This window comes from Hassallia byssoidea VB512170 (genome assembly GCF_000817785.2).
Classification (GTDB): domain Bacteria; phylum Cyanobacteriota; class Cyanobacteriia; order Cyanobacteriales; family Nostocaceae; genus Hassallia; species Hassallia carrinoi.
The window spans coordinates 115,343-173,013 of sequence record NZ_JTCM02000004.1; the positions used below are offsets into that span (position 1 = coordinate 115,343).

Annotated in this window: 55 protein-coding genes and 1 tRNA gene (1 of these 56 cut by a window edge); 31 read left to right on the top strand and 25 right to left on the bottom strand. The window is 41.4% G+C overall.

Translation table 11 applies throughout. From position 1 onward, the window contains the following. Positions 1–67: 67 nt before the first annotated feature. Positions 68–1,258 (bottom strand): sulfate adenylyltransferase, encoded by a 1,191-nt coding sequence (gene sat, locus PI95_RS03370; protein ID WP_039752664.1) that lies wholly within the window; start codon positions 1,256–1,258, stop codon positions 68–70. A gap of 303 nt (positions 1,259–1,561) precedes the next feature. Then, entirely contained in the window at positions 1,562–2,419 is an 858-nt protein-coding gene (locus tag PI95_RS03375; protein WP_039752665.1) for a nitrate ABC transporter ATP-binding protein, read from the bottom strand. On the opposite strand from PI95_RS03375, the gene PI95_RS03380 reads away from it, so the two are divergent. Further along, the gene (locus PI95_RS03380) at positions 2,414–2,671 is read left to right on the top strand and encodes a hypothetical protein (protein WP_039752666.1); all 258 of its coding nucleotides are present in this window, start codon (positions 2,414–2,416) and stop codon (positions 2,669–2,671) included. The two genes, PI95_RS03375 and PI95_RS03380, sit on opposite strands and share 6 nt — an antisense overlap. Before the next feature lie 47 nt (positions 2,672–2,718). Here the strand turns inward: PI95_RS03380 and PI95_RS03385 are convergent, their stop codons facing one another. Next, entirely contained in the window at positions 2,719–4,722 is a 2,004-nt protein-coding gene (locus tag PI95_RS03385; protein WP_039752667.1) for an ABC transporter ATP-binding/substrate-binding protein, read from the bottom strand. A 12-nt stretch (positions 4,723–4,734) separates the two neighbouring features. Here PI95_RS03385 and PI95_RS03390 point away from each other — a divergent pair, with 12 nt between their 5' ends. Further along, positions 4,735–4,878 carry a hypothetical protein gene (locus PI95_RS03390; RefSeq protein WP_163518556.1) on the top strand — a complete coding sequence of 48 codons (144 nt, stop codon included), beginning with the start codon at positions 4,735–4,737 and terminating at the stop codon, positions 4,876–4,878. Here PI95_RS03390 and ntrB read toward each other — a convergent pair. The 4 genes from ntrB to PI95_RS35010 form a co-directional block, all read right to left on the bottom strand. After that, positions 4,845–5,684 (bottom strand): nitrate ABC transporter permease, encoded by an 840-nt coding sequence (ntrB, locus tag PI95_RS03395; RefSeq protein WP_039752669.1) that lies wholly within the window; start codon positions 5,682–5,684, stop codon positions 4,845–4,847. The genes PI95_RS03390 and ntrB overlap by 34 nt on opposite strands. Positions 5,685–5,737: 53 nt before the next feature. Continuing rightward, positions 5,738–7,105 (bottom strand): CmpA/NrtA family ABC transporter substrate-binding protein, encoded by a 1,368-nt coding sequence (locus PI95_RS03400; RefSeq protein WP_039752670.1) that lies wholly within the window; start codon positions 7,103–7,105, stop codon positions 5,738–5,740. A gap of 705 nt (positions 7,106–7,810) precedes the next feature. After that, positions 7,811–10,702, bottom strand: a complete 2,892-nt coding sequence (locus PI95_RS03405; protein WP_039752671.1) for a glycerol-3-phosphate acyltransferase — start codon at positions 10,700–10,702, stop codon at positions 7,811–7,813. Between the two features lie 455 nt (positions 10,703–11,157). After that, a complete protein-coding gene (locus PI95_RS35010; protein ID WP_236116912.1) occupies positions 11,158–11,274 on the bottom strand; it encodes an RNA polymerase subunit sigma in 117 nt (38 codons plus the stop codon). Positions 11,275–11,634: 360 nt separating this feature from the next. Between PI95_RS35010 and PI95_RS03410 the strand changes: the two genes are divergently transcribed. Next, a complete protein-coding gene (locus PI95_RS03410) occupies positions 11,635–12,603 on the top strand; it encodes a GDSL-type esterase/lipase family protein (protein ID WP_039752673.1) in 969 nt (322 codons plus the stop codon). Positions 12,604–12,777: 174 nt separating this feature from the next. Continuing rightward, the gene (locus PI95_RS03415; RefSeq protein WP_163518566.1) at positions 12,778–13,257 is read left to right on the top strand and encodes a pentapeptide repeat-containing protein; all 480 of its coding nucleotides are present in this window, start codon (positions 12,778–12,780) and stop codon (positions 13,255–13,257) included. Positions 13,258–13,323: 66 nt separating this feature from the next. Here the strand turns inward: PI95_RS03415 and PI95_RS03420 are convergent, their stop codons facing one another. Beyond that, a complete protein-coding gene (locus PI95_RS03420; RefSeq protein WP_039753939.1) occupies positions 13,324–16,305 on the bottom strand; it encodes a zinc-dependent metalloprotease in 2,982 nt (993 codons plus the stop codon). A gap of 479 nt (positions 16,306–16,784) precedes the next feature. On the opposite strand from PI95_RS03420, the gene PI95_RS03425 reads away from it, so the two are divergent. Then, complete coding sequence (locus PI95_RS03425; protein WP_039752675.1) at positions 16,785–18,503, top strand: pentapeptide repeat-containing protein; 1,719 nt, start codon at positions 16,785–16,787, stop codon at positions 18,501–18,503. Between the two features lie 131 nt (positions 18,504–18,634). On the opposite strand, the gene PI95_RS03430 is transcribed toward PI95_RS03425, so the two are convergent. Next, positions 18,635–19,228 (bottom strand): MarC family protein, encoded by a 594-nt coding sequence (locus PI95_RS03430; RefSeq protein WP_039753941.1) that lies wholly within the window; start codon positions 19,226–19,228, stop codon positions 18,635–18,637. A 225-nt stretch (positions 19,229–19,453) separates the two neighbouring features. Here PI95_RS03430 and PI95_RS03435 point away from each other — a divergent pair, with 225 nt between their 5' ends. Further along, the gene (locus PI95_RS03435; RefSeq protein WP_039752676.1) at positions 19,454–20,269 is read left to right on the top strand and encodes a carbon-nitrogen hydrolase family protein; all 816 of its coding nucleotides are present in this window, start codon (positions 19,454–19,456) and stop codon (positions 20,267–20,269) included. 18 nt (positions 20,270–20,287) lie between these two features. Here PI95_RS03435 and PI95_RS35525 read toward each other — a convergent pair whose 3' ends face one another. After that, positions 20,288–20,524, bottom strand: coding sequence for a hypothetical protein (locus tag PI95_RS35525; RefSeq protein WP_236116908.1), 237 nt, complete (start codon positions 20,522–20,524; stop codon positions 20,288–20,290). A 4-nt stretch (positions 20,525–20,528) separates the two neighbouring features. Here PI95_RS35525 and PI95_RS35530 point away from each other — a divergent pair, with 4 nt between their 5' ends. Next, entirely contained in the window at positions 20,529–20,861 is a 333-nt protein-coding gene (locus PI95_RS35530; RefSeq protein WP_336507019.1) for a plastocyanin/azurin family copper-binding protein, read from the top strand. A 98-nt stretch (positions 20,862–20,959) separates the two neighbouring features. Here PI95_RS35530 and fba read toward each other — a convergent pair whose 3' ends face one another. The 3 genes from fba to PI95_RS03455 all read right to left on the bottom strand — a co-directional run bounded on the left by fba (position 20,960) and on the right by PI95_RS03455 (position 23,408). Continuing rightward, complete coding sequence (fba, locus tag PI95_RS03445) at positions 20,960–22,039, bottom strand: class II fructose-bisphosphate aldolase (RefSeq protein ID WP_039752678.1); 1,080 nt, start codon at positions 22,037–22,039, stop codon at positions 20,960–20,962. 364 nt (positions 22,040–22,403) lie between these two features. Further along, a tRNA-Lys gene (locus PI95_RS03450) sits at positions 22,404–22,475 on the bottom strand. Positions 22,476–22,538: 63 nt separating this feature from the next. Then, positions 22,539–23,408, bottom strand: a complete 870-nt coding sequence (locus tag PI95_RS03455) for an aldose epimerase family protein (RefSeq protein WP_039752679.1) — start codon at positions 23,406–23,408, stop codon at positions 22,539–22,541. A gap of 88 nt (positions 23,409–23,496) precedes the next feature. Here PI95_RS03455 and PI95_RS03460 point away from each other — a divergent pair, with 88 nt between their 5' ends. Next, positions 23,497–24,273: a Uma2 family endonuclease gene (locus PI95_RS03460; RefSeq protein ID WP_039752680.1), complete on the top strand. Its 777-nt coding sequence runs from the start codon at positions 23,497–23,499 to the stop codon at positions 24,271–24,273. 202 nt (positions 24,274–24,475) lie between these two features. Here the strand turns inward: PI95_RS03460 and pdhA are convergent, their stop codons facing one another. Further along, positions 24,476–25,510 carry a pyruvate dehydrogenase (acetyl-transferring) E1 component subunit alpha gene (pdhA, locus tag PI95_RS03465; protein ID WP_039752681.1) on the bottom strand — a complete coding sequence of 345 codons (1,035 nt, stop codon included), beginning with the start codon at positions 25,508–25,510 and terminating at the stop codon, positions 24,476–24,478. 734 nt (positions 25,511–26,244) lie between these two features. Here pdhA and PI95_RS03470 point away from each other — a divergent pair. The 7 genes from PI95_RS03470 (at position 26,245) to pstB (ending at position 35,157) form a co-directional block, all read left to right on the top strand. After that, on the top strand, positions 26,245–28,524 hold the full coding sequence (locus PI95_RS03470; protein WP_039752682.1) for an IMS domain-containing protein: 2,280 nt from the start codon (positions 26,245–26,247) through the stop codon (positions 28,522–28,524). A gap of 431 nt (positions 28,525–28,955) precedes the next feature. Continuing rightward, positions 28,956–30,095, top strand: a complete 1,140-nt coding sequence (locus PI95_RS03475; RefSeq protein WP_039752683.1) for a sulfate ABC transporter substrate-binding protein — start codon at positions 28,956–28,958, stop codon at positions 30,093–30,095. Positions 30,096–30,144: 49 nt separating this feature from the next. After that, complete coding sequence (locus PI95_RS03480; RefSeq protein WP_039752684.1) at positions 30,145–31,140, top strand: PstS family phosphate ABC transporter substrate-binding protein; 996 nt, start codon at positions 30,145–30,147, stop codon at positions 31,138–31,140. Positions 31,141–31,158: 18 nt separating this feature from the next. After that, the gene (gene pstC / locus PI95_RS03485; protein WP_039752685.1) at positions 31,159–32,094 is read left to right on the top strand and encodes a phosphate ABC transporter permease subunit PstC; all 936 of its coding nucleotides are present in this window, start codon (positions 31,159–31,161) and stop codon (positions 32,092–32,094) included. A 91-nt stretch (positions 32,095–32,185) separates the two neighbouring features. Further along, positions 32,186–33,163 carry a polyphosphate kinase 2 gene (ppk2, locus tag PI95_RS03490; protein ID WP_052325746.1) on the top strand — a complete coding sequence of 326 codons (978 nt, stop codon included), beginning with the start codon at positions 32,186–32,188 and terminating at the stop codon, positions 33,161–33,163. Positions 33,164–33,312: 149 nt separating this feature from the next. Continuing rightward, entirely contained in the window at positions 33,313–34,212 is a 900-nt protein-coding gene (gene pstA / locus PI95_RS03495) for a phosphate ABC transporter permease PstA (RefSeq protein ID WP_039752686.1), read from the top strand. Positions 34,213–34,326: 114 nt separating this feature from the next. Next, on the top strand, positions 34,327–35,157 hold the full coding sequence (pstB, locus tag PI95_RS03500) for a phosphate ABC transporter ATP-binding protein PstB (RefSeq protein WP_039752687.1): 831 nt from the start codon (positions 34,327–34,329) through the stop codon (positions 35,155–35,157). Positions 35,158–35,357: 200 nt separating this feature from the next. Here pstB and PI95_RS03505 read toward each other — a convergent pair whose 3' ends face one another. Continuing rightward, positions 35,358–35,807 carry a BP74-related protein gene (locus tag PI95_RS03505; protein ID WP_201280280.1) on the bottom strand — a complete coding sequence of 150 codons (450 nt, stop codon included), beginning with the start codon at positions 35,805–35,807 and terminating at the stop codon, positions 35,358–35,360. Between the two features lie 248 nt (positions 35,808–36,055). On the opposite strand from PI95_RS03505, the gene PI95_RS37405 reads away from it, so the two are divergent. From PI95_RS37405 to PI95_RS03545, 9 genes are all read left to right on the top strand, one after another. Then, entirely contained in the window at positions 36,056–36,244 is a 189-nt protein-coding gene (locus tag PI95_RS37405) for a DUF6888 family protein (protein ID WP_039752688.1), read from the top strand. Beyond that, positions 36,225–36,407 (top strand): DUF6887 family protein, encoded by a 183-nt coding sequence (locus tag PI95_RS03510; protein ID WP_163518568.1) that lies wholly within the window; start codon positions 36,225–36,227, stop codon positions 36,405–36,407. Before PI95_RS37405 ends, PI95_RS03510 begins: the two co-directional genes overlap by 20 nt. 64 nt (positions 36,408–36,471) lie before the next feature. Beyond that, positions 36,472–36,801 (top strand): site-specific integrase, encoded by a 330-nt coding sequence (locus tag PI95_RS03515; protein ID WP_163518570.1) that lies wholly within the window; start codon positions 36,472–36,474, stop codon positions 36,799–36,801. A 415-nt stretch (positions 36,802–37,216) separates the two neighbouring features. Beyond that, on the top strand, positions 37,217–38,473 hold the full coding sequence (locus tag PI95_RS03520) for a DUF4912 domain-containing protein (RefSeq protein WP_039752689.1): 1,257 nt from the start codon (positions 37,217–37,219) through the stop codon (positions 38,471–38,473). Between the two features lie 248 nt (positions 38,474–38,721). Beyond that, positions 38,722–39,606: a class D beta-lactamase gene (gene blaOXA / locus PI95_RS03525; RefSeq protein WP_163518572.1), complete on the top strand. Its 885-nt coding sequence runs from the start codon at positions 38,722–38,724 to the stop codon at positions 39,604–39,606. Between the two features lie 184 nt (positions 39,607–39,790). After that, positions 39,791–40,711 (top strand): phosphodiester glycosidase family protein, encoded by a 921-nt coding sequence (locus PI95_RS03530; RefSeq protein ID WP_039752690.1) that lies wholly within the window; start codon positions 39,791–39,793, stop codon positions 40,709–40,711. A 260-nt stretch (positions 40,712–40,971) separates the two neighbouring features. Beyond that, complete coding sequence (locus PI95_RS03535) at positions 40,972–41,877, top strand: hypothetical protein (RefSeq protein ID WP_163518574.1); 906 nt, start codon at positions 40,972–40,974, stop codon at positions 41,875–41,877. Beyond that, complete coding sequence (locus tag PI95_RS03540) at positions 41,874–42,107, top strand: hypothetical protein (RefSeq protein WP_039752692.1); 234 nt, start codon at positions 41,874–41,876, stop codon at positions 42,105–42,107. Before PI95_RS03535 ends, PI95_RS03540 begins: the two co-directional genes overlap by 4 nt. Before the next feature lie 15 nt (positions 42,108–42,122). Next, a complete protein-coding gene (locus PI95_RS03545; protein WP_039752693.1) occupies positions 42,123–42,560 on the top strand; it encodes a gamma-glutamylcyclotransferase family protein in 438 nt (145 codons plus the stop codon). A gap of 8 nt (positions 42,561–42,568) precedes the next feature. Here PI95_RS03545 and PI95_RS03550 read toward each other — a convergent pair whose 3' ends face one another. From PI95_RS03550 to PI95_RS35015, 3 genes are all read right to left on the bottom strand, one after another. Beyond that, positions 42,569–43,183, bottom strand: a complete 615-nt coding sequence (locus PI95_RS03550; RefSeq protein ID WP_039753950.1) for an anti-sigma factor family protein — start codon at positions 43,181–43,183, stop codon at positions 42,569–42,571. Between the two features lie 165 nt (positions 43,184–43,348). Continuing rightward, positions 43,349–44,005, bottom strand: a complete 657-nt coding sequence (sigG, locus tag PI95_RS03555) for an RNA polymerase sigma factor SigG (protein ID WP_039752695.1) — start codon at positions 44,003–44,005, stop codon at positions 43,349–43,351. Positions 44,006–44,731: 726 nt separating this feature from the next. After that, positions 44,732–44,884, bottom strand: coding sequence for a QAALIT motif small membrane protein (locus PI95_RS35015; protein ID WP_201280281.1), 153 nt, complete (start codon positions 44,882–44,884; stop codon positions 44,732–44,734). A gap of 198 nt (positions 44,885–45,082) precedes the next feature. Between PI95_RS35015 and PI95_RS03560 the strand changes: the two genes are divergently transcribed. Continuing rightward, entirely contained in the window at positions 45,083–45,814 is a 732-nt protein-coding gene (locus PI95_RS03560; protein WP_039752696.1) for a L,D-transpeptidase, read from the top strand. A 101-nt stretch (positions 45,815–45,915) separates the two neighbouring features. Here the strand turns inward: PI95_RS03560 and PI95_RS03565 are convergent, their stop codons facing one another. Together PI95_RS03565 and PI95_RS03570 are read right to left on the bottom strand one after the other, a co-directional pair. Continuing rightward, positions 45,916–46,464 carry a late competence development ComFB family protein gene (locus PI95_RS03565; protein WP_039752697.1) on the bottom strand — a complete coding sequence of 183 codons (549 nt, stop codon included), beginning with the start codon at positions 46,462–46,464 and terminating at the stop codon, positions 45,916–45,918. Between the two features lie 181 nt (positions 46,465–46,645). Further along, complete coding sequence (locus PI95_RS03570; RefSeq protein WP_039752698.1) at positions 46,646–47,578, bottom strand: M23 family metallopeptidase; 933 nt, start codon at positions 47,576–47,578, stop codon at positions 46,646–46,648. Between the two features lie 180 nt (positions 47,579–47,758). Between PI95_RS03570 and PI95_RS03575 the strand changes: the two genes are divergently transcribed. From PI95_RS03575 to PI95_RS03585, 3 genes are read left to right on the top strand one after another with little or no spacing between them, the layout of a single operon-like run. Continuing rightward, a complete protein-coding gene (locus tag PI95_RS03575; RefSeq protein WP_039752699.1) occupies positions 47,759–48,331 on the top strand; it encodes an IS607 family transposase in 573 nt (190 codons plus the stop codon). Beyond that, positions 48,331–49,560 (top strand): RNA-guided endonuclease InsQ/TnpB family protein, encoded by a 1,230-nt coding sequence (locus PI95_RS03580; RefSeq protein WP_039752700.1) that lies wholly within the window; start codon positions 48,331–48,333, stop codon positions 49,558–49,560. The genes PI95_RS03575 and PI95_RS03580 overlap by 1 nt, the downstream gene beginning before the upstream one ends. A 30-nt stretch (positions 49,561–49,590) precedes the next feature. Further along, on the top strand, positions 49,591–50,415 hold the full coding sequence (locus PI95_RS03585; RefSeq protein ID WP_039752701.1) for a phosphodiester glycosidase family protein: 825 nt from the start codon (positions 49,591–49,593) through the stop codon (positions 50,413–50,415). A gap of 162 nt (positions 50,416–50,577) precedes the next feature. Here PI95_RS03585 and PI95_RS03595 read toward each other — a convergent pair whose 3' ends face one another. From PI95_RS03595 to PI95_RS03605, 3 genes are all read right to left on the bottom strand, one after another. Then, on the bottom strand, positions 50,578–51,276 hold the full coding sequence (locus tag PI95_RS03595) for a DevA family ABC transporter ATP-binding protein (RefSeq protein WP_039753951.1): 699 nt from the start codon (positions 51,274–51,276) through the stop codon (positions 50,578–50,580). Between the two features lie 75 nt (positions 51,277–51,351). Continuing rightward, entirely contained in the window at positions 51,352–52,527 is a 1,176-nt protein-coding gene (gene devC, locus PI95_RS03600) for an ABC transporter permease DevC (RefSeq protein WP_039752702.1), read from the bottom strand. Then, a complete protein-coding gene (locus tag PI95_RS03605; RefSeq protein ID WP_039752703.1) occupies positions 52,524–53,828 on the bottom strand; it encodes an ABC exporter membrane fusion protein in 1,305 nt (434 codons plus the stop codon). Before PI95_RS03605 ends, devC begins: the two co-directional genes overlap by 4 nt. Before the next feature lie 207 nt (positions 53,829–54,035). On the opposite strand from PI95_RS03605, the gene PI95_RS03610 reads away from it, so the two are divergent. Beyond that, positions 54,036–54,653 carry a TetR/AcrR family transcriptional regulator gene (locus PI95_RS03610; protein ID WP_039752704.1) on the top strand — a complete coding sequence of 206 codons (618 nt, stop codon included), beginning with the start codon at positions 54,036–54,038 and terminating at the stop codon, positions 54,651–54,653. A gap of 103 nt (positions 54,654–54,756) precedes the next feature. Here the strand turns inward: PI95_RS03610 and PI95_RS03615 are convergent, their stop codons facing one another. Further along, positions 54,757–54,969 (bottom strand): hypothetical protein, encoded by a 213-nt coding sequence (locus PI95_RS03615; RefSeq protein ID WP_039752705.1) that lies wholly within the window; start codon positions 54,967–54,969, stop codon positions 54,757–54,759. Between the two features lie 191 nt (positions 54,970–55,160). On the opposite strand from PI95_RS03615, the gene PI95_RS03620 reads away from it, so the two are divergent. Next, complete coding sequence (locus PI95_RS03620; protein WP_052325747.1) at positions 55,161–56,654, top strand: aminotransferase class I/II-fold pyridoxal phosphate-dependent enzyme; 1,494 nt, start codon at positions 55,161–55,163, stop codon at positions 56,652–56,654. Positions 56,655–56,892: 238 nt separating this feature from the next. Here the strand turns inward: PI95_RS03620 and PI95_RS03625 are convergent, their stop codons facing one another. Beyond that, positions 56,893–57,486: a Uma2 family endonuclease gene (locus tag PI95_RS03625; RefSeq protein WP_039752706.1), complete on the bottom strand. Its 594-nt coding sequence runs from the start codon at positions 57,484–57,486 to the stop codon at positions 56,893–56,895. Positions 57,487–57,652: 166 nt separating this feature from the next. Between PI95_RS03625 and PI95_RS03630 the strand changes: the two genes are divergently transcribed. Continuing rightward, on the top strand, positions 57,653–57,671 hold the start of the coding sequence (locus tag PI95_RS03630; RefSeq protein ID WP_039752707.1) for a cation:proton antiporter domain-containing protein. 2,318 nt of this gene lie beyond the right edge of the window; 19 of the gene's 2,337 nt are visible here — the first part of the coding sequence; the start codon lies at positions 57,653–57,655; the stop codon falls past the right edge of the window.

A 57,671-nucleotide genomic window follows, 5' to 3' on the forward strand; every position in this document is an offset into this window, starting at 1 on the left:
CATCAGTTATCAGCTTAAAGGGCTGAAGTCTGTAGGGTAAAGAAAAACTTAGACTTGTTTAACTTTACTATATGTGCATATACCAGCTATCTTCCACGCGCATTGCCCGTGTCAACTCTGCTGCTACTTCCGGACGAGAAAATTCTGGTGGAGGTGATTCACCTCGTCTTAGCATTTCCCGTACTTTTGTTCCCGACAGGTGAATCCGTTCTTCTGGCTTGCTGGGACTGGTTTTCGTCGTCGCCATTTGCTTGGTGCGGGTACAATAGAAAGCGTGTTCAAACATCATCGGCACAATCCCTAATTCACTGGGATCAAACTCATCGAAGATATGTTGAGCATCGTATGTACCATAATAGTTACCCACCCCAGCATGATCTCGTCCGACGATAAAGTGAGTACAGCCGTAGTTTTTGCGGACTAAAGCATGAAAAATCGCTTCACGCGGACCTGCATAACGCATCGCTGCGGGATTGATTGCTAAAGTTACGCGATCGCGCGGATAATAGTGTTCCAGCAAAATTTCATAACAGCGCATCCGCACATCAGCGGCAATGTCATCATCTTTTGTCGCTCCGACCAAAGGATGCAAAAATAAAGCATCCACTGTTTCTAAAGCGCACTTTTGGATATATTCATGAGCGCGGTGGATCGGGTTGCGAGTTTGAAAACCAACAATTGTTTTCCAGCCATTGACTTTAAACATCTCTCGTGATTCGGCTGGATCGATTTGGTAGGTGGGAAACTGGGGATGGGGTTTGCGTTGCAATAGCCAGATGTCGCCGGCGAGATGTACAGAACCTTGGTTATATAGTACTTGCACCCCTGGATGGTTGATATCATCGGTGCGGTAGACATTAATTGCTTCGCGCTTTTTGTCGTAGCGGTACTTTTGCGTCAGTTGCAAAACCCCGATAAACTCACCTGCGGGGTTATCCAAGCGAATCAAGTTGCCTTCGGTCAGGGAAGAAGCAATTTCTTCAGTTACCGACAGTGTAATCGGAATTGACCACGGCAAACCGTTGGCGAGACGCATTTGAGTGACAACGCGATCGTAGTCTTCTTGATTCATAAAACCCGTCAGAGGACTAAAACCGCCGATCGCGATCATTTCTAAATCAGAAACAGCTCGCTCATCAAGCTGCACTTGCGGTAAAACATCAGCTTTCGAGAGAAATTCATCTCTTTGCTCTGCGGTAGCAATGCGATTCACCAACTGTCCACCGTGGGGGGCAATGGTATCTGGATGGTAACTCAACGTAACCCCTTTTTTGCAACGTAATTATTTTCAACTCATGTACTAACTTATCAAAATGCTGGTACGTAGAGAAAAAAGATTATTGGGAAGGGAGGGGGAGGGGGGGAGTGGGGGACTTTGATTATTTAACTCAACATATTATACGCCCTCAGGCTGGAAGCCGCTGGCTAAACATACAAGGAACACCTTCGTGGGCTATAAAACTCTTCATTTTTCCCAGCACACGCAGGTGTTCCTTGTCCGTATAGCCCTACCCTTCCAGGGTAAGGGGTATTGGTGCATTCCGCGTTCGGGGGAAAGATGCTAACCTACATCATCATGGGCAAAGCGGTTAAAGAGAAAGTCTAAAGCATAGTTACGCAGTTGATAATATTGGGGATCTTCCATAATGCGAGAGCGATCGCGTGGACGCGCAAAAGGAATTGACATGACTTCGCCAATTTTCGCATGAGGTCCATTGGTCATCATCACCAACTTATCTGCTAAAAAGAGCGCTTCATCGATATCATGGGTAATCATCAACACTGTACAGCGGTTATCACCCCAGATTTTCAGCAATTCTTCTTGTAATTCTTCTTTGGTGATAGCATCTAGCGCTCCAAAGGGTTCATCTAAAATTAACACTTTCGGACGAATTGCCAAAGCACGAGCGATAGAAACCCGCTGTCTCATCCCCCCAGACATTTGCGGTGGTTTTTTGTCCATCGCGTCAGCTAGTCCCACCATCGCTAAATGATCGCGGACGATCGCTCTTTTTTCCGCTTCGGGTTTGTTGGGAGAAACCGCGTTAACAGCCAAGTATATATTTTCAAAAGCAGTCCGCCAAGGTAGCAAGGCATAATTTTGGAAGACAACCATCCTATCGGGACCGGGTTTGGTAATCGGTTGTCCTTCTAGCAGCACTTGTCCGGAAGTGGGAAAGTTAAAACCGGATACCATATTTAATAGTGTCGATTTGCCACAGCCAGAGTGACCGATAACGCAAATAAACTCACCCTGTCCGACATTCAGGTTAACACCATCAAGGACGGTGAAGGGTCCTTTCTTGGTCGGATAAACTTTAGAAACATCTTTAATTTCTAAAAAAGGCTTGCGGACGTTGTTAATTTGAGTATCTAATGGTTGTCCGATGTTGGTTGGTCTTAAAGTGCGGTTTTGCATGGCGTTTTAGAAGTTAAAAAGGTCATCGTTGAGGAACTGAAGGTCATCGTTGAGGAACTGAAGGTCATCGTTGAGGAACTGAAGGTCAACGTTGAGGAACTGAAGGTCAACGTTGAGGAACTGAGGGTCAACGTTGAGGAACTGAAGGTCAACGTTGAGGAACTGAAGGTCATCGTTGAGCTTCAGAGGGTCATCGTTGAGGAACTGAAGGTCATCGTTGAGGAACTGAAGCTCGTGCGTGAGGAGAAATAGAGTAGTGAGCGCTGAAGCGCTCAAACAAATAAGCACTAAAGTGCTTACTACGCTACTCTTCTCGTGGGTGTATCAAGAATAACTTCAGCCACAGAAACATCACGTTTAATGTGCAAGCTGTTGAGATAAGATATCGGATCGTCAGCATTAAACGGTGTTCCATCGAACAGTTGGATCGGTTGACGGGTGTAGCTAATATCTAAACCTAACTCGCGGGCAGCGGTGCTGAAGACGCGAACTCGACAGACTCTTTCGACAACTTCCACCCAATTTCTGGGGAAGGGAGTATCACCCCAACGCGCTAATTGACTCATAATCCAAATTTGCTCGGTGCGACTGGGACGATTGATGGCAGAATCCGAGTAAAATTGATGATGGGCATAATCGCGCAGCGGATAATCTAAGCTACAAGCGGCGTCATTCGGATCTTCGATTTGAATGTACTCGATATCGTTGCTGACATACTCTCGCCGTGCTAAAATTTGCCGAATCTCTAGGGCATTTTCCGGAATTGCACAATAATAACAAGCTTCTAGCAAAGCTTTAGTTAAGGCGATGTGGGTATTGGGGTAAGTTTCTGCCCAATCTTCGCGCACACCGAGAACTTTACCAGGATGTCCCCACCAAACTTCTAAGTCGGTAGCGATCGTAAAGCCAATTTGTTCGACCGCAGCGCGATAGTTCCAAGGTTCACCCACGCAGTAACCATCTATACTGCCGGCTTTCAAGTCTGCGACCATCTGCGCTGGCGGGATAGTCTTCATATCCACGTCTAAATCGGGGTCAATTCCCCCAGCAGCTAACCAGTAGCGCAGTAGCAAATTATGCATTGATGCGGGATGCACTACCCCCATTGTGTGGCGTAAGTCGCGGGTGCGAAGCAGGTAATTTTTGAAGTCTGATAAGCTTTGCACACCTTCTTCATAGAAGCGTCTCGCTAAGGTGATAGCGTTACCGTTGCGGGTCATGGTAAGGGCAGTAACCACGGGCAAAGGTTGGTTGTTATGTCCTCCTAAGGTCAACCACATCGGCATTCCTGAAGGCATTTGCGCCGCATCTAAATAACCGCCGGTCATGCCATCAACGATACCGCGCCAGCTGCTTTCACGCACGAGGCTAACTTCATCTAAACCATGTTTGGCAAAGAAGCCTTTTTCTTTAGCGATCGCCAAAGGAGCGCAAGCTGTCAAGGGTAAAAAGCCAATTTCTAGGTTAACTTTTTCTAAGCCATGACGGGCGATCGCCGCAGTTTTCCGCGCTCTAATTTTCTTGATGCGTTTTTGCTGGTTGAGGAAGTAAATCATCTCACTTCGCAAGCTGTAGTAACTCGGATGTTCGACTACTTCCATCCGCTTGCGGGGTCTGGGAATATCGACTTCTAAAATGTCGCCAATTTTCGATTCGGGTCCATTGGTCAACATCACAATTCTGTCAGATAACAGTACTGCCTCATCGACATCGTGTGTCACCATTACGGCAGTAACTTCATTTTCTTGACAAATTTGCATCAATTGTTCTTGCAAATTGCCGCGTGTGAGTGCATCCAATGCACCAAATGGCTCATCTAGCAATAATAACTTAGGACGAATCGCCAAAGCGCGAGCGATCGCTACCCGTTGTTTTTGTCCCCCAGATAACATCCCCGGTTGTTTATCAGCATGGGGACGCAAACCCACCATATCGATATGTTTTTCGACAATTGCTTTGCGTTCACCTGCCGGCATACCCTTCATCACCGAATCTACAGCAAGAGTAATATTTTCTCTCACCGTCCGCCAAGGTAACAGCGAATAATTTTGAAACACCACCATTCTATCTGGACCTGGTTTAGTGATTCTTTGTCCTTCCAAAGTCACAACACCTTCACTTGGCAAATCCAGACCGGCAATCATATTTAACAAAGTCGATTTACCGCAACCGGAGTGACCAATTAAAGAAACGAATTCTCCTTTTTTAATCTCCAGATTAATACCTTTGAGGGCGATATACTTACCACCGCCGGTTAATTCAAAAACCTTATCAATTTGGTCAACAGCAACAAAGATAGACATAGTAATTTGGGAATGGGGAGTGGGGAGTGGGGAATGGGGAGGAGGGGGGAATGGGGAATGGGGAATGGGGAATGGGAATTAGAAAGACTCTTCCCTACTCCCTACTCCCTACTCCCTACTCCCTACTTCTGTTCTGCTGGTAAAATCTTGTGTTGAATCCACGCCATGAGTTTATCTAGCAGCAGACCGACAACACCGATGTAAACTAGAGCCAAAATAACTTCACTGACGTTGTTATTTTGATAAGCATCCCAGATGAAAAAGCCAATGCCGACAATACCAGACATAACGATTTCGGCGGCAATAATCGCCAACCAAGCCAAACCGATCGCAATTCTCAATCCCGTGAAAATGTAAGGTAAAGCCGACGGAATCAGAATGTTTGTGAAATATTCTTTGCGGCTAAGTTGCAAAACTTTGGCGACGTTGTTGTAATCTTGAGGAATTTGAGTTACGCCGACAGCAGTGTTAATTAAAATAGGCCAAATTGCGGTAATGAAAATTACGAATAAAGCAGCGGGTTCGTTTTGTCGCAAAGCTGCTAACGAAATCGGCACCCAAGCCAAAGGTGGTACAGTCCGCAGTAGTTGAAACAGAGGATCTAAAGCTTTAGACATTGTTTGATTAACACCAATCAAAACGCCCAAGCCAATACCGACAATTGCCGCTAAAGTATAGCTAATCGCAACTCTTTTCAGACTAGCTAAAATCTGCCAAAACAAGCCCTTATCTATCCCACCGTTGTCATAAAAGGGCCAAAATATCAAGATCCAAGTATCTTGAATCACCTGTATCGGACCCGGTAGAGTTGCGCCGGGAATGAAAGCAAATAATTGCCAAAGAATTAAAAAGATAGCGATCGCAATAGCCGGAGGTATCAAATTAGGAAACTGCTTCTTCAACCGAGAAATAAAGCCATTATCTAACCTAGCGCCAGCAGGACGTTTTTGAGCAATTGTCATTGTCTGTATTCTCCTCTTTATTTCGTAGTAAGCGCTGAAGCGCTTCTTAATTTCTAAACACTAACCTTCTTAATCTTCAAACTTCTGAGATATTCTTCTGGCTTCTCAGGGTCAAACTTAACCCCATCAAAAAATTCTTCCACCCCACGCGAAGTACTTGTCGGAATATCAGCAGCGGCAATTCCAGCTTCTTTCGCAGCTTCTTTCCAAATATCTTCGCGGTTAACTTTATCGATTAATGCTTTAGCATTAGTCAAGTATTCTTTCGGCAAAAATCCCCAGCGAACATTTTCAACTATGAACCACAAATCATGACTCTTGTAAGGATAAGAAACACTACCTTTTCCATCTTTCCAGTAATAAGCCGCCATAGATTTATCATCAATTTTGCGACCATCACCCATGTCATATTTACCTTGAAATGGTTCAATCAAAACTTCCGCAGGAAGATTAAAATAATTTCTGCCAGCGAGAATTTGAGCCGCTTCTTTCCGGTTATCAAAATTATCTAACCATTGTTGAGCCGCCATAATTCCTTTTAAAATTGCTTTGGTTGCTTTAGGATTTTTGTCAACCCACTCACCTTTCATGGCAAAGTATTCTTCGGGGTGATTCTTCCAAATTTCAGCGGTTAATGCTGCCATATAGCCAATTTTGTCTTTCACAAGACGATTGGGCCAAGGATCGCCGGTACTAAAAGCATCCATCGTTCCCGTCTTCATGTTGGCGACAGTTTGCGCTGCTGGTACTGTCAGCAATTTGACATCTGCATCCGGATCTAAACCGCCGGCAGCTAACCAGTAACGAATCCACAAATCTTGGTTGACATGGGGAAAGGTGAATGCAGCGGTGAAAGGTGTTGAAGATTTCAGTTGTGTAAATAAAGACTTAGCGCCGGCAAGTTGCAAACTAACACCTTTGCCTAGGTGCTTGTTAGCGATCGCAATTCCATTTCCATGCGTAATCAACTGACACAGCACATACATGGGAATTTTTTGATTGCCTTTGGTAATTAAACCTTCGCTAATTAAATGCGGCATTGGCATTTGCCATTGTCCACCATCAATCCCACCACCAGCAGAACCAATTTCTATATTGTCCCGCGCTGAACCCCAAGAAGCTTGTTTGGAAAGGTTAACATTGGTCATGCCATACTTCGCAAAAAAGCCTTTTTCTTTGGCAATAATTAACGGAGCCGCTTCTACAATTGGGATATATCCTAACTTAACTGTAGTCGTTTCTGGTTTTTGTTCTGGAGTTAAATTGGCAACAGTTTGAGCCGCTGGCTGTGCCTGTACACTTTTACCTGTAATGCTTGCCGGAGGATTTCCCAAACAGCCTTTGAGGAACACAGCACCCGCAGAGGCTCCGGCTGTTAATATAAATTTGCGACGAGTAAATTGATTAAAAAATTCTGTCATATATCTCCTTGAGTGGGAACTTTCTTGTTTTTAAGTACGACAATTTAAGCAGAGAAACAATAGAAATGTTTCTTGCGCTGGCAATGGCAATTTTCAGCTATAACTAATAAGCAGATATGCGCCTTTTCCAGTAGAAAAGACTCGTTCGACTGCTTAAAGAGAAACTGTGGTTAATTTATTTATTCCTCTTTAGATAGATGCGATCTTTTGGGATCGCTAACGTTGTTTAAATCAGTCTACAGGTTTTGATGCCAAATGGATATCTTTTAACCTGTAATTATTAAAAAAATATTATATTGGATCTATAAGGAAAAACTTATAGTTCAGTCGCAAATGCCGGATAAAATTTGAATATATAGTTTTTTATTTATGATAATTATTATTTTTATACTATGAGTGAATGCTTTTAGGCTCTTTTTATTCGTTTTCATCAATATATATAGATAATTATTTATGAATGGTGTGGAGGAAATTTATATATTAAGTTTTTTAACTAACTTCGTAGCTTGGTAGTTGATAAAAATATAGATATAGAGGTTCTCATATGATGTCCCTAGTTGGGACACATAATTTGTAGGGTGCGTTACTTCGTTAACGCACTACAAGATTTAGGTGCGTTAGCACTTTTGCATAACGCACCCTACTGGCTAACTATAAACTTGTTCCCAGTCTCAGACTGGGAACAAGGAAGCGATAAATCGCTTACTACGGTCTTAAATCATTAGATAATTCCACAATGCCGCGATAGCCATCAATTCTGACTCGCTGACCATCTTGCAGCAACCAGGTAGCACCACGGACATCCATCACGGCTGGTATACCATATTCACGAGCGACGATCGCCCCGTGAGATAATCTTCCACCAGCTTCGGCAATTAAGCCACCGGCTCTGACTAATAGCGGTGCCCAGCCGGAATCGGTATAAGGCACTACCAATATCGTCTCTCGGTCAATCTCTGGTATATCTTGTAAATTCCGCAACACCTTGACTCTTCCCTCGGCTTGTCCGTGACTGGCGGGAATACCTTGTAATATTTGATCGGAGGTTAACTTAGAAAGAGCTAGCGGGACGGGGGGAGCATTGCCGTAAACTAAAAGAGGTATTTGATTTAATTGACTGTCTTCTGTGAGTTGCGATCGCCTAACTAACACTGACTCTTGCAACTGCGAAATTAATCGAGCATCCCAATTTTCTATCAATTGCCGCACTTCATTCAATTCCAGAAAAAAGATATCCCCTTTTTCCTTCAACAAGCCGGCTTGTAACCAAATCTTCTCCAAAGCCAAAAAACACCAGCGCAACTCACCTAACAAGCGCGAGTATACCTCAGTAACTCGTCCTTTGAGATCCACGCGCTGCTGTACAAATCCTCGCTTTTTCTTTTGTTTTCGCGGGCTATAAATTCCTTCTAAATTATCTATCAGCGGTTGGTTATCCTGCATCAACTGCACAAATAACTGCTTTATCGCTTGGGGATCTTCCTTCCAGGTGGGAACGGCAATATCAGTTCCGACTTCACTTAAATAGCCGTAATCTTGAAGCAATTCGTCGAATTGTTGTAAAATTTTCTGCCCTTCTGGGGTTGGTGCTAATTGCTCAAATACTTGCTGTGGTTCGACTGAAGGTAATACCTGTTTGGCATCTGCGGCTAATGCACTCAGTTCGCGCATTGCTGCTACTTCTGGTGTGACGCTGTTATCAATTTTGCCATCTTTTACGCGAAAAATTCCTTGACGCAGCGCTACACTCAAAGGTGCTAAAATGCTGTAATAAGTCGCAATTCGCAGCAATTCTAAGATAAAGTCAATTCTCTTTAACAATCTCGGCGGATCGAAGTCATCGATAAATTCCTGCGTCAACTGCGACAAACCAGGCACAAATCTTCTGTGATAATCGCGCTTAAAGTCTTTTTCTAAATTTAATTCGCGTCTGAGCAACTTCGCCAGTCCGGGTAGATTCTTTAAGGTAGAATCCAAAGGCGGTTTACTCATCTTGGAACCTCTGGTTAAAAATTCCAGACTTTCCGGCGGTAAACCCATTCTTAAGAAAATCTGCCCTAAGAGGGATGCATTAAAATATGCTCTAGAGTAGTGAAGTGTGGCGGTTTCTTTAAAGTCTAATCCTTCTGCGCGATCGCCTAAAACGATTGTAAAAAGTTCTCCCCAGACACCGCAAGTTAAAGGACGGTTAATCGACCAAGTTAAGGGACGAATCAATCCGGGAATTACTTCGGCGGCGATTTTGCGAGTCCAAATTGGTAGTAAAGTGGTGATAGGTCGTGCTTGTAATATCCAAAGTGTTTGACCGTCATAACTCCACTCGATATCTTGGGGAATGCCGTGAAAACGTTCTTCTAAATGTCGGGATAAGTAAGCAACTTGTTTAAGTAAAGCTTGTGGTACTTGTCCTGAACCTTCTAATTGCACAAACTTAAAATTTTCGGTTTCGACGACAAAAGCGCGATATTGTTCTGGTGTAACTCGTCCGGAAACGATTTGCGTCGGACTTCCTGGTAAAGCTTCAATGACGATTCCTTCTCCTTGTCGGGTAATCGGATCGCGGCTGAAAGCTACCCCAGAATAAACACTTTGGACTTGTTGTTGAACTAGCACTGCCATTGCTGCTTCTTGGGAACCGCGATCGCGTCGATATTGCATCGCAGTTGGTTGATTGTAAGAAGCTTGAGTTAGGGCGATCGCTTCTCGCAACTCTTGTTTGTTGGTAACGTTTAAAATTGTTTCATACTGTCCGGCAGCAGAAGCTTGTTCTGAGTCTTCCCCAATCGCCGAGGAACGCACCACCAGAGGCGATAATTCTGAAGGATACATAATTTCTACTAATGCTTCTGCGTCGTCAGAAGGCGCCAGTACCCACCCTTTCGGCACTGGATAACCCCAGCGCTTAATTTGAGATAAAGTAGCTGCCTTTTGTCCGAATAACGCAGCATCCAAATCGTCATCTAAAGAAACAATATTTGTCTCACCGCGCAAAAATTTATTAGCTGCTTGCGAATCTCTTTGCGCGTTTTCGGTTGGTAAATTCAAGTCATCCGGAATTCGTTTATAAATCCAGCCAAGTAACACCGCTAAAGCGACAGCAGCGATGATTCTCGGTAAATCCTGAGCGTGCAAAAGTGTGACAAGCAAAGGAAACAATACCAAAACGCCGTATTTTACCAATTTTTTGTTGCGAACAACACTAAAAGTAATAGTTACCAGAAAAAGCACAAATCCAGCTACCAGCGGATCGTGTACGGCAAATCCCCAAGCAACATTTGTCGTTCCAGCACCTTTTGCTACCCAGTATCGTCCTACTACTAAGGCAATCAGGGCAATCAATTCCCAAGCCGATCCCTCTCCAAAGAAAGCACGGGCAAGTAAGACAGCGGCAATTCCCTTCAACGCTTCTGACAATACCGCGAGAATTCCTATTAGTCTGCCACCGTGATAAAATGCGGCTGAAACACTAATATTACCAGTACCTACGTGTGCTAATTGCCGCCCATTTAAAGCTTGGGTAATCCAGTCAATTAGCGGTAGTGCCCCCAGGAGGGGACAGGCAATTAAAATAATTAAGGCACCCCAGAGTTCAAACATTGTGGATTGTGGGTTTGAGATTTATAGTCTTGGCTCTTTGTGCCGTCAACAAAGGCGATTTTTTCATATAGAAACCAAGGGCAGATGCATCTAAAATTTTGGATGCCTTTGCCGATAAGAGTTACATAAATTAATAAATATAAATACTTGGGGGTTGAAACCGAAGTCAAGTACTATAAGTAATTTAAAAATAATATAGGTAGACGCGTGCGTTTAAGCTTAACTGCGTTACTGTGTTGATCGCATCTAGAATACATTTCACACCCTGTTTTCACGATAGCCAGATTTAACTTCTTATATGTGAAATTTCAACTCGAAAATATAAAATTTTTATAAATTATTTTCAGAGCGTTTTAGGTAGCTGGTGAGAAACACTTAAGACAAAGATAAATTGGTCAGAACTTTAAATTTGGCAAACTTTCCTTGCGAGTGTCCCTCAACAGCTGCTAATATCCTTAGTTTATCGCATAGGCAGCTTGCAGCGCCCAAATAATTAGAGCAGCGATCGACCCCAAAAGCAGCACGGTAGAGATAGTTACCGCTTTTGGAGAATCTGCGCCCTTAAACTTCATGATTCCTCGGTTTAAGTCGGACATAGCGATGTGCGCCTCCTTTGATAAGCGTGCTCATTTGCCCGCTTTGATTGTAGTCTTTCTATTTGCATGTGCAACTAAAATTAAATTAATTTTCAGCAAAGCTGGGCAAAATTTACATCCCTAATATTACCTATGTCTTTAGACGTAGATTAAGGCTGAGACAATTTTCTGACTGATATCAATCAGTCAGATTTACCGTAAATACACTTAAAGCTGAATTTAAGCAAGATTGAAGTAGTTAAGTATATATCGCAACTTGTTTTTCCGATTTTTTGGTAGAATTTATTACTTTATGTCTCCCTAACTTTTGTTGGAATCATTTGAGGGCGTTGAAAGGTGAAAGTTGCGCTTGTAATAATTTTGATGGTATTAGCCGCACTGTTTGTAATGATAGAGGTAGGACTGCGATCGCTTTTTGGTTTTGGCAATCCTCCAATTTACATCGGTGATGAGCAGATTGGTTATTTGTTAGCACCAAATCAGCGTACTCGTCGTTTTGGTAATCGCATTGAAATTAATCAGTATTCTATGCGAAGTGCGCCAATAGAAAAAACTTGTTCACCCTCAACGCTGCGGGTGCTGCTATTAGGCGATTCTATCGCCAATGGTGGCTGGTGGACAGACCAAGATAATACAATTTCTAGCTTAATGATGCGTTCTTTGAGTGGGGCAAATCTCGGTAAATATCAGGAAGTAGAAGTGCTGAATGCTTCAGCTAACTCTTGGGGTCCGAGAAATGAATTAGCGTATTTGCAGCGGTTTGGAACTTTCAACGCTCAGGCGGTGGTGTTACTAATTAATACCGATGATTTGTTTGCTACGGCTCCGACATCTTTACCAGTGGGACGCGATCGCAACTATCCAGATAGTAAACCGGCTTTAGCGTTGGTGGAAGTATTTGAACGACAAATACGAAAACAAAAGTTAATTCCAGAATTGAAAGCAGTGCAAAATGAGAAAGGCGATCGTGTCGGGATTAATCTCGAAGCAATTAGCAAAATTCAAGCACTGACTCGTGAAAATAACTGTGAATTTCTGTTAGTGATGACTCCCTTACTGCGAGAAATTGGTAAACCAGGTTCGCGAGATTATGAAATTACCGCACGTCAGCGACTCAAAGATTTTACCGCAGCGCAGCAAATTACTTATATAGATTATCTGCCGACATTCAACGCCATCAAAGAGCCAAAATCTATCTATCAAGACCACATTCACCTTAACTTACAAGGCAACCAGCTTGTGAGAGAGAAAATTGAGCTTAAGCTTATTGAGTTATTGGGACATGGTACACCACATCAAGCTTGATTTGATGGCGATATGTTTGTAGAGACGTTCCACCGGAACGTCTAAGCGTGTTGATATATATTTCTATGAAGCAAGCGATCGACAAGCATACAGACTCTAGCAAAATAATAATTACGTAGTAAGCGCTTCAGCGCTTTAAATTGAGCGATAAATCGCTCACTACGAAACTTCTAAATGTCTTCGTGTGGTTTGGCGGATTTGAAAGGCGTAAATTTAGGTGGAGCCGATTTGAGTGGAGCTGACCTCAGTCGAGCCGATTTAAGTGGAGCGGATTTGAGTCGGTCAAACTTAACTGATGCAGACCTAAATGGAGCCAACTTAAAGGATGCAAATTTGAGTGAGGTAAACTTTATTGGGGCAGACCTGATTAAGGTAAACTTGGAGGGAACTAACTTGAGTCGCGCTGATTTGCGGAGTGCAAATTTAGTGCAGGCAAACTTGATTGGAGCTAACCTCAGCGAGGCAGAATTGAGTGGAGCCGATTTAAGTGGAGCCAATCTTCAAAAGGCAAATTTGATTGGCAGCAATTTGAATGAAGCAGAATTTAATAATACAAATATAAATGGAGCGACCATCACTGAACAAGAAATTGCTGGTTCAACTATGCATGTAGGCTTATCTCACAAATGGGTGACATCGGCTGGTGGTTGCTAAACCCATCGAGCGGAGGATCTCTCGTTACCAGTCTCTGACTGGTAACGAGGAAACCCACGGGTGTGGTTAATTACCTTGCAATGGGGCGTTTAAAACTTTGTCGATCCGATCGCGTGTTTGTAATAAGTGCGCTTTCGTATATTCGTCTTTTGAATCTGCCCCATTAAGTTTTTCTTGCAATTGTTTTAACTTATACCATGCCATTGTCCGCGCATCTTCGGGTACTCGTTGTTTTCGCAATACCATCGCTGTCAACAAATCGAGATATTCTTGTTGCAAGCCTCGGCGCAAACTACTAATTTTCATTTGCTTGCCGTCTGGTTTGAGAACTTCTGTCCAGATGCCATTTTGTAGAGTATCAAATAGTTCTGGCAAAGTCAAAGCTTTCCCAGGAGGACTTTTAAGTTCAATGTCGCTGAGTCGAGAAATGCGATCGCTTGATAGCAATTCTCGCAACACCATACTCTGCATGTTTAATATCAAATCGTGTATGGGATAATCCAAACGCCCAGTACGAGTTCTACTACCCCAATGTCGCCACCGCGATGGTGCTAATTTATTCAGCAGTTCCGGCGAGAAGGTGAGCGCATTTTCTGCAAACATATATTGTTGTAATGTCGCTAACGCTTGCCGTTGCTTTTCTACTGTTACTGGTTCAAACGGTAATCTACCTTGACTATCGCCTCCTTTAACTCGGTAAAAAGACTGTCCTCCAATGTATTTAGTAGTATAATAAATATTCTGAAAATAGTTACTTAATACCGTACTAAAGCGTTCCGTCACATCACTGTAACTATCTCCAGCTAGGGGATAACGCTTATTTAGCCTATCCCACATTACACGAGAATTTTCTAACTGCCACTCCGAATAAAGCAGCACATTACTACTATTGTCCCAAGCATCGGCAGTCGGGTCGAGGTCAGACACATCCTCATCTGTAGAATAACTTAACTCAGGCTTGTCAGATTGTTGAGCGATCGCACTCAACGCGGGTTTTTCCGCTGCGGGAGTAGTTGCTGGAATTGATGTGTAGCCGTATTTAATTGCCCATTCATCATAAGGTCCCACCATATTTGGAAAATAATCTCCCTGCTTCACTCCTGGAGGTGCGATATTCGGGGGGATATAATCCATCACCGAGGTAGTTAAACCTTTGCTGCGAGTGATTTTAGTATTGTTCATTTCTTCTGGAGGCAGTAAAGTACTACCACGGAAGTTATGACGTAAACCGAGAGTGTGTCCAACTTCGTGAGCAATAATTAAGCGTATATATTGATGGATATAGTCTTTTACTTGTTCGCTAGTCGGGGGTGTGTTTTGCAACAGTGACATTGCTGTTGTCCCAATCGCAAATTGATTTGCAGCTTCTAAGCCATAGCACAAATCGTACTCACCTGCCATTTTCGATAAACGATTTAACAATTTCTTTTCAGCTTGCGGCTTTTGGTTGGGAGTATTGTTAGCTTCTAAACCATTGGTGCAAAGCAGCCGATTTTGCATCAACGCTGATAAAGAAGTGCGATTTTCTCCTTGACTCGGTTGGACAATATCGCGATAATCTTTTTTCAGGGTGCGGACAAAGCTAGCGTCTACTAAAATATCTGCGTCTAAAATTTCCCCAGTTAGCGGGTTAACGCGAGATGGTCCTAGGGCAAAATATCCATCCACCGTGTTAATCCAGCGGATAGTATTGTAGCGGATATCTGCCGGGTCCCAAGCAGCGTTATCCGGCATTTGCTGCACTTGAATCGCATCTTGGAATCCAGCTTTTTCAAAAGCTTTATTCCACATGAGAACGCCTTCTTTAATTGCATCGCGGTATTCTAGAGGAACGGCGTTATCAATCCAAAAAACAATCGGTTTTTTCGGTGGAGAGATTGCCGCATTCGGATCTTGTTTTTCCAACTTCCAGCGATTGATGTAGCGGACAAACGGATCGCCGCGATCGTCGTCAGATAAATCTTGATAAGCGGTGATAAAATAGCCAACACGTTCATCAGCCAAACGCGGTTGATAGTTGTTTTCTGGTAGTTGAGAAATACTGTAATGCACCCGCAGGGTAAAGCCACGGTCATCAGCTAGTGTAGCAAAATTTGGTACAGGTTTGTCCTTACTCCCGCCGCCGGTGAAATTTAAAATAGATTCAATTTCCATGTTTGCCGGGAAGGTTTTAGCGTTACCAAAATAGGAATCATCTTTACTAGCGGGAATTCCCAAACTCGCGGATACTCCTGCTATGTCGGTAAGTAGCAAGTCGCTTAAGTCGATGAGAAGAGTTTTGCTTTGGGAGTTGATGCTTTTGATGGGGATGGTGTAGAGAACCGAATCACTAAAAGAACGGGCAAGCGATCGCGCTTGTGGATCTCCTTCGCGAGTACGAAAATTAACATTGCGGACGACAAAATGCAACTTATTATTTACCCGTTGGAAGTAAAATAAAAAATCTTGCAAAGGCATCCCGCTATAAATACCGCGTTCGCCAATCCCTGATTCTAGCGTTGCATTGGCGAGATAATTTTTATTTAGTTGCTCTGGTTTAATTTCTAAATAAATTTTATTCTTGTCTTTATTACGGTATAGGGTAAACAGTCCCTGTTGTTTTTGGGTGTCTTTAATTACCTCATCAAATTGTTGCAATTCATCCTTTTTGGTTGGTTTGGTGGTAGTATTAGGCTTTTCATCCGGTTTGTCGGGGACTTTTCCGATTTGTAAAAATGGTTGCTGTGCAGCTTTTTTGTTGTCTTTAACGACCCAAATAAAAGGCTGGCGCAAAGCGTGTTTGTTACTGTCGATTACCCATACTTGTTCTCTCGGTAGCCCAAATTTATTGTTTAAATTAGCATTTCCTTTCTGGGAGTAGCGCGGTGTAGAAACAGAAAAAGCCTCTCCACCCGTCACTTCTGTCTTCTTATACCTTTGTGAGTCAGGTGTACCCTTGTGCAAAAAGGTGTCACTGACCGCATTAACAGACGGTGACTTAGCGCTAACGCTGTAAATTGATAGACACAAACCATGCAACAAAATCACACAAAACGTTAATCTGTTCATTCGATCCATTCCTGAAAATGACCCCCTAATTAATTTTTAATTTTTTTTCAGCGAAGCAAGGTTGCTTCATTAACTTATGTCAATGAAAAACACGTCTTAGCTGCTTAATATCAAGCAGAAAGCTTGTAGTTTAGTTTTAACCGACATTTTGAGCTTTGTTATACTTTTTTGCTGTAGTATTTTTGCTAACAATTGCCTTTGTAGCAGAGAGTACGTATTATTTTTACATTGAATCTGGAAATATGCTGAAAAAAAAGTATAGCAATTTGACCAAATTGATAAAGTTTACTGACAATCGAAAAACTTTTCAATCTGACATTTTACTTTTAACCAAAGGAAAAGCAAGTTAGAACTCCCTCAAAAATCATGGTACTAAATAATACTATTTGCCAGAAAGACTAATTCCGCAAAACATAAAAAAATCTTTAGGTAATCTTCATCAAATCATCAGTAGGTGTATAGTAACTACGGACACAATAATGGCACATTTGTCTCAAGTCTGGAAGCGTTTGATAACTTATCTTCAGGGGACAGAGTTACAACAGATGCCAACGACAACATCTGTGGAAGCCGAAGTAATTTTACCTCTAGAAAAGAATATATTTGAACAAGATAAAAGTATTGAGTTTTCCCAAAATAATTTGCACGAATTTATATTTCCCGAACAGCTGCAAAAAAGCTTAGAAGAATGGACAAAAGCAGGTAGTGGTTTGAGCTTTAATAATAGCGATCGCCAACTACACGAGCAGATTTACAATATTTTGGGCAACGGCACGCTGACACCAGAAATAGTCGAACAAGTAATCGACTTGCTGACTACCAGTCAAGAATTTCGACCTATGCTGCTTTTCCAGCGCTTAGAAAATTTTTATCGCCGATGGTGTCAAGGAGAATTTATCGATGCTGCACCTGATGATAACTTGCCTCAGAAAAAAATGTTGCAGTTGCAAGCACAAAACATTACCGTCGGACTGCGACAGATAGACATACAGACCGGACTAAACGTGATGATTTTGCTTTTAGAATTACACCGTTATGCTCAAACAAAAGACGACTTAAAGCAAAAAATTAACTTTTATCCATCTTCCCAACCAGGTCAAGAAAATTTTTTCACATCTCAACTACTGCGAATTATTAGCTATAGCGATGCCATTGAAATTGGCAATTTTAGCAACATAGTCGGGGAATTTCTGCGAGGTGGCAACTTTAGCGGTGCTTACCTTGGCGATGCTAACTTAACTGGCGCTAACTTCAGCCAAGCCAACCTAAAAAACACTTACCTCGGTGATGCCAACTTAACTGGCGTCAACTTTAGCAATGCTAACCTCAAAGGTGCTAACCTCGGCGATGCCAACCTCAGCGGCGCCAACCTCAGCAATGCGAACCTCAGCGGTGTTGACCTCAGCAGCGCCAACCTCAGCGGTGCAAACCTCAGTGGTGCAAACCTCAACCGCGCTGACCTGAGTAGCGCTGACCTCAGCAGCACCAACCTCAGCAATGCTAACCTCAGTAGCGCCAACCTTAGCAGCAGCAACCTTAAGGATGCTGACCTCAACCGCGCTAACCTTTGTGACACCATCCTCTTTGGTGCCAACCTCAGCGAAGCCAACCTCAAAGGCGTCAACCTCAACCATGCCGACCTTTGCCGCGCTGACCTCAGCGGTGCTGACCTGAGTAACGCCAAACTCAACGGCACCAACCTCAGCGACACAATTCTTTTCAGCACCAACCTGAGTGACGCCATCCTCGTAGCTGCTGACCTCAGCTATGCCAAACTCAACGGTGCCAAGCTAAATCATGCCAACCTAAGCAGCGTCATGTTCTTAGGTGCTGACCTCAGCGACACCGATTTGAGTGGAGTGACTCTCAACCAAGCTGATTTGAGTGGAGTAACTCTCAACGATGCCGACCTCAGTGGGGCTGACCTCAGTGAAGCTGTACTCTTTGGTACAGACTTCAGCGGCGCCAACCTCAGCAGCGCCAACCTCAGTGGCAGCAACCTCAGCGGTGCTATTTTCAGCAGCGCCAACCTCAGTAATAGCAACCTCAGCTACGCCATTCTGGGCAATACCGACCTCAGCGACGCTAACTTAGAACAGTTGACTTGGAATGAAAATCAACATTGGCAAAATGTGCGCGGGTTAGATACAGCAGTTAACGTACCAGACGCCTTAAAGCAACAGCTGGGATTAGGGTGAGAGGAGGGAGGGGGAGAGTGGGGGAGTGGGAGAGTGGGGGAGTGGGGGAGGAGAAGAAAAATAAACAACTTTAAGCGATCCTCTCCTCCCCTCCTCCTCTGCGTCCTCTGCCCCTCTGCGGTTCGTTCTCTCTAACTCAAAAACAACTCCTTAATTCCCGTACTACCAATCTCTATCGCCAACGCAGCCAACAGGAAACCTAAAAGTTGAGTAATAATCACCTCACCTTCTGCACCAATCCACTTGTCAATATAATTACAGAAGCGCAAAATCAACCAAGTAACAAACATTGCCGACAAAATCCCCAGCGTCACGCTTAAATTAGGATTGGCGGCTGACGACATTAACAGCATTACCGTCGTCAGCGTACCAGGTCCGGCTAACAATGGCAAAGCTAGCGGCGTAATTGCGATATCTCTCTCTTGGTCGAGTACAGGAGTATCTAATTCACCTTGAAGCATTTGTAAAGCGATTAATAGCAGCAACAGTCCTCCAGCTATCCGCAAAGACCCCATGCTGACGTCTAAATAACTTAAAATGAATTGACCGCCAAAAGCAAAGACCAAAAGAACAGCGATCGCTATCACTACTCCTTTATCTATTACTTTGTTTCTTTGCTGCGGTTCCATCCCCTTAGTCAGAACTAAAACTATCGGTATATTACCCACTGCATCCGCAAGAACAAACACAGCAACAAACGTTTTAACGAAAACAGAAATATCCACAGCAGAGACTTTATCAAGGTTTTCTAACAACCTAACCTCAAACTAGTTAATTTTTCCACAACCCGTAGCAAGATTAAGATGATGATAAGTTTCCGCAAAGTGTTCGTTGGTTAATAAATTCAGGGAAGATAAAGCAATGGGGATAGAGTCTGTCTTTGCAACTACCAAAGTAAAGATATATTTGATAATCTATCCCTTACAACTCCACTGTTCGTTATTGGATTTATGAAGTCATACTTAGCCGCCGCTATTCAAATGACCAGTGTGCCAAATCTGGAAAAAAACTTGGTACAGGCAGAGGAATTTATCGATTTAGCCGTCCATCAAGGTGCGGAATTAGTAAGTTTGCCAGAAAATTTTTCGTTTATGGGCGAAGAAAAGGATAAACTTGCTCAAGTTGAAGCGATCGCCAAAGAATCGGAAATATTCCTCAAAAAAATGGCGCAGCGCTATCAAGTTACCATTCTCGGCGGCAGCTATCCAGTACCTGTAGATAACATCGGCAAAGTCTACAATACTTCCACACTCATCGACCCCAACGGTCAAGAAATTGCCCACTACCAAAAGGTACATTTATTTGATGTGAATGTCCCTGACGGCAATACTTACCGCGAATCTAGTACAGTAATGGCTGGTCAGCAAATACCCCCGATTTATTTTGACGAAAAACTCGGTAATATCGGACTTTCTGTTTGCTATGATGTCCGTTTTCCGGAACTTTACCGCCATTTATCTCACAAAGGGGCAGATATTCTATTTATTCCGGCAGCTTTCACCGCTTTTACTGGTAAAGATCATTGGCAAGTATTACTGCAAGCGCGGGCAATTGAAAACACCGCTTATGTCATCGCACCGGCGCAAACTGGAGTAAATTACGCTCGTCGTCAAACCCACGGACACGCGATGATTATCGATCCTTGGGGTACGATTTTAGCCGATGCTGGTGAAAAACCGGGAGTAGCGATCGCCGAAATCAATTTCTCTCGGCTAGAACAAGTTCGCCGTCAAATGCCCAGCTTACAACATCGCGTATTTATTTAGCTGGTTATTTGCGAAAATTTACAGTTCGATCGCCTTGTGGGATGGTAAACTCACAATCTCTAGAAAGAAAAAAGTTAGTGCTTTGGCGATCGCACTTGTATGTAAACCAATGAAAACTTCAATTAAGTTTTTTTTCCTTACTGCTGTTGTTTCACTGCTTTGGGCATGTGGTAATGACACCGCACAAACAACTCCCGCTAATTCCCCAACCGCTACAAACTCTAATTCCCCAAACGCTACATCAACTGCTGGCACTAAAATTCAAGTAACTGCCACAGAGATGAAGTTTCAATTATCTCAGTCAACAGTCCCAGCTGGACCGGTGGAATTTGAAACGACCAACAAAGGTAAAATTCCTCACGAAATGGTAGTGATTAAAACAGACTTACCACTAGATAAGCTACCACTTGAAGGCGATAAGCTTGACGAAGATAAAGCCGGAAAAGAAATTGGCGAGATTGAAGAAGACGACCTCAAAAGCGGTGTCACAAAAACACTCAAAGTTAACTTAACTCCCGGTAAATATCTCATCGTCTGCAACTTACCCGGACACTTCAAAGCCGGAATGAGAACCTTCCTCACCGTCCAATAACACCAAAAAACCGGGTAATATTCCAACCCGGTTAAATAATCTTAATATGAAAAACCCGTAATGAGCGCCGTAGTGAGCGCTTCAGCGCTCATCTCACCTTAAACCTTAGCAGTAGCCTTAGTCACAGCATTAAGTTCGCCTTTAGCATACTTAGCAGCAAAATCATCCAAAGAGATTTGCTTAATCTTGCTAGCGTTACCAGTAGTACCAAATTGCTGATAGCGTTCAGCACAAACCTTCTGCATATACTTAATCGAAGGCTTGAGGAAGTGACGGGGGTCAAACTCCTTCGGATTTGCAGCCAAAGCTTCACGCACAGCAGCAGTAATCGCCAAACGGTTATCAGTATCGATGTTTACCTTACGTACACCGCTCTTGATACCTTTTTGGATTTCTTCTACAGGTACACCGTAAGTTTCGGGAATTGCACCACCATATTGGTTAATGATAGCGAGCAAATCTTCGGGAACCGAAGAAGAACCGTGCATTACCAAGTGAGTGTTAGGTAAACGGCTGTGAATTTCTTCAATTCGGCTGATTGCTAAAATTTCTCCGGTCGGCTTGCGGGTAAACTTGTAAGCACCGTGGCTAGTACCAATCGCAACTGCCAAAGCATCTACTTGAGTTTGCTCTACAAAGTCAACTGCTTGGTCGGGGTCAGTTAAAAGTTGATCTCGGTCGAGTTTACCCTCGAAACCGTGACCATCTTCAGCTTCACCCATACCAGATTCGAGAGAACCCAAGCAACCGAGTTCACCTTCAACGCTGGCGCCTACAGCGTGAGCTACTTTTACCACTTCGCGGGTAACGTTGACATTGTACTCATAGCTTGCTGGTGACTTCGCATCTTCTTCCAGCGAACCGTCCATCATCACGCTGGTGAAGCCGTTACGAATCGCCGAATAGCAAGTTGCAGGGCTGTTACCATGATCTTGGTGCATGGTAATGGGAATTTGAGGATAAGTTTCTACCGCAGCCAAAATCAAGTGGCGTAAGAAATTTTCCCCAGCATAAGAACGAGCGCCACGAGAAGCTTGTAAAATCACCGGGCTATCTGTCTCTAGAGCAGCCTTCATGATTGCCTGAATCTGCTCCATGTTGTTCACGTTGTACGCCGGAATGCCGTAACCGTTTTCAGCCGCGTGATCCAACAGCAGCCGCATTGGTACGAGCGCCATAGATAGTCCTCCTAATGTGGTAGTCAGCTAGTCGGTTTGAGACAAGCGCAATTTTTACGCTAATCTTAAGACTTTTTTCAACTTTATATAGGAAATTATAACTAGTGTCGGGTGCTAATGCTGAAAAACTTTACCACCTTCAAGCCTGATTATAAGGGACTGGTGACTGCAAGAAGTCAACTATAAACAATCAAAGGCGATCGCGTAAGTGATAAAAGTTGCCCAACGGTTCTCAAACAAACCCCAAACGCAACATACGAGCGAAGCGCGTTCGCGCCCCTCGTCCTTTATAGCGGAAGCGAGAATCGCAAGGTGCGGCGGTTCGCACGCGAGTTACTTCAAATCTAAGGATACTGCTTTAATATGGGTCGCCCGGGATTCGAACCCGGAACTAATCGGTTAAAAGCCGAGTACTCTACCGTTGAGTTAGCGACCCGTTGAGTTTTAAACTCGCAACTTTGTCATTCTACCACATCTATCTATAGTTTTGTAAAGGGGTTTAGAAAAAATTTGCTGTCAACTTCACCGTTGCCGAACAACTAGCTCCAGGTTCAAGTATAGTCAGGTGTTCGCCAGTATTGATAGAGTTTCGAGCAGCGCTCCACGGTTCCAGACAGTAGAAATCTTTGCCTTTCAACGTCCAAAAAACCAAAATCGGAAAAGCATCATCGTAATCTAGAGTCAATTTTAACTTGCGGCTGCGGTCTGTCACACTAGCAGATTGACTTGTTAGCTGTTTAAAAGCAACGTCAATTTCATCGCGGTTGAAGTCAAAATCACCGTTAAAAGAGTGCATTTCCTTGGTTTTTTGGTCTTGATACTCGTTGCTAGGGATTTCAAATTCTAGCTGAGTTTTATCATTCGTCACAAAGTACGGATGAAACCCAAAAGAAAAAGGCATCGGTGAAGATGATTTATTTGTATAATTCTGCTGAACTTCTAAGATATTACCTTGCATCTGGTAGGTAAAAGCCAGTTCAAAGTCAAAAGGATAAACCGCTCTTGTTTGCTCGTTGCTATTGAGGACTACGGTAAGGCTAGCTTTATCTTGGGTCACTTGATTCGTAACATCCCAAGGTAAATCGCGAGCAAAGCCATGTTGTTTGAGAGTATACTGCTTACCTTGAGAAGTGTAAGTATTATCCGGTAAGTTGCCGCAGATCGGAAATAAAATCGGATTTCCACCTCTAACGCTCAATTCCGGATTAGTAAAGCGTTCCGTATCTAAGTAAAAAATTTCTTCACCGTTGACGCGCCATTTAGTGATGATACCACCGCGTTCCGGTACAACCTCTAATTGTGAATTAGTGCTTTCGTCCTTGAGGACGTAGGTTTTGTATTGTTGCTCTTGAAGTGCGATCGCAAACATTGCTTTCCTTTTTGTAATGATTAGTCAAGTCAAACAGTCGCCTACTATCAGTTAAGCTATAGCTAATTGGTCATCTCTGTTGCTTATTATGTACCAAGTAGACCCTCCTCTTCCTCCAAAAGAAGTTCTACCAACGATGTATGATCTTCCCAGTGAAGATCCAAAGGAGCCAGGTTTGCCCGACGAATTTCATGATTTTCAACCTCAACTTTTGCGAGAAACCTTTCATCCGCCTAATTATCGACCAGATGAGGTATTCGTCGCCAGCGATTTAAATCTTTATTACGATATACGTCATCCTTTGTGGTATAAGCGTCCTGACTGGTTTGGAGTAGTTGGCAACTCTAAATTATATGAAGATAGAGATTTACGCTTAAGTTATGTAATTTGGCAAGAGGGTGTAAGCCCCTTTGTGGTAGTTGAGTTACTTTCCCCTGGTACAGAAAAAGAAGATTTGGGGCAAACTTTACGCACTGTAGATGAACCACCGACAAAATGGCAAGTGTATGAGCAAATTCTACGTGTACCTTATTACATCGTCTTTGACCGCTACACAGATAGGTTAAGAGCCTTTATGCTTCAGGCAGACCGTTATGTGGAAATGAACCTAGAGGAAACACGTATTTGGATGCCAACTTTAAAACTAGGTTTAGGACTGTGGCAAGGTACTTATCAAGGCATTGAGCGGCTCTGGTTGCGTTGGTATGATGCCAATGGAAATTGGATATCAACACCAGGAGAAGAGATGCTACAAGAGCGTCAAAGGACAGTGCAAGAACGTCAAAGAGCCGAGCAAGAGCGTCAAAGAGCCGATCGCTTGGCAGCGCGTTTAAGAGAATTGGGTGTAAACCCGGATGAGGTGTAGGGGAGTGGGGGAGCAGGGGAGGCAGGGGAGGCAGGGGAGGCAGGGGAGGCAGGGGAGGCAGGGGAGGCAGGGGAGGCAGGGGGAGCAGTTTTTGAGCAGGGGAAGTTAAAATTACCAATGCCCGATGCCCAATGCCCAATGCCCCGTGCCCAATTCCCAATGCCCCATGCCCCATGCCCAATGCCCCATGCCCAATTCCCTTTTATTCGTCTTCTGCAAAGACAAAGCGATATAATTCGCTGCTATCAGGTTCGGGACTGCTTTCGGCAAATTTCACCGCTTCGGCAATTCTTTCTGTGATTTTGCGATCAATTGCTTTGAGTTCTTCGGCAGATGCTAAATTTTGCTCTATTAAATGATTAGCTAACTTCTTAATTGGGTCACGAGCAAACCAAAATTCTTTTTCGGCTTGCGATCGCATTTCGTCTGGGTCAGCCAATGAGTGACCCCGGAAACGGTAAGTTAAAGCTTCAATTAATGTCGGACCTTCTCCAGCACGAGCGCGGGCAACAGCTTCTTCGGCTACTGCTCGCACGGCTAGTACATCCATACCGTCTACTTCCACGCCCACCATGTTGAATACACTGGCTTTTTTGTAAATCTCTGGCTGGGAAGTTGCGCGATCGTGAGCCATACCGATCGCCCACTTATTATTTTCTACCACAAAAAGAATCGGCAGTTTCCATAAAGCCGCCATATTCAACGTCTCGAAAAACTGACCGTTATTTGCCGCACCATCACCAAAAAAGCAAGCTGTTACTTGGTCTGCGCTTTCATCTTTTAAAACTTCGCGCCGATATTTACTTTGAAAAGCAGCTCCTGCTGCTACCGGAATACCCTCAGCCACAAAAGCATAACCCCCCAGCAAGCGATGTTCCGCAGAAAACATGTGCATCGAACCACCGCGTCCTTTACTACAGCCGGTGGCTTTACCAAATAATTCCGCCATTACCTCTTTTGCTGGTACTCCCGCACTCAAAGCATGAACGTGGTCGCGGTAAGTACTGCAAACGTAATCTTCACCCGGTCGCATCGCTTGGATAACACCAGTGGAAACCGCTTCTTGACCGTTGTACAGATGGACAAAACCAAACATTTTGCCTCTATAGTACATCTCGGCGCACTTATCTTCAAAGACGCGCCCTAAAACCATATCTTCGTACAACCGTAACCCAACTTCTTTGGTAATCTGCGCGGATGCCGCTGTAAATGTGGGTAATGTGCGTTCTTGAACCATTATTTTGTTAGTATCCCTGTGGTAAAACTTAAAGTTACTATGTTAGATAAGTTGCTTACATTCGGCGTAAGCTTGTACAAAGATAACGTTGTTTGGAGTTAACAAGTTACAAATTCACTCTCAATGGCTGCTAAAAAGTAAATAGTTTTTAATTTGATTTTTAATTTTCACTGCTCCTTGGAAGTTACCATCTGCGGAACTTCCGCAGTTTGGACTTTTCACCACTCACCCTTATAGATTATCAATCAGAATATAAAGATTTCTGCATATCGATTAACAATTTTGAGAAATTGGTGGCGGCAATTTATATACTTCTGTAAAGAGTTGTATTTACAACAAAGCCATGATATACTACGCTACGCTTGTTATCAAGATGAAATTTATCTAGCGGTGCTTCTCTATTTTGACTACCGGGGAAAGTACCTCTGAATTGTTTGCAGGAATACAATCTATCGATCTCACGCTCGATAGTTAAATTTATACTCCTGCGAGCAGAAGATTTATGGTACTACGCTGTGGTGTAGTATTGTTTAATGTATAAAATTGATGACAAATCAGTTAAACCGGAAAAATTTAATAAAAATCAGCAATAAGGCAAAAGATTAAGTAGTATACAAATTTATTTTCACTTCACACTATGAAGGTGTGTCAAGAAGATAATCTGATGGCACGGTTTTACATGCCGGGAATGCTCGAGATGAATGATGTTGATCATGCAGCAGGGGAAGTAAGCCGTGCGAATTCCGCTAGATTACTACCGAATTTTAGGATTACCGTTGGCGGCAAGTGATGAACAATTGCGGCAAGCATACAGCGATCGCATTGTCCAACTACCGCGACGTGAGTATTCGTCAAGTGCAATCACTTCCAGAAAACAACTTTTAGAAGAAGCGATCGTGGTATTATCAAATCCCAAAGAACGTAGCAGCTACGACCAGCTTTATCTGGCAAACGTCTACGACCCGGAAGGAAGCACGACAACTAGTGCAGTAGCAGTCGAAAATCGCTCTTTTGAGAACAACGGTACTACCGAAGCTAAAAGTCTGGGCATTGACATTTCCCAAGATGAATTAGTTGGTGCTTTACTAATTCTGCAAGAGCTTGGCGAATACGAACTTGTAGTCAAACTAGGTCGTCCCTACCTGGTTAATAAAAATGGAGCAGTAAGTGGCGCAAATGTCAATAGTCTGACCAACGAAGAATATCATGAACGTCCAGAACGTCCAGATATTATTCTCACCGTTGCCCTTGCCTGTTTAGAACTGGGTCGTGAAGAATGGCAGCAAGGTCATTATGAAAACGCAGCGCTTTCCTTAGAAACAGGTCAAGATTTGTTAATTAAGGAAAATTTATTTCCCAGCGTGCGATCGGAAATTCAAGCAGACCTTTGTAAATTAAGACCATATCGAATTCTAGAATTACTCGCACTACCTCAAGAAAAAACCGCCGAACGACGTCAAGGCTTGGAATTATTACAAAACGTTTTAGAAGAGCGCGGGGGAATTGATGGTACTGGCAATGACCAATCTGGTTTAAATATAGATGACTTTTTGCGATTTATTCAGCAACTACGTTACCACTTAACAGCCGCAGAACAACAGAAAATATTTGAAGCTGAAAGTAAACGTCCCTCGGCAGTCGCTACATATTTGGCTGTGTATGCCTTAATAGCGCGGGGATTTGCTCAACGTCAACCTGCTTTGATTCGTCAAGCAAGGCAAATGCTGACACGTTTGGGCAAGCGTCAGGATGTACATTTAGAGCAGTCTTTATGTGCCTTACTTTTGGGGCAAACTGAACTTGCAACTCGTTCTTTAGAACTTAGTCAAGAATACGAAGCTCTAGCTTTTATTCGCGAAAAATCTCAAGACTCTCCTGACATGCTGCCGGGACTGTGTTTATACGGAGAACGTTGGTTGCATAACGAAGTGTTTCCTCACTTTCGAGATTTGGTAAATAACCAAGCTTCTCTAAAAGAATACTTTGCCGATGAACAGGTGCAAGCTTATTTAGAAGGTTTGCCAACGGAAGTACAAAAAAGCAATGAAACTGTAACTAATCGGCAGTTTTCTTTTCAAACACAAACAAATACTTACCCCCACCGCAGTAATTCAACTGCGAGTTATCGTCACTCCAGCACAACAGAGAACGGGGAAGTTTTAGAAACACCAATTCAAGTAAAATCAGTTCATTCAAACTACTCACCACCCAGCTTTACAACATCTACATCTGTTAATGCAACAGAACAAAATAGTGTGGCACAGGTTGCGAGTGCTGAACCTATCGCTTCTAGAACAAATCATAATTTGAATGGTTCGGCTAAAGCTAATGCACCCGTTCAAACGAATAAGCGAAGGAGACGAAAACCCGCTCATTCTCAACCACAGCGTTTTCCTAACTCCTTAGAAGGAAAAACGCGCTTAGTGTGGATGATATTTGGCTCTTTTGCTGGTATTGTAGTTTTGTGGTTTTTGCTCACCTCATCTTTGGGATTATTAAAAAATCTGTTCTCCCCTGCGCCATCTTTAAAAGGCGAACAGTTGTCTGTGCAACTTAATGAACCACCAATACCGATTCCTGACCCAAATAGCAAGCCACTGTCACCACCAGGACTTTTGACAGAAACCACGGCACAGGAAGTCGTTAAAAGTTGGCTATCTAGTAAATCCGCAGCTTTGGGAGTCAATCATGAAGTTGACAGTTTAGAGGAGATTTTAATCGGTTCAACTTTATCTAAATGGCAGGCAATTGTTCAAGAGGATAAAGAAGAAAACCGCTATCGCAAATACACCCACACTGTAAAGGTGGAATCTGTAAAGACGACTGAAACTGACCAAAATAATGCGACGGTTGACGCGACGGTAACTGAGTTAGCAGAGTTTTATGATAACGGGCAAATTAATCAGCAAAAGTCTTATAACGAAAAAGTTCGTGTTAGATATAATTTGGTTCGTGTAGATGATAGCTGGCGCATCCGAGATATGTCAGTTCTCAATAAAACAAGTGAAAGCTAATAACCCGGCGTTGCTAGTTACAATCCGACAACGATTAAAATCGCTGTCTCATATATAAAGTCCGTTAAAACGGACTAGAAATCTCAATCGCGTTAGTCGGTTTATCCCTTCTTGTACTTTTAGATAACAATTTTAATCGTTGTCGGGTTCGGTCTAAAATCGATGGAATAATAACTAGCAACTTACGTTAATAAGAGCATTATGACTGAACTCAACCATATATGAAGACAATATTAAGGTATTTGTAGGGTGTGTTAGCGCTTCGCGCTAACGCACCCTACGTATATAAACTCAACCATATATGAATAAAATATTAAGATATATTAAGAAAAGTTAAATATAGATGTAACTCTTGCTTTTTTCCTTCGGTAAACTCTATTATACTTACAATCTACGGTAATTCGCTCAAGATGCCGTATATAAGGTGTATTATGAGCAGATGGCAATTGAGACAATCAGTAGGTAGAGCGATCGCCCAAATGCAGACTTATGTAATCAAAAGTTTGCACTTGATATTATCTGAACGAATTAGAAAAAGCTGGTCAAATAGGCGTGTGCATTTTCTATGTCTATTTGCCGTAGGTGTCATTTTAAGCACGGCAATAACTGCCTGTGGAAATGCTTCAGCTTCTAAATCTGATATTAAACTGCGGCTGGTTTCCTTTTCTGTTACAAAAGCTGCTCACGACCAAATAATCCCGAAATTTATTCAGAAATGGAAGAAAGAACATAACCAAAACGTCACTTTTGATACTAATTATGGTGGTTCTGGCGCTCAGGCTGCTGCTGTTATCGGGGGTTTGCAAGAAGCAGATATAGTACACCTAGCGCTTCCCTTGGATGTGAATAAAATCCAACAAGCAGGTTTGATTAAATCAAATTGGGAAACGAGAGCGCCAAGAAATGGTATTGTTAGTAGGTCTGTAGCGGCAATTGTGACCCGCGAAGGCAATCCCAAAGGTATTAATACTTGGGCAGACTTAGCAAAAGATGGGGTGAAAGTAATTGCTGCCGATCCGAAAACTTCTGGGATTGCGATTTGGCAATTCCTAGCTTTTTGGGGTTCGGTGACTCAAGCCGGAGGTGACGATGCAACAGCATTAGATTATGTTACCAAAGTTTATAAAAATGCTCCATTTTTGACAAAAGATGCGCGTGAAGCTAGCGATTTATTTTTCCAAAGAAATGAAGGGGATGTCTTAGTTAACTACGAAAATGAGGTAATTTTAGCGGAAACGAATGGACCGAAATTACCTTATGTTGTACCACCAGTAAATATTTCCATCGACAACCCAGTAGTGGTAGTTGATAAAAATGTCGATAAACATAATACAAGAGAAGTTGCACAAGCATTTGTTGATTATCTTTATTCAACAGAAGCCCAACGCGAATTTGCGCTCTTAAAATATCGTCCTGTTAATCCCACCGTCACCCAAGAAGTGGCATCACAGTATCCCAAAATCGAAACTTTATTTACCGCTCAAGATTTAGGCGGATGGGATATTCTTCAGAAAAAATTCTTTGGGGATGGCGCAATTTTTGATCAAGTTAAGGCTAAAAGTAAAGCCTAGATATTCTACCAACCATTTTATATATTAAATGTGGGATTGATAAAAGCCGATGAGTTTTAGCAATAGGTTGAAAAAAAGCCTCACTTTTATATCTTTGATATTGACATCATATCTGACAGCTTGCAGCAATCAAGGAAGCCAACAACAGGTAAGTATTGATGGTGCTGCGGTAGGTTTTCCTATTTCTCTGGCAGTTGCAGAAGAATACCACAAACAAAACGATAACGCTGTAGTGAGTGTTGCTTCCAGTGGAACTGGTGGGGGTGTTAGCAAGTTTTGCGCTGGGGAAATTGATATTGTTGCTGCTTCTCGTACTATTAAAGATGAAGAAGTAGCCAAATGCAAAAAAAAGAAGATTGAATTTGTAGAATTACCTATTGCGTTGGATGGAATCGCCGTAATTGTTAATCGTCAAAATGATTTTGCCAAATGTCTGACGATTGCAGAACTCAAAAAAATGTGGAGTTCTAAATCAGATAGCAAAGTATTAACTTGGAATCAAATTAATCCAAAGTTTCCCAAAGAAAAAATGAAGCTTTACGCTCCGGCTTCGGATACTGGAACATTTGATTATTTTAGCCAAGCTGTTACAGGTAAAGCCAAAAACAGCCGCACAGATTATAATCCTAGTCACAATCAAAATAACCTTGTCCAAGGAGTTGCAGGTGAGAAATATGCCCTTGGTTATGTAGGGATTTCTTATTACATCCAAAACCAAGATAAGCTAAATATAGTTGCTGTTGAAAGTCCGACAGGCAAGTGTGAAAAACCTGTTCCAGTTGATAATGTAGTGAAGAATATCTATACACCTTTGTCTCGTCCTCTTTTCATCTACGTTAGTAAAAAATCTCTGGATAAAAAACCATCCGTAAAAGAATTTGTCAATTTCTATCTAGAAAATTCTTGGAAATGGGTAGATAGTGTTGGTTATGTAGCGCTACCTGATGAAGCTTACATGAAGGTAAAACAAAAGTTGGCTACAGGTGAAACTGGTACAAAATTCAAAAAAGCCAAACCAGGTCAACCAATCACGAATTTTATTTAATATTTAGTATTGGGAATTATGCAAGCTACAAATCAAGATAATTTTCACCAATCTAGAGAATCACTAGAAAAGAAAGCATCGGAAGATATTCAAGAAAAAATTGTTGCCGCAATTTTATTTTGCTGTGCTTTAATTTCCGTCCTGACCACATTTGGTATTGTCTTCATTATTTTCCAGGTGGCATTTGAGTTTTTTCAAGAAGTTTCTTTTGCTGAATTCTTTTTGGATACTAAGTGGACTCCTCTATTTGCAGAAAGACATTTTGGCGTTTGGCCGCTGATTAATGGTACATTTTTAACTACAGCGATCGCTATGTCAGTTGCGATTCCTTTAGGTTTATGTTCTGCTATCTATTTAAGTGAATATGCACCACCAAAAGTAGCAGCAATTCTCCGTCCAGCATTTGAACTTTTGGCAGGGATACCTACAGTTGTTTACGGCTACTTTGCACTGTTATTTATCACCCCACTGCTCCGGAATTTTCTCCCCTTGGAAATTTTCAATGCCTTAAGTGCGGGGTTGATGATGGGAGTAATGATTACTCCGACGGTTGGCTCTATCAGCTTAGATGCCATCAGAGCAGTACCGCGTTCTTTACGTGAAGGTGCTTACGCTTTAGGTATCACCAAACTCGAATCCATTTTTAAAGTTGTTTTACCAGCAGCACTTTCTGGAATCAGCGCTTCGATTATTTTAGGGATTTCCCGTGCTGTGGGTGAAACGATGACTGTTGTTATAGCTGCCGGACAACAGCCGAGAATAACAGTTAACCTACTGGAATCAGTAGAAACAATGACAGCATATATGGCGCAAATTTCTGGTGGAGACAGTCCGCGTGGCAGTGTTAATTTTAAGACTTTATACGCTGTAGGTGCTGTTTTGTTTATACTCACCCTGAGTTTAAATATTGTTAGTTACTGGATTTCTAATCGCTTTAAGGAAAAGTACGATTAAGAAAATGATTACTTGAGTGTGATATTCCCAGGTTTTTGTCTGCAAGAAAACCGCGTGTTTGTAATTTACTAAATAGTAAGGAGAAATATTGATGGAGATAATCGACAACAATGCTTCCCAATTGCTAACAATCACTGAGCAAAAACCGGAAAAACTGAAAGATAAATCATCCCAGAAAAAAAAGTCCCACAAGGCAAAACAAAAAAAACACAAAAGCCAAGATAAATTAGAGAATAATGGTTCAAAAACGTTGCTAACAGAAACTGAAGATAAAGCTAAAAAAGAGGGACTCAAAAAACTTAAAACCGAATTTTACGAAAAGGAAATTGAGAAGCTTCAGATTGAGTTACTCAAGCAGCAAGACTGGATCAAAGAGAAGGGTTTGCGTGTTGTCATCATATTCGAGGGACGAGACGCTGCGGGCAAAGGAGGCATCATCAAGCGAATTACTGAGTTCCTCAACCCACGGGGTTGTCGAATCGTTGCTCTAGGAACGCCTTCAGACCGCGAGAAGACCCAGTGGTATTTTCAACGTTATGTGGCTCATCTCCCGGCTGCGGGAGAAATTGTCATTTTCGATCGCAGTTGGTACAACCGGGCTGGTGTAGAGCGAGTGATGAACTTCTGCACCGACGAGGAGTATCAAGAGTTCTTACACTCCTGTCCGGAATTTGAACGAATGTTGGTGCGAGCAGGCATCATTTTGATTAAGTACTGGTTTTCTGTGAGTGATGAAGAACAGGAGCGACGATTTCAAGACCGCGCAAACAACCCGGCAAAACACTGGAAACTCAGCCCAATGGATATCAAGTCTAGAGATTTGTGGGTAGAGTATTCCCAAGCCAAGGATCAAATGTTTGCTCATACCAACATTCCAGAAGCTCCCTGGTTTACCATCGATGCTGACGATAAAAAACGTGCCCGCCTTAACTGTATCAGTCACATCCTCAGCAAAATACCTTACGAAGACTTGACACCCCCACCCCTAGAGTTACCTCCCAGGAGGACAGGGGATAATTACATCCGTCCCCCCCGAAACGAGCAGTTTTTTGTGCCGCAGCTGTATTAATGATTACTACCATTGGTATCAGCCCAGATGCTATCAAAGCAGTACCGCGTTCTTGACTTTGAAGGTGCTTACGCTTTAATATCACTGAATTTGAATATTGTTAGTTACTGGATTTCTAATCGCTTTAAGGAAAAGTACGATTAATAAATATGTCTACCACATACAGACCAAACAATCCTCTAGATCGAGAGAGAGAATTTACTGATAATGTCGAAAGTAGAGAAAGCTTAGGTAAAGCCTTTGAAATAATTTTTCTTTTGGGGTTGCTAGTTGGCTTATTCGTTCTAGCTTTGCTAATTTTTGATATCTCTAAAGATGGATTAGTCAGGTTTTTCAGTCCAGGTTTTTTGACAGAAACTCCTTCGCGTTTTCCAGACCAAGGAGGTATTCGTCCGGCAATAATTGGTAGTATCCTTTTAGGAATTACTGTGATTTTGACTGCTGTACCAATTGGTGTAGGAGCAGCTTTATATCTGGAAGAATACGCTCCAAAAACCTGGTGGACAACGATTATCGAGATTAATATAAGCAATTTGGCGGGAGTGCCTTCTATTGTCTATGGGTTGCTAGGTTTAGGAGTTTTCAATTACTTACTAGGGTTTGGTCCAACTTTAATTTCTGGTGCGTTGACTTTATCTTTGCTATCTTTACCAGTAATTATTGTGACGGCAAGAGAAGCAATTCGCTCAGTTCCAGATTCTTTAAGAAATGCTTCTTACGGGTTGGGTGTAACTAAGTGGCAAACTATTAGCAGTCATGTTTTACCTTATGCCGTTCCTGGTATTCTCACAGGGGTAATTATTTCTGTATCTCGTGCTATTGGTGATGCGGCTTCTTTGATTGTGGTTGGTGCTGTTAGTTTTCTGACATTTAATCCTGGTTTATTCCAAAGATTTATGGCACTACCCATTCAAATTTTCAGTTATATTACTCGTCCCGAACCGGGTTTTGCTAACGCAGCAGCAGCGACAATTATCACTTTGATTCTTTTGATTTTGACTTTAAATGGAATAGCGATTTATGTGAGACAACGCTTTTCTATAGATTAATCAAGCATTTTTCCAGAGGATAGAAACACAAATGCACTTACAGTACCTCTTTTTGATAACGATAGAGGTTTAAAAAGCAAATTTGGCAGTTACAGACATTAGGACAGAGAAATAATGACTTATAGCAACAATAAAAGTAGCCAGAGCAATACTACTTTCAGCCAACAAGATAATCCAGTTTTTAATGCTGAGGGTGTGAAAGTATTTTATAGCGGCTTCTTGGCACTTCAAGATGTCTACATAGATATTCCTGATAAGCAAATTATCGCCTTTATTGGACCTTCCGGCTGCGGTAAAAGTACCCTTCTACGTTGCTTTAATCGGATGAATGATTTAATCCCAGGAGCAAAAGTTGAAGGGAGACTAAATTATCGCGATCGCAATATTTACGATCCGAAAATTAATTCAGTAAAATTGCGCCGACAAGTAGGAATGGTTTTCCAAAGACCAAATCCTTTTCCCAAATCAATATACGAAAATATTGCCTTTGGACCGCGTTCTAATGGTTATAAAGGTAATATGGATGAATTAGTCGAAGATTCCCTCAGACGCGCTGCAATATGGAATGAAGTTAAAGACAAACTGAAATCAAAAGGTACAGCTTTATCTGGTGGACAACAACAACGACTGTGCATTGCGCGAGCGATCGCCATGAAACCAGATGTATTATTGATGGATGAACCTTGTTCTGCTCTCGACCCAATTTCTAGCCGTCAAGTTGAAGAACTCTGCTTAGAACTGAAGCAACAATACACCATCATCATGGTGACTCACAATATGCAACAAGCTTCGAGGGTGGCAGATTGGACGGCATTTTTTAATACAGAAACCGATAAACACGGCAAACGCTACGGAAGATTAGTTGAGTTTAGTCCGACAAGGCAAATCTTCGAGTCTCCCAAAACTCAAGAAGCATCAGAATATATTAGTGGACGCTTCGGTTAAGCAATAATTTGTGCGGTTGTGCTAGTGGTTCGTTTCATAAGTTCTCAGGGGTTGCTAGATCCCCGACTTCGTAAAAGTTGTCGGGGATCTAAGCCTCACGACAGGGCAAAATTAATAAAATAGACTAATAGAGATAAAGCAAAAACCTGGGGAGACTATCACATTACCCCAGGTTGTTATGCTTCTACGCAAAAATTATTTTAATTAGTAGAAACTTCTTTAACTAGCTTTGAACTCCAAGGACACCAAAAGCAACCTGGTAAAAATGCACCACATACCTCGTCTAAATGGTCGTTGACGTAATTAGTTGTAGCATCACAAACTTCTATCGCTACTGGAAAGAAGCTAATTGTTGAGGAATCTAATTGGTAGTCCCAATTTGAATTGTAGTCAGCAGGTATTTTTTTGATTCTTCCCATTACATGAATTGTATCTGTCTCTTTTCCACTGAGTATGTCTCTTGCCTTTTGAATTTTTTCCGGGTCAGTGAGCTTAATAGTGAAAGGTTTCTCGTTAGGTCGTGTTTCAAAAGCAAAGTAGGCTTCTGTATCACTAGCAGCACTAGCTGGAGACACTACGAACATCAAGCTTACAACTAACACCAAAAATACTGATATCAATCTTCGGACAATTACAGCAACATTTTTCATCTGTGGCTCTCCGTATGTAAGTACAAAACGTAAATAAGTTACCACGAATGAGGAACTGACACAAGTCCAGCGCTGTATCTAGCTTATGAATCGCGCTCTTAGGTGTGGGGATGCTGATAAAACAAAGCTTTCAGCCGAAATCGATAAATCAGACAAAAATCGAAAAATCGGTCAAATAATCTGAATAGCCATTTAACACAGGCTACCTTTTCACGCTAAAATGGAAAGTTTTTTAAAATTACCAGCGAATGAAGCCTACAATAGCGCAATTAGAAACCTTATACCGAGTCTGTATAATGGCTAGCAATTTATTACAAGACATTAACATGACTCGATTAGATGAACGAACCAAATGTATCTACATGATTGTCAATGACACAATAGAAATAGAAATTGAGGTTGATGGGAGATTAAGATATGAAAACATCGAATTTTGAAGATATGACACGGGCAGAATTGCGTGATTATGTTCGCCATAACCCTCATGACACCAAAGCTTTTCACAAATACGTTGATATATTAAGAGCGTCACCAAACAGAATCACAATAAGTCCTGACGAAATTGAGACAGAATTGCCCAAACTATTACAGTCAAATTAAGCAGGCAAAAATAACGTCTCAAACTGTTGTAATTTATAGGTTACAGCAGTTTTTGCAAAGCGCAATGAAAATCAACAGGCACGGACGCGCCAAAATTCTCACGCAATCGCAGATACAACTAGTTTTTAGCCACAAACACTTAAACGACCGGGATAAAACCTTGTTTGGCGTGTGTCTATTTAGCGCCTGTAGAATCCGTGAAGCTTGCACCCTGCTGACAGAAGATATCTACACCCCTTCAGGCAAAGTTAGACCACGGCTGATAATTCGTAAAGCTAACACCAAAGGCAAGTTAGCAACGCGGTCTATCTCAGTGATTGAAGATTTACGACAATTACTAAATAATTACTATCCGATTAGCGGTGATATATACCTATATGCCGATGTAGTTTAAAGACTAGGTTTGGAGCTAATGTCATTACTTCCTGACATTAACTCTTTATTTGGGGGTGAAAAAAGCCCCTTTTTCGCCGTAATGTCATGAAAGCATAACTTGACGATCCCCAAATGGCTGATAAATTCGTGAAAACGACAAAAACGGGTCTTGAGACCCCTTGATCCCTGTGCGGGTTTGTTAGTTAATATTCATTAACAAAGGGACTTTTCCGATCCCAAATAAATGCCGATCGCATTTGTAGGGAATTTCTAGGAAGTAGACCTTAATTTAAAAACCGACTAAAAAAATCTCAAAACTGGGCAAAAGCCACTCCTTCAGGAATAAGAAGTTCATCTGGATTGGATGGCATTTATTACACCACTCTTTAGCCAGGGGAAATCATTTACCTTTTAAACTACTGGAGGTCAAAATCATGGCAAAAGAACGCCCACCGCTAGAAGAGATGACGCTAAGGCAACTACGTAGAGTTGCGAGCGAATATAGTATCTCTCGCTATAGCCGGATGCGTAAATCGCAATTGCTGGCATCGATTCAAGAAGTTCAGCGCAGTAAAGTTTCGCTCACCCCATCTCGTTCACCGGAGGCACAGGAAACCGTGGAAGCAGCAAAATTTGAATTAGGTCAAATAGATCGTAATGGTGGCTCATTGGCAGATGTTGACGAAGGACTCGCCGATTTGCCAGCTGGTTACGGAGAAAGCCGGATTGTGCTGATGCCGCGAGATCCTCAGTGGGCTTACACTTACTGGGATGTTTCCAACGAACACAAAGAAGAACTGCGCCGCCAAGGTGGACAACAATTAGCACTGCGGATTTATGATGTTACCGACATCAATATTGAATACCAAAGCCCCCACAGCATTCAGGAATATCCTTCTGATGAATTAGCGCGGGAATGGTATTTACCGGTGCCAGTGAGCGATCGCGATTATGTGCTTGATATCGGTTATCGTTGTGCTGATGGTCGCTGGTTGATATTGGCGCGATCGGCACCAGTACACATTCCTCCCGTCTATCCTTCTGACTGGATTGAAGACGTTTTCATCACAGTCAACTTTGAAGAAGATTTGGCTGGCAAAACTCAATACGAACTGGTTCCCCCATCCAAGAAAGTTGCCGAAACAACCGCATACGGTAACGCTTACGGTAACGCCAACGGTAGCAATCCTATCTATGACCAAATCTTTGGCATGGCTGAATCTACCGAAGCAATGCGCGTTGCTGGTTCTATATTTGGCTCGATGCATCAAACTTCCGTCCACGAACAAACCATCAGTTCCTACGTATTCCCCTCTGGGGTAGGTATGTGGGCAGTTCCCACCACATCTGGTTTAACTATGTCTGGTGTAGGAATGTCTGGTGCTGGCTTCTCTGGAGACGTGCCGATGCGTCCGCGTCAGTTCTGGTTAATTGCGGATGCTGAGTTGATTGTTTACGGTGCAACCGAACCCGATGCTACTGTAACAATTGGCGATCGTCAGATTAAGCTGAATCCAGATGGTACATTCCGCTTCCAGATGTCCTTCCAGGATGGTTTAATTGACTATCCGATTAAGGCTGTCGCTGTTGATGGTGAGCAAACACGGTCAATTCAAATGAAGTTTACTCGTGAGACACCATCTCGCAACACTAACACCAAAGATGAAGCTGTTGTCGAGTGGTTCTCTTAATTTTGGATTTTGGATTAACTAAAATCGACATATAAACTTTTCCCCCGCTATGGTTATGCTGTAGCGGGGGTTTTTATATCATGTTTTTTAATCACACATATTGTAAAGACGTTCCGTCGGAACGTCTCTACGACGATTGCAGTGTTTTTATTAATGTTAATTAACGGGACATGATATCATTGCCATCCGGAAATCAGCAAAACGACGGTGTATTATTTCCTGCTTGTTAATATGTGTGAGGAGAAAAAATGCTGCTTCGTGTGTGGCGATGCCTTCGGCGCTACGCTCTGCGTAGATCGCGCTTTATTATCTTTATTGTTGGATGTATTGCCTTGTTAATCGCGATAAGTTTCAGCGTGCGTGTTCTGGCTGAAAATAATTCCACCATCACTCAACATCCAGTAATTGCAAAAGCACCAGATTTGGGACGACATTTCCGAGAATTTAAACTCTCAGGATCGATCTTAATTTACGACTTGAACAACAACCGCACCTATGAACACAATCCTCAACGTAACGCGACTGCAATGACTCCCGGTTCAACGTTTAAAATTTTTAATGCAATGGTGGCATTAGAAACTGGTATTATGCCGAATGATGTCGCTGTCCTCACTTGGGATGGGATTCGCCGAGATATCGATGTTTGGAATCACGATACGAATTTGCGTCAAGCTTTCAAAGATTCAACTGTCTGGTTTTATCAAGTTCTCGCACGTCGATTAGGACATGAGCGGATGCAGCAATTTATCGATAAAGTAGGTTATGGCAACCGTCAGATTGGCACCGCTGAAGATATCGATCGCTTTTGGTTGCAGGGACCATTGCAAATTACCCCTAAAGCACAGATTGAGTTTTTGCAAAGATTATATCAAAACAAGCTGCCCTTCTCGCAACGGACAATGGATTTGGTTAAAGACATCATGGTGCGAGAACAGACACCAGATTATACACTGCGGGGAAAAACTGGATGGTTAAACAGCACTAAACCAGAATTGGGTTGGTTTGTCGGCTATTTAGAAAAAAACAAAAATGTCTATTTCTTCGCAACCACCATTGACATGAATAAAGCAACAGACGCACCAGCGAGGATTGAAATTACACGACGCAGCCTGAAAGATTTGGGCTTGCTGTAGAACAGAAGTTTAGTCCGTAGGGTGCGTTAACGTAGTAACGCACCCTACATCAATTTTATGTTTATTTTATAAATCACCTCTGAATCTTATGATTATATCACTAATTAAAAACAAATAATTCTTTTAATTTGAAAAAATTGTGATACCGTTTGAGCGCTATGTCAAAAGCTTACTTAATATATCGATGAAAACAAGACTTTTCTTATCTATTTTTGTAGTAGCGATCGCTTTCTTATCTAGCTGTAAAAATTTGCCAGGCAATTCTACAGTTGAAGCTGAAAAAACTTGCCTTGGTGACGATGCCAAATTCAGTCTGGAATTCTTCAAAACTAATAATCAAGGTGATAAAGACTCAAAAGGTATCAATCATGTAATTATTTTTAATCCTAAATCTGAAGAATTAGATTTTAAAGTTAATGTCGGTTTAGCTCATAATCTTTACACCAAAGATGATAAAGGTAAATTGCTCAAAGAATATATCCCTACACAGTTTCATGAAATCATCGCTAACGAAAATGCTAAATTAAACGGAAAAACACCCATTGCGGCAATTAATGCTGACTATATAGAAACTGATAATAAACCACAAGGTTTAAATATTTCTCGTGGAATAGAGTATTCCGGAATCTTTAAAAATAAACGGTCTTCTTTTGGAATCTCAGGAGGTGAACCGAAAAACCGAACGGCTACAATCCAAGCAGGAAGAAGAAAAAATGATATTCTGAATTACAATTTAGTCGGTGGTAATGGCAGATTTTATCGTCAAGGGCAGTTTAAAGATATCTGCCAAGATTTAGGAGAATTTGCTTGTAAAGAAGCTACTAATCGTTCTTTAGTAGCTACAACTAATAAAGGTTATGTAATTCTGTTGGTTAATGATTCAAAAGCCAATTCAGATATTAGTTTATCTGAAGTTAATCAAGAATTGCTTCCAGATAATTTTGATGATGTTCTTGAGGGAATTGCCAAAAATAATTGTTTAGGTAAAATTCAAGAAGGAATGTTATTTGATGGCGGGATGTCTCCAGGGTTGTATTACAATAACAAAATATATGTAGAAAATGCCGGACCTATTGGTTCAGTATTTTTAATTTATAAAAAATAAAGCGATCGCCGCCGCGCTTCTGCATAACTGTCTTTAGCAACCTTTTTACTTTTATGATTATGACGACTTATGGAGATACTTAGTTTCACTGGTTTTATTAGAGATATTGTTTATACACCTGTTCTCATCCCTAGAATTAAGATTTATGACATAATTAATTTTAATATTAATCATGCCAAACCATTTGGAATAATAACTTTAGATTATTTGCAAAATAATATTGCATTTTCTCAATGATGTCAAACATTTAATAATTACGAATGATAATCAGTGATATGGAATTTTGTATAAATAATATTGAGCGAATGCTCAAATTTTCTCAAACAAAAGTTATTTTTCCAATAATTACTCTTGGATTAGTCCAAGCTTATTATGAAACAAAACAATATCAATTTTCAGATAAAGAAATTAGGATTTGTTATGTAAAAGCTGTAAAATATATGCAAGCTTACTTACAACATAATTTACATATTGGAGGAAAGTATTACGATGCTTATCCTTCTCGAAATTTACCAAAGTATGGTGTAGTCAAAGCAATTGATAATAAATGTTATGAGCTACTCCCACCATATAGCACAAATGCTGAGATGCTTATCTCTTGGATTCCCGAAAGAATCAATCAGTATATTACCGATAAATTAGGTTTGATTCCTCAACTGCTAAACTATGAGTACAGACATGAGTTAGCTGTAAATCAAATTGATTTTCTTAACTTAATTAAAGTTCAAATCGAAATAAATCCCACAAATTTTGAAATATTTAGTTTTGCCATAATCAAAGTTCATCTAGAAAAGTTTGCTTGTAAAATTTACCGCGATACTCGCACTTCTGCAAACGATGGAGGGATAGATATTTCTACAAATTTTGGCGTTGTTTACCAAATAAAAAAACTTAAGGTATACAGTTATGATACTGCTGATAACATTTATGAAGAATTAAAGATGAATTTTAACAAAGAAAGATTGAGTGATGGGAACGTAATTTTGATAATTGATGATATTTCTAAAGAAATTAAAAATTATTTAATTAATATGAAAGTCCAATCAATTAATAAAAATGAAATTTTAAAATTAGCAGAGCAATTTGAAGATGTAGAGGATAGAGAAAAAATTTTAAGAATTGCTTACGAAGAGTTTGAAAGAGAGTATCTAAGCAATATAAAATGAATTATACAATTTCTGGAATAAATTATAATTTTCAGATAATTATAGAGAAGGCTTTTAGCCCATCCGAAGATTTAGAAATGTTTTGGTTTTACATAAATGCTGCTAAAGGCAAAGAATTATTAATCAAAAACTACTCTTGTTCTTTGCCAAAAGATAAACAGAAAAAATTCGAGCAATTGGCATTGGAAGATATACAATCATATGCATCCAATAAAAGAGCAGAATATTAGTATTGAGGATTTTTGATGCTAAAAGTCTTTGTTTACGGCACGCTTAAACCAGGTGAAGCAAATTATCAAAGATACTGTGCGCTTCAAGTGGTAGATGCAAAGAAAGCTTACGCTTTTGGTAAACTGTTTGCTTTACCGATGGGCTACCCAGCTATGACGCTAGGAGATAGCCTAGTCTACGGATATTTACTGACATTTGTTGATGCAAAGGTTTTAAATAACCTAGATATCCTAGAAGATTACCAGCCCTCCAGACAAACAACTGAAAACCTTTATAATCGACAAGAAGTTGAAATATACGATCTACAAGAGCGATCGCTTGGTATTGCCTGGGTCTATTTAATGACACCGCAGCAAATTTGTCAACTAAAAGGCAGCCTAGTACAGCACGATGGCTGGTGGAGTGGCTGCGGCTTAACAGTTGGCATTATAAAGAGCGGAATTAACAATTAACTCCGGAATTAATTTAGTTCCTGTTCAGTCTTTTCTGGTTGAGGTGCAACCCGATCAACTGAATTTTTCGGAGAGGATTCTGCTGTTTTGGGAATAGGGAAGACAGGAGTATTAATGGCAACCATCAGTGGCGAAGCGGCAACAGGCGAAGGCGTCTGTTGTGTCGGTTCGATTGAAGGTTTTTGAGCCATTTGAGGTATACTGGAATCTCCACCTGGTAGCCAGCCAGAAACAGCACTAATGACGCAAGCGGCGACGGCAGTACCTCCACATACCCAGGCTAGCCGGGAACGCCGACGTAAAGAAGCCATTACTTGCTGGACTGTTTCTTCTATTGGCTGTAGTGGCTGTGGTACGGGAAGATTCCGCACGCCTTGCCGTAGCTTTAACAGTCGGGCATACAAGACTTGGACTGAGGCATCGTTTGCCAACCATTGTTCAACTTGCTTGCGTTCGGCAGCTGTCACCTCACCATCGAGGTAAGCACTTAATAACTCGAAGCGATCGCGCTTCACCATATCCATAGCACCCGTAGATTCATTGGTTTGTTTAACTCCCTGTATTTGCAAATCTTTATTAGCTTGCAAATCAAAGCGATCGGAAAACTGAGAATCAGTAGTCATCTTAACATTATTACCAATTCCAACACGGGTTAAACGAGCGGACAGGAATGAGAAATTAATCAATTTTTCTCCTGGCGGCAGAAGCACTCTACAATTATCTTAAATTTTATGGAAATCAACCCTTAAATTCTGCCATTGTAGCAGAGGCTGAATAGATAGTGTTAGTTACGAATCTAAATAATTTTGCAATTGAGTTTGCAATCTGGATCTAGCTCTGGCTATTCTCGATTTAACGGTTCCCAAAGAAACACCAGTGATTTCGGCAATTTCTTCGTATGCCATTCCTTCGATTTCTCTCAGAACAATTGTAGTGCGGAATACTTCAGGTAAATCGGCGATCGCGGAGCGCAGTTGCTCGTAAAATTCTCTGGTTGTTAGCTCTTCTTCTGGTCCTGGGGTATCTCCAGCTATTTCCCAATCCATTTCGCCATCCTCTACCGCACGGGGAGCATCAAGCGACAACGGACTAACAACCCGCTTGCGTTTGCGTAACTCATCGTAAAACAAGTTCGTCGCAATACGGCTCAACCAGCCCCGGAACTTAGCTGGCTCTTGCAATCGGTTAACATTCCGATATACTCGAATCCAAACTTCCTGAGCCAAATCAGCTCTGTCAGCCCAATCAGGAGCGAGGTGATATAAAACCCGATCAACTTGAGTCTGAAAGCGGCGCATAAGTTCCGCAAACGCAACACGATCTGGGCGCAGTCCAGTTTGACAGCGCAAAATTAAATCGTGATTAGAGAGCTTGTCAACTTGCACTGAGGTTTCTGAAAGCCTCACATCAACCGTTGACCAGGATACAGGAATTGATTGACTCATAGAACGCACTGACTTTAGAACATTCCTATCTATTAGACCTGCTAATCAGTAAGAAGTTCCTCTAGTGAGTGACGGATTTCTGACTGGAACAATAGTAAACTATTATGAACATGCAATGCTAATCGAAGCCATTTTTTGTCACTTATAATCAAAAATGCTGCTGAATATTTATTTGGTTATATACACTCTGGGGCTTATTTGATGGATAATTACTTTGAAACAATTAACTGTAAGATAATTAAGGAAGTTATCTCCAGTACAAAATTAGTTATAAATTGGATAATCTCTTATAGGGCAATGGTTGTTGTGATTTAAGTTATTAAGATATTATCTTTTTATAGATAGCAAAAAAATATTTACATATGTTTTGTTGCTATCTATAAAGCATGGCTATATTTATGACAAAATCAAATGATTATTATTGTTTTTATCGCTGGTATAGCCGCTTTTTTATCTGTTATCTTTCAGTGGCAAGTTGCACAGCAATGTTACTTAGCAATGTGCAATATTAAAAACTGACCATCTACGGTTGACAATTTAGTAGAAAAGTTTCAATAAAAAGAGGGCGGATTGTCTTCAGGTATGAGAACTTCGCTTATTTTCCGCCCTTGTCGCAAAGTGTCCAAAAGACAAGAAGGCATTTTCTATTTTCTCCTATTTTCTCTTTTTTGTGTGCTTATTGTTTCTTTATCTTGCCATTTTCAACTGCTGTAGCTACCATGACTGTTATTTTTTCAGCTTCATTGCCAAAATCGTTAGTGGAGTTTGTGTATGTACGTGATAACTAGTATCAGCATTACTTTGATCGGGTACGCGAACTTGTAAAAAGAAATTAAGGGAAAATGTAATTGTGACCGCTAGCAATAATTTTTCAAACATGATTTTTCTCTCACCCACACCATTAATGATTGATTGCTATAGTTCCAGAGTTCCTGAAAACGAGGTTTTTCACCAAAGTTTTTCTGCTGGAATAACTCGCATAGACTTAGTTTGCCCACTGGTGTTGGGATATTCATAAGGAAACGGATAATTATTTGTGAATTTTTCATAACTGTTCATACAGAAACAATAAATGCGATGACGATGGGAAGAAATGAATCTGTAGCTCATATAGTCATGTTGCTCTGTTTTGGCACAGCAATTTTATCTCTGGCTGTGCATAGAAGCATGATTGCAGGAGAACGGCAATTTGAGGAGTCAGCCTCTACTAGGTTGCGGCGAGATGCGACAATGGCTTCATCCGCAGCGAGTGCGTCTACGTTGTCTTCAATGCCTGCTGCTAAGTCGGCAAAAGTGGAAAAAAATGTAACTAGGGAAGCACAGTTAGCAAAAAATAATCGGCTGGTGGTAGACCAAGCAAAAAAGCCAAAGTTTTTTTTAGCGCAAATCGCTCAACCAAAATCAGTTAATAGCGTGGCTGGCAAATCGCAAGTAGTGGTAGATTTAAGCGATCGCCGCACTTATGTTTATGCTAAAGATGAAGTGATAGCCAGCTACCCAATTGCTGTTGGTAAAAAGGGTTGGGAAACACCCACAGGTTCTTTCCAAGTGATGCACATGCAACACTATCCTGCGTGGCGTCACCCGATTACAGGCAAAGTGTTTGCGGCAGGTACTGATAGCCCTTTGGGAGATAGATGGATTGGTTTTTGGTCAGATGGACGCAATCAAATTGGTTTTCACGGCACACCAGATGTTGAGGTGATAGGAACTGCTATATCTCACGGCTGCTTAAGAATGCGTAATCCTGATGTGCGAATGCTATACAAGCAGGTGGGTTTGGGGACAACTGTGATAGTACGGGAATAGAGGCGCAAAGGCGCGAAGTTAAGAGGCGCAAAGTTAAGAGGCGCAAAGTTAAGAGTCAACAGTCAACAGCTAATGGACTGTTGACTTTAGATTATTGACTATTATTTTTGTTCAAAGTTAGGCGCACATGCCTGAAGTAAAGTACTGATTTCTTGCAGAATGTCATTGCCAGTATTTTTGCTTATAGCTTGCCGTTCTGGGAAGAAATTCGGTCGATCCAAATAACGGGAAATCGCCTCGTTTATTTGCTGGGCGATTAATTGCTGAAGTTCTGCGTGAGCGCGTATGCGCTGATAGCTAGCACCTTCTTCTGTGGTTGCATACAGGGGAGGAAGACGGTTGAGGGCATAAGCGGCAATATCTCCGACATCAAGAGAACTTTCGCTAGTAGCTTCAATTTCTGCTATTCTGGCGATCGCCTCGGTCAGTACCAATTCTTCCATAACATTAATGAATTCTTTGCGAGGTACTGCCTCTACCTCACCAGTCAATAGCGCTCCCATTAGCTTATCTAATGCCATGTACTCTTCAATTGAAAGTTCGCTGGCATTATCACAGATTCGCCCGACTTCTGCTTCCATTGCTGGTGTGAGATAACCATCCTGGAGAGACTGTTCCACAATTTTTTCGATAGTACTCATAAGGCTCATTTTTTTTACGCCACCAAGCAAGGTAGGGACGGTAGCAAATCAATCAATTTTATTTTGCCTAATTGTTGGCAAAATGCAAACAAATTACATAAATATATTAAGTAAAGACATGCGCGATCGCCACTTGGGTGCGTCCTACCGCCAAAAAGCGGTAAAACGGGCGATGACGATCGCGTTTGGGCTATTCAACTCCAGGAGTTCGCCAGGGTGTTGGGTCAACAGATTTCCCGTTGACATATAATCCCCAGTGTAAATGTGGACCTGTGGAGGCACCTGTCGCTCCCACTGCGCCAATTAATTGACCAGGTTGCACCATATCGCCTTCTTTTACGTTGATTCGACTCAAGTGCATAAAAATGCTGGTGACTCCTTGACCGTGGTCAACTCCGACTACATTACCATGAACCCGGAAACCTTGGGATACTCTACCGACCAAAGCGACTCGTCCTGCGGCTGGGGCAACGACGGGCGAACCGGCTGCACCAGCGTAGTCAACGCCACGATGGTAATAGTCTTTTGCAAATTTACCATTATAGTAGCGACGTACACCATAAATTGTAGAAATTCTTCCGGCGTTTGGCTTGATAAAAGCACCATTCCAATATTTTTCTGGTGTCATTAATGCTTTGAAAGCCGCTACACGCTTGAGTTCGTATTCTGTGGCATCGATTCCGGCTTTTCCTGGTGGTAGATTAATTCGTTGTACGGGAAATTTGCGATCGCCCACCGGCACAGATAAGCTTTGCACGCTTCCATCCCCGGAAACCCGAAGTGTTCTATTTCCCGCGCTTTCTAATGGTGTTGTCGGGACAAAAGCGCGATATTGATTGGGGGCAATTTCAAATGCTGGGTAAGTTTTTTCTCCACTAGTTACCGTGGGATTACTACCATTAGCCGGATTATCTAAATTAATTATTACTGATAAAGTATCCCCTAAATCGGGTTGACTCGGTGTAACTTTTACTTGCAGGGCATTTACAGGTAATGCCACCACGGGGAAAGCAGCAAACATCCCCATTAATAAACCTGCTGCACGGCGATAGGCTTTTAAGCCTTTGAGAGAAAAACAGAGCAAGTTATTTTGAGAATTACTGGGGCGATCGGCGATAGTCATATTACACAAAAAATCTTAAGCTTTCTGTTGAACAACAGACTAGCCTATTATCTGTTGTGTTTCCAACTCAAGCAGATATTTTTGCATAAGTTGTCCGAAAAAAATTAATAAAATTTTTATGTCTTGTAAATATTTCTTGAATATATACCCATTTATACCTATTAATAGTAATATAGGTAAATGAAATTATCAGATTATGCACGAAAAGTAGGAATAAGCTATAAGACAGCACATCGGTGGTGGAAATTAGGGCAACTCAAAGGATATCAATTGCCAACAGGTACAATCATCATTGATGAAGAGAAACCAACGTCAGTAGAAGATAGAGTTTGTATATATACACGGGTATCTTCTGTTGAAGCGAAAGAAAATTTAGAAAGACAAGCAGATCGATTAACTGAATATGCAATAGTGAAAGGATATAAAATTCACAAAATATATAAGGAGATAGGGAGTGGCTTAAATGATAATCGAAAAATGTTAATCAAAGCATTGTCAGATGATGATTATAACATTTTATTGGTTGAACATAGAGATAGATTAGCGAGATTTGGAATCAATTACATGAGAATCTTGCTATCAAAAAGTGGTAAAAAGTTAGAGGTAGTTAACGAAGCAAATAACGGAAAAGATGAGTTGATGGAGGATTTGGTAAGTATAATAACATCTTTTTGCGCTCGTTTATACGGATTAAGAAGGTCAAAGAGAAAGACAGAAAAGATAATTGCGGAGTTATCCGAAAAGGATGAGTGATGGAATTAGTCGAGCGTCACATAATCAGCTATAATCATCAATTCTATAAAGAAGCGTCGGACTTATGTTGGCGTGGGAAAAATCTCTACAACTATTCAAATTATTTAGTCAGGCAATCATTCATCAAATCAAAAAAGTATTTAGATAATTGTCAAATTTATCATTTATTAAAGCAACATGAAAGTTATAAGTGTTTACCAGCAAAAGTGAGTAATCAGGTTTTAATCAGCCTTCACAAAAACTGGAAATCATTTTTTCAGGCAATTCAAGAATGGAGTAAACATCCAGAAAAATTTTTAGGTCGTCCAAAGCTTCCTCAATACAAAGATAAACAAAAAGGGAGATATTTTGTTGTCTACGAAAAAGGAGCCATAAGTAAAAGAGCATTAAAACTGGGATTAGTTAAGCTATCTGGTACAAATATCGAGTTTCCGACCAAAATTGATGTCAAAAATCTACTGCAAGTCAGGATTATTCCCAAGTGTGGGCAGTATGTCATCGAAGTTGTTTACAAAGCCGAAAAACTGTTAACACATTTAGATACAAGTTTAGTCGCATCAATTGATATTGGAATTGATAACTTAGCCGCATTAACATCTAATCAACTTGGTTTCAAACCTGTCTTGGTGAATGGTAAGCCGTTAAAATCAATCAATCACTATTACAACAAGCGCAAAGCTTTGGGTCAATCATGTTTAAAATCATCAAGGCAAATATCTAGAAAAATTGAGGAGTTAACTAGAAAGAGAAATAATCGAGTTGATAATTACCTACATTGTTGCAGTCGGTTTATTATCAATAAATTAGTTGAGTTTGGGATTGGTACATTAGTCATTGGGAAGAATGACAATTGGAAGCAGTCGTGTAATTTAGGTAAAATCAATAATCAGAACTTTACTAATATTCCTCATGCTCGATTTATCGATATGTTGGAATATAAGGCTGAACTTGTTGGAATTACTGTATTAATTCACGAAGAATCCTACACGTCTGTTGCTTCGTTTTTAGATAATGACCCAATTCCTGTATATCAAGCAAACAACAAACACACAATAAAGTTTGCGGGTGTACGAACAAAAAAATGGTACAGGTCTGCCAGTGGCACTGTCCATGCCGATGTGAACGGTAGCCTTAATATTATGCGTAAAGTAGTCCCTGCGGCTTTTAGCTTAGGGATATCGGGTGTTGCGGTTCACCCCTACAGGGTTACACCTGTAAAAGTAGCATAGTGGATAAATGTCCATAAAACTACTAACTGTATGAATTTTCTACTTAAAACTAGAAAATGGCTATCTTTAAGCTTGGTAATTACTGCGATTTCAATCACACTGCAACTTTACACTGTGCAGGCTTTACCAATTGACAACGGTTTCAAGCTGATGCTTTCGGAAATCGGTGTGCAAGTTTACAAAAAAGATGATGCCAAGGGAAATACAGATTATGTTACCGTTGTCAACTTAAAAAAGGGGACTATACGCAATTTAATCGGTACTGAGGGTACTCCTAACGGTACTGTTAAGAAAAAATTAGCAAGGGAATTTTGGCAAGATGCTGTAACACAAAATACTTCAACGCGAAAGGTAATGGTTGTTGTTAATGCTTCCTTTTTTTCGACGAATGATGATCCAACGGGTATTGCCTTCGGTTTGAAGCTTGGTGGTAGGACGATTAGCTATGGTTATGCGATCGCCTTAGAATATCCCGGACAGATTCGCACGTTTTCTTTCAACCCCGACCAAGGAATTGCTAATATCCAAAGTTACGCAAAAGAGACTTTCGATTCAATGCCAGAGGTAGTAGGTGGACTTGATGGAGTTGCAAATAAGTCTGCTTTCAGTTATTTACCGAGAACGTTTGTTGGGGTGCGAGATGATGACGGCAATGGTACAAAAGAAACTGTAATTTTTTATTCGAGTAGTTATGCGCGTCAAATTGATGCATCTAATGTTCTCAGGGGGTTTGGTGCAAGTGCAACAGCGATGCTTGACGGTGGTGGAAGCACATTTTTGATTGTAAAGGGAAATTCTTTGATTTCAACAGAGCGTAAAGTACCGCACGCGATCGCAGTTTATGCGGGAAAATAGAAAGTGGGGAGTAGGGAGTAGGGAGTGGGGAGTAGGGAGTGGGGAGTAGGGAGTGGGGAGTAGGGAGTGGGGAGTAGGGAGTGGGGAGTGGGGAGTAGGGAGTGGGGAAGAAAGATTTTTGTTCTTTTATGTAGTTTTAATTATTAGCCATGTAAATAACCTTTAACCTGCGGCAACAGCAGCAGGAGCATCAGCTAGCTTTCCATCTTCCATGTAAACTATGTGGTCGGCAATATCTAAAATGCGGTTGTCATGAGTCACTAAGAGAATGGTACAGCCTTGTTCTTTGGCTAATGTTTGCATCAAGTTGACTACATCTCGACCGGATTTGCTATCAAGTGCGGCTGTGGGTTCATCTGCTAAGACAATTTTCGGATGATTGACTAAAGCGCGAGCGATCGCTACTCTTTGTTTTTGTCCACCTGACAAATCATCGGGATAGTAATTGAGGCGATTTCCCAATCCTACCAGTTCCAGCATCGCCGCTGACCGAGTTTTCATCTCTTGCGGCGAAATATTTGGTTGCAGTTCCAAACCCATTCTGACGTTTTGGAGTGCTGTTAAGCTACCGTGTAAGTTGTGTGCTTGGAAAATATAACCATTATTGCGTCGCGCTAAGGTAAGTTGTTTTGCACTAGCTTTGCAAAGTTCCCGTCCTAATACCTGCAAACTACCAAATTGAGCAGAACGCAAACCTCCTGCCATAGTCAGAAGCGTAGTTTTACCAGAGCCAGAGGGACCGGTCATAATGATAATTTCACCAGCATTAATATCTAAGTTGATATCAAAAAGAACTTGCTTGCGAAGTTGACCGTGACCGAAGTAGTGGTCGAGATTTTTAATAGAAATGACAGGTTCCATGTTGATTGTAATATTGTTGGTAGTAAGCACTTCAGTGCTTATTTTAAGCACTTTAGTGCTTACTACTTAAGTTTCCTAGAACATATCAGCGGGGTCAGCAGATTGAACTTTGCGGGTAGCGATCGCCCCGGATATCATACACATGGTAATAGTCAGCAATAACACCATAAAGGCTCTTGCTAAGGTCATGTAAATCGGCAAATTTGTCGCATTTCGAGTCAGATGATAAAGTCCCAAGGGTACTATTGCTCCTGGAATAAAGCCTAAAAAAGCAAGTATAATTGCTTCTTCAAATACGACACCCAATAAATATAAATTGTTATAACCCATTGCTTTAAAGGTGGCGTATTCTTTCATGTGAGCATTGACATCGGTGGAGAGTACTTGATAAACGATTATCACGCCAACTATAAAACCCATTGACACACCTAGACCGAAGATAAAGCCGATGGGACTTTCTCTTTTCCAATAGTCTTCTTCAAATTTGATAAATTCTTCACGAGTCAATACTTTGACATCATTTGTTAAATAGGATTGCAATGCTGTTGCTACTTGCTTTGAGTCATAGCCTGGTTCCAAATAAATTAACCCAAGACTGATACTACCTGCCTGTCGCCGAGGAAAGAGCCGCAAAAAATTCTGCTCGTTGGAAATTAAAGTTCCATCAGCGCCAAAGGAAGAACCTAATTCAAACAAGCCATTAATAGAAATGGTGTGGTTTTCTATTTCGGTAGTAACAGTTTTTCCTTGTTCAATTTGGGCAATAACTTCTTTATAATCTCCTTTGGAACTACGGTCAAATAAAAAACTATCTGGTAGTTTAGTTGTTTGTAATTGCTGGTTAACTTCTGGTAAGTTTAATGCTGGTTGTTCAGGATTAAAACCCATGACTTGTATCGTTGTCTTGCGGCGGGTTTGGGGATTTTTCCATGTGACTGTGCTGATATATAAAGGTTCAGCAGACTTCACTCCTTGAATGTCCGCAGCTTGGTACAATCGCCGCCGAGAAAATGTAGATAAACTTTGGATGTTACGAGCTTGAGGACTAAGTAAAACTATATCTGTTTGTAAAACGCGATTTAGGCGGGTGTTACTGTCATAAAGTGCATTCTGAAACCCAAGCTGCATAAACATGAGAACATCAGCAAAGGCAATTCCTGATAATGCTACTAAAAGACGACTTTTTTCATGACTTAATTGCAGCCATCCTAGAGGTGTTCGCCGCTGCAATTGCTGTATAAATCCAATCATAATTCAATTACCACCTTGACTTGTAAATTAGTTAAGTTGGCAGCTTTTTTGCTAGATAATTCATTCAGTCGCACATGAACTTCAACGACTTTGGCATCTATATTTTCACTCGGATCGGTGTTGATAACGTTCTGTCGCTGTACCTGCATTCCAACCCAATCTACTGTTCCCTGCAATTCACCAGAAAGAGAATCGCCAGTTACTCGCACTCGTTGCCCCGATCGCACTTTGTTAATATCACTTTGGTAGACTTCTGCAACTGCATACATCTGGTCGGTTTGACCTAAATCGACAATTCCCTCGTTACTAACGGTTTCGCCGGCGCGTGTATTAATCTTCAAGATTTGCCCTGCTTTAGGTGCGCGGATGTATGCTTGTTCGAGTTGTGCTTTAATTTTCTCAACGGTGGCTTGAGCGCTTTCTATCTCTGCTTGCGAAGTTGCTACATCTGTGGGACGCACTTCTGCTGTTTGGTTTAAGGTGGCTTTTGCTTCGACAAGCTGCTGTTGTAGAGTGGCGATGGTTTTGTCTCGGTTGGCTTTGGCTTCGACAAGCTGCTGTTGCAATGTGGCAATGGTTCTTCTCTGGGTGGCTTGGCTTTCGATTAGCTGCTGATTTGCTGTTTCTGCACTCAAGCGTCTTTTATCAACTTCTTGATTAGAAATAGCTCCTTGTTTGTATAAAGTTTCGTAACGTTGAACGTCTGCTTGCGCGTTACGCTTTTCGGCAGCTACACGCGCAACTGTTGCTTGTAAGCTTTGTTGTTGACCTTGCAGTTCAGCTTGTAGCCGATTAATTGTCGCTTGCAGAGTTTTCGTATTTCCTTCTAGTTCTGCTTGCAAACGGCTGACTGTAGCTTGACGCGCTCCAATTTCTCCCTGTTTGGCTCCTGCTTTTACTTGGGCTAAACGTGATGAAGCAACTTTAACTTGTTTTTGTGCTTCAACCAAACTCGCTTGTAGGCGATCGCGACTGTCCATAATCGCAATTATCTGCCCAGCTTTGACGCGATCGCCTTCTTTTACCAACAGTTTGTCTACTCGATTTCCTTCATTCGCAGTAGCTGCTGAAAGTTTGGCTACCTCTCCTTTTGGCTCTAGCCGTCCCATTGCTGTGACTGTTTTTACTACTGGCTGAATCGAGGCAGGAATTTCTTGCTTTTGAGTAACTTGATTCTGAATCCTCGTTACCGTGTAAACACTGATTGCACCCGTCATCAAAGATGCTGTAATTGCTAACATCACAGGCGATCGCCAAATAGTCTGGGAATCCAAGCCATCTATTTTTAAGTTTTGCGCCATAGCATTTCTCTCTTACTAGCGGCCTAAAAAACTAAACCGTCTAGTTTTATAAATCCTAAACTAAACGGAGTAGTTTAGTCAAGTCAGCAAATCCAACTCAGCCTGACGATAAAATTGTTTACAGACAAGCTCTGACGCGATATCATCGCACAACAAATTACATTTTAGGCGTTATTGCTTACTTTCACTTATCAAGATAATTAAAAAATGGCACGTATAAAAATTAATGAAGTTGAGCGGGAGAATTCCAGCGATAAAGTCGAAAAAATTTTGCTTGGGGCAATGCAGGAGTTTTTAGCGCATGGCTACGCTGGTGCGAGTATGGATAAGGTAGCAGCAGCAGCAGGAGTTTCTAAAGCGACAGTTTACAGCCACTTTCAAGATAAACAAGGACTATTTAAAGTTTTAGTAGAGCAACTTGCAAAAAAGCGGTTTGAATCAATTTTTGGCACGCAATCTCTTGAGGGGGAGCCGAATATTGTCTTGCGTGAGTTGTTAACAAAAGCTTTAAATCAAATGCTGAAAGATAAAGAGTATCAAGCATTTCAGCGAATGTTGATTGGGGAGTCGGCGCGGTTTCCGGAATTATCTCAAGTTTTTCTTCGCAGTATAGCTAAACCTGGGATCGAGATTATTGTTTCTTATCTGGCTTCTCGTCCAGAACTGAATATTCCCGATCCAGAAGCGATGGTATGGATTTTGATGGGATCGCTAGTGCATTTAGTGATATCTCAGGAAATTATGCATGGTAAGGATATTATACCGATGGAAAGCGATCGCTTAATAGATGCTTTGATACACGTCGTCGTCAAATGCGCTGATTAGCTATTATTAAATATCATAGGACACGTCCCAAACCAACTTCGGAAAAGCGAGATACCCGACTTCTTTAAGAAGTCGGGTATCTGGATGCCGCGATTTTTTTCAACTATTTTTTGTAGTAAAGCTGTTCAATCCAGACTCGCATATCTTCTTCGGAACCAAAACAAGCAGAGCTTCCTGTGGTAGGATCGTAAGCTCTGAAGGAAGTTTGACCATGACTATTTGATGTTTGCCAAACTTGTAGTTCAGAACTAGTTACTATAAATCTGAACAAATTTTGCCAAACTTTTTTGAGTAAGGGAACATTAAATGTTTTCATGTTGGTGATTAGTTAACTCTTACTTTCAGATTCGCTTAGAATTTACAACTTGAAAAGATACAAAGAAGGCAAATTTGACTAGTACAGTTATGGTGATGACAACTGTTATAGTTAAAAAATAGTGAACTGTACCGGGCGTATATAGAAAAAATCGTTTATATTGCCTTGTAGTGATAAATGAGCGCTGTATCGTGAAGATTTTTTTAGATCGGCAGTCACCTAAACCTATTTATTTACAAATCAGAGATCGCATCAGTCGTCTGATTAAATCTGGAGCATTGCAAAGTGGCGATCGCTTACCTTCAATTCGCTCTTTGGCGGAGAATTTGCGAGTAAATAAATTAACGATTATTGAGGCTTATAGCGTTTTAGAAGGAGATGGGGTTGTTTGCGCTCGTCAAGGTGCAGGCTATTTTGTCAATAGCCTAAATACTTCGTCTGCGAATTTAAAATCAACTTTTGCACCAGCACAAAACGTGATTATTCCTGAACAATCAGGAGCTTCTTTTTTTGAAGTGCATATGAGTGCAGTGCAAGCACAAACCCAGAAAGGGATGATTAATTTTAGCGGAGGTTTGCCACGTCCGCCAAAAGATATGGCGCTGATTGGTAGACGAGCGCTGACGAATGTTGATACTTTGTTTGCATACGAAGTGCCGCAAGGAGTAGTAACTCTACGCAAACAAATCGCTCAGATGCTGGTTTTTCAAGGACTAGAGGTAACAAGTGAAGATTTAATTGTTACCAATGGTTCCGAGCAAGCTTTATCATTGGCAATGCATTATTATGTGCAACCAGGTGATTGGGTGATTGTGGAAGCTCCAACTTATCATGGTGCGATCGCTATCTTAGAAAACTTAGGAGCCAGAATAATTGGCATTCCCATGAATGCTGAGGGAATAAATTTAGAATTATTGAAACAATACCTCGATAGTCATCGCCCAAAATTAATTTACACTATCAGCACTTTACACAATCCTACAGGCATAACCACAACACAAGCTCATCGGCAAGAATTGTTGACATTAGCGGCAAAATATGAATGTCATATATTAGAAGATAATGCCTACGAAGGATTGAATTTTGAACCTGTACCAGCACCAATTAAAGCTTTAGATCGAGAAGATTTAGTAACTTATGTAGGAACTTTTTCTAAAACTTTGATACCTGGGTTACGGGTAGGGTATATGGTGGTTACAGGCAAGCATATAAGAGCGCTTATCGAGCGGAAGTTACTCCAAGATATCCAAACTTCCAGTGTTTCCCAAGCAATAGTTAGCGAGTATCTTGCTTCCGGACATTATCGCCGTCACCGCAAAAGATTGCAAACAGAAAATCTCATCAGTCGCAATGTAATGCTGCAAGCAATTGAGCGCTACTTTCCCGAATCAGCAAGATGGACAGTTCCTCAAGGCGGATTGTTTCTTTGGGTGCAGTTGCCAGACAATGTTCCTATTGAAGCAATTCGCTATCAAGCTATGGCAGAGAATGTTTTATTTGCATCTGGTTCAGTGTTTTTCCCCAATAAGCAGGGTTATCCAGCTATGCGGTTGAGCTTCTCTAACCCGTCAGAATCAGAAATTGATTTAGGTATATCGATTTTAGGTAAATTGCTGAAAAACTACAGCAGTTCTCATTTGCATACAGCTAGCGGTAAGGAAATGGCGTTGCTGTGTAATTTTTAAGGCTTTATCGTTTTTTCTTGTCACATTAGTTTACATGATAATGTGATACTGGAGAGCGATCGCTTAATTGATTCAAGATGATGTAAACGGCAGCTTCAACATCGCTCGAAAAGTAGTTTTCTCGTTATTGGGCTGCTGACTTGTAATGCACATTAAGAGCCTCTGCCTCTTGACGGGAGGCAGAGCCTCGCTTAAGCATTCCCACGCAGAGCGTGGGAACGAGAGATATACCCCAAATTTAAGCTTCTAACACCTGCTGCGCTGTTAAATTTAATTCTGGAAAGACTTGAGAAACAATTCGCTCATTGCCTCTAAAAACAGCTTCCTCATAAAAACTGTCTACTAAAGTCAAAACTGTTACACCAGGTAGATACTTTGGATCGCCCTCGATAAAATCCACAAGCCAATATTCAGGAATCTCTATTACGTTATATTCAGCACGTTTGCGCCTGTGGTCAATAATTTTAGTTCCTTCACTGACTACCTCAACTACAAGCAATGGGGGAGAATCAATTAACACTGCTGATTTATTTTGCAGTTCCTGCCACTGTGTTAGTGTAACTACACAAACATCAGGGATTCTAGAAGTAGCTCTTCTTCCTACTTGAGGAATTTGAATACCTATAGAGCTGTGCCGAGAAACCCAATTTCTATCCAAACGCTTAATCTCAGCTTTGAAGATATCATTCAAGGCATCCGTAATATCAGCATGTTTACCTCGTGCTGGCGGCATTTCTATTAATTCTCCATCCACTAGTTCGTAACGATTGTCCGTGTCATCGTGATAATTAAGATACTCTTCAAAGGTTAGTTGTCTGGTTGTAGTAGTCATAGAATGCGTGGATTTTAGATTTTGGATTAATCAACATTCACCATTACTTCCCCTCTACCTTGATCCCGACTTATAGAAATTTTGCAATCCCTTCAGTCTTGACCTGGCTTTAGATATGTAAAACTTTGTATGCTGAATTAATCAGTCTTAATAGTTATTTTAAAAAGTGCAAGAAGATTTTAGAT

Excerpts from the sequence above, each read along its gene's own strand:
- PI95_RS03375 (WP_039752665.1), bottom strand. The coding sequence starts at position 2,419 with ATGCAAAACCGCACTTTAAGACCAACCAACATCGGACAACCATTAGAT.
- PI95_RS03385 (WP_039752667.1), bottom strand. The coding sequence starts at position 4,722 with ATGTCTATCTTTGTTGCTGTTGACCAAATTGATAAGGTTTTTGAATTA.
- PI95_RS03390 (WP_163518556.1), top strand. The coding sequence starts at position 4,735 with ATGGGGAGTGGGGAGTGGGGAATGGGGAGGAGGGGGGAATGGGGAATG.
- ntrB (WP_039752669.1), bottom strand. The coding sequence starts at position 5,684 with ATGACAATTGCTCAAAAACGTCCTGCTGGCGCTAGGTTAGATAATGGC.
- PI95_RS03400 (WP_039752670.1), bottom strand. The coding sequence starts at position 7,105 with ATGACAGAATTTTTTAATCAATTTACTCGTCGCAAATTTATATTAACA.
- PI95_RS03405 (WP_039752671.1), bottom strand. The coding sequence starts at position 10,702 with ATGTTTGAACTCTGGGGTGCCTTAATTATTTTAATTGCCTGTCCCCTC.
- PI95_RS35010 (WP_236116912.1), bottom strand. The coding sequence starts at position 11,274 with ATGAAGTTTAAGGGCGCAGATTCTCCAAAAGCGGTAACTATCTCTACC.
- PI95_RS03415 (WP_163518566.1), top strand. The coding sequence starts at position 12,778 with ATGTCTTCGTGTGGTTTGGCGGATTTGAAAGGCGTAAATTTAGGTGGA.
- PI95_RS03420 (WP_039753939.1), bottom strand. The coding sequence starts at position 16,305 with ATGAACAGATTAACGTTTTGTGTGATTTTGTTGCATGGTTTGTGTCTA.
- PI95_RS03425 (WP_039752675.1), top strand. The coding sequence starts at position 16,785 with ATGGCACATTTGTCTCAAGTCTGGAAGCGTTTGATAACTTATCTTCAG.
- PI95_RS03435 (WP_039752676.1), top strand. The coding sequence starts at position 19,454 with ATGAAGTCATACTTAGCCGCCGCTATTCAAATGACCAGTGTGCCAAAT.
- fba (WP_039752678.1), bottom strand. The coding sequence starts at position 22,039 with ATGGCGCTCGTACCAATGCGGCTGCTGTTGGATCACGCGGCTGAAAAC.
- PI95_RS03455 (WP_039752679.1), bottom strand. The coding sequence starts at position 23,408 with ATGTTTGCGATCGCACTTCAAGAGCAACAATACAAAACCTACGTCCTC.
- PI95_RS03460 (WP_039752680.1), top strand. The coding sequence starts at position 23,497 with ATGTACCAAGTAGACCCTCCTCTTCCTCCAAAAGAAGTTCTACCAACG.
- pdhA (WP_039752681.1), bottom strand. The coding sequence starts at position 25,510 with ATGGTTCAAGAACGCACATTACCCACATTTACAGCGGCATCCGCGCAG.
- PI95_RS03475 (WP_039752683.1), top strand. The coding sequence starts at position 28,956 with ATGAGCAGATGGCAATTGAGACAATCAGTAGGTAGAGCGATCGCCCAA.
- PI95_RS03480 (WP_039752684.1), top strand. The coding sequence starts at position 30,145 with ATGAGTTTTAGCAATAGGTTGAAAAAAAGCCTCACTTTTATATCTTTG.
- pstC (WP_039752685.1), top strand. The coding sequence starts at position 31,159 with ATGCAAGCTACAAATCAAGATAATTTTCACCAATCTAGAGAATCACTA.
- ppk2 (WP_052325746.1), top strand. The coding sequence starts at position 32,186 with ATGGAGATAATCGACAACAATGCTTCCCAATTGCTAACAATCACTGAG.
- pstA (WP_039752686.1), top strand. The coding sequence starts at position 33,313 with ATGTCTACCACATACAGACCAAACAATCCTCTAGATCGAGAGAGAGAA.
- pstB (WP_039752687.1), top strand. The coding sequence starts at position 34,327 with ATGACTTATAGCAACAATAAAAGTAGCCAGAGCAATACTACTTTCAGC.
- PI95_RS03505 (WP_201280280.1), bottom strand. The coding sequence starts at position 35,807 with ATGAAAAATGTTGCTGTAATTGTCCGAAGATTGATATCAGTATTTTTG.
- PI95_RS37405 (WP_039752688.1), top strand. The coding sequence starts at position 36,056 with ATGAAGCCTACAATAGCGCAATTAGAAACCTTATACCGAGTCTGTATA.
- PI95_RS03510 (WP_163518568.1), top strand. The coding sequence starts at position 36,225 with ATGAAAACATCGAATTTTGAAGATATGACACGGGCAGAATTGCGTGAT.
- PI95_RS03515 (WP_163518570.1), top strand. The coding sequence starts at position 36,472 with ATGAAAATCAACAGGCACGGACGCGCCAAAATTCTCACGCAATCGCAG.
- PI95_RS03520 (WP_039752689.1), top strand. The coding sequence starts at position 37,217 with ATGGCAAAAGAACGCCCACCGCTAGAAGAGATGACGCTAAGGCAACTA.
- blaOXA (WP_163518572.1), top strand. The coding sequence starts at position 38,722 with ATGCTGCTTCGTGTGTGGCGATGCCTTCGGCGCTACGCTCTGCGTAGA.
- PI95_RS03530 (WP_039752690.1), top strand. The coding sequence starts at position 39,791 with ATGAAAACAAGACTTTTCTTATCTATTTTTGTAGTAGCGATCGCTTTC.
- PI95_RS03535 (WP_163518574.1), top strand. The coding sequence starts at position 40,972 with ATGATAATCAGTGATATGGAATTTTGTATAAATAATATTGAGCGAATG.
- PI95_RS03540 (WP_039752692.1), top strand. The coding sequence starts at position 41,874 with ATGAATTATACAATTTCTGGAATAAATTATAATTTTCAGATAATTATA.
- PI95_RS03545 (WP_039752693.1), top strand. The coding sequence starts at position 42,123 with ATGCTAAAAGTCTTTGTTTACGGCACGCTTAAACCAGGTGAAGCAAAT.
- PI95_RS03550 (WP_039753950.1), bottom strand. The coding sequence starts at position 43,183 with ATGACTACTGATTCTCAGTTTTCCGATCGCTTTGATTTGCAAGCTAAT.
- sigG (WP_039752695.1), bottom strand. The coding sequence starts at position 44,005 with ATGAGTCAATCAATTCCTGTATCCTGGTCAACGGTTGATGTGAGGCTT.
- PI95_RS35015 (WP_201280281.1), bottom strand. The coding sequence starts at position 44,884 with ATGTTTGAAAAATTATTGCTAGCGGTCACAATTACATTTTCCCTTAAT.
- PI95_RS03560 (WP_039752696.1), top strand. The coding sequence starts at position 45,083 with ATGACGATGGGAAGAAATGAATCTGTAGCTCATATAGTCATGTTGCTC.
- PI95_RS03565 (WP_039752697.1), bottom strand. The coding sequence starts at position 46,464 with ATGAGCCTTATGAGTACTATCGAAAAAATTGTGGAACAGTCTCTCCAG.
- PI95_RS03570 (WP_039752698.1), bottom strand. The coding sequence starts at position 47,578 with ATGACTATCGCCGATCGCCCCAGTAATTCTCAAAATAACTTGCTCTGT.
- PI95_RS03575 (WP_039752699.1), top strand. The coding sequence starts at position 47,759 with ATGAAATTATCAGATTATGCACGAAAAGTAGGAATAAGCTATAAGACA.
- PI95_RS03580 (WP_039752700.1), top strand. The coding sequence starts at position 48,331 with ATGGAATTAGTCGAGCGTCACATAATCAGCTATAATCATCAATTCTAT.
- PI95_RS03585 (WP_039752701.1), top strand. The coding sequence starts at position 49,591 with ATGAATTTTCTACTTAAAACTAGAAAATGGCTATCTTTAAGCTTGGTA.
- PI95_RS03595 (WP_039753951.1), bottom strand. The coding sequence starts at position 51,276 with ATGGAACCTGTCATTTCTATTAAAAATCTCGACCACTACTTCGGTCAC.
- devC (WP_039752702.1), bottom strand. The coding sequence starts at position 52,527 with ATGATTGGATTTATACAGCAATTGCAGCGGCGAACACCTCTAGGATGG.
- PI95_RS03605 (WP_039752703.1), bottom strand. The coding sequence starts at position 53,828 with ATGGCGCAAAACTTAAAAATAGATGGCTTGGATTCCCAGACTATTTGG.
- PI95_RS03610 (WP_039752704.1), top strand. The coding sequence starts at position 54,036 with ATGGCACGTATAAAAATTAATGAAGTTGAGCGGGAGAATTCCAGCGAT.
- PI95_RS03615 (WP_039752705.1), bottom strand. The coding sequence starts at position 54,969 with ATGAAAACATTTAATGTTCCCTTACTCAAAAAAGTTTGGCAAAATTTG.
- PI95_RS03625 (WP_039752706.1), bottom strand. The coding sequence starts at position 57,486 with ATGACTACTACAACCAGACAACTAACCTTTGAAGAGTATCTTAATTAT.